56 protein-coding genes are annotated in these 55009 nt (G+C 66.1%); 34 read left to right on the forward strand and 22 right to left on the reverse strand.

Annotation, left to right across the window (positions count from 1 at the left end; genetic code table 11):
• Nucleotides 1–402: 402 nt before the first annotated feature.
• Together trmA and ABDB87_RS19320 are read left to right on the forward strand one after the other, a co-directional pair.
• Nucleotides 403–1497, forward strand: a complete 1095-nt coding sequence (gene trmA, locus ABDB87_RS19315; protein WP_345930169.1) for a tRNA (uridine(54)-C5)-methyltransferase TrmA — start codon at nt 403–405, stop codon at nt 1495–1497.
• A gap of 70 nt (nt 1498–1567) precedes the next feature.
• Nucleotides 1568–2560, forward strand: a complete 993-nt coding sequence (locus ABDB87_RS19320; protein WP_345930171.1) for a hypothetical protein — start codon at nt 1568–1570, stop codon at nt 2558–2560.
• A gap of 25 nt (nt 2561–2585) precedes the next feature.
• On the opposite strand, the gene ABDB87_RS19325 is transcribed toward ABDB87_RS19320, so the two are convergent.
• On the reverse strand, nt 2586–3065 hold the full coding sequence (locus ABDB87_RS19325; protein ID WP_345930173.1) for a DUF2846 domain-containing protein: 480 nt from the start codon (nt 3063–3065) through the stop codon (nt 2586–2588).
• A 158-nt stretch (nt 3066–3223) separates the two neighbouring features.
• Nucleotides 3224–5038, reverse strand: coding sequence for a choice-of-anchor I family protein (locus tag ABDB87_RS19330; protein ID WP_345930175.1), 1815 nt, complete (start codon nt 5036–5038; stop codon nt 3224–3226).
• Nucleotides 5039–5263: 225 nt separating this feature from the next.
• Between ABDB87_RS19330 and ABDB87_RS19335 the strand changes: the two genes are divergently transcribed.
• The gene (locus tag ABDB87_RS19335; protein ID WP_345930177.1) at nt 5264–7321 is read left to right on the forward strand and encodes an acid phosphatase; all 2058 of its coding nucleotides are present in this window, start codon (nt 5264–5266) and stop codon (nt 7319–7321) included.
• 61 nt (nt 7322–7382) lie between these two features.
• Here the strand turns inward: ABDB87_RS19335 and ABDB87_RS19340 are convergent, their stop codons facing one another.
• Complete coding sequence (locus tag ABDB87_RS19340) at nt 7383–8354, reverse strand: substrate-binding domain-containing protein (protein WP_345930178.1); 972 nt, start codon at nt 8352–8354, stop codon at nt 7383–7385.
• 251 nt (nt 8355–8605) lie between these two features.
• Between ABDB87_RS19340 and nifB the strand changes: the two genes are divergently transcribed.
• The 7 genes from nifB to ABDB87_RS19375 all read left to right on the forward strand — a co-directional run bounded on the left by nifB (nt 8606) and on the right by ABDB87_RS19375 (nt 13489).
• On the forward strand, nt 8606–10093 hold the full coding sequence (nifB, locus tag ABDB87_RS19345; protein WP_345930180.1) for a nitrogenase cofactor biosynthesis protein NifB: 1488 nt from the start codon (nt 8606–8608) through the stop codon (nt 10091–10093).
• 148 nt (nt 10094–10241) lie between these two features.
• Complete coding sequence (locus ABDB87_RS19350; protein WP_345930182.1) at nt 10242–10514, forward strand: 4Fe-4S dicluster domain-containing protein; 273 nt, start codon at nt 10242–10244, stop codon at nt 10512–10514.
• A gap of 1 nt (nt 10515) precedes the next feature.
• Nucleotides 10516–10905, forward strand: a complete 390-nt coding sequence (locus ABDB87_RS19355; RefSeq protein ID WP_345930184.1) for a thioredoxin domain-containing protein — start codon at nt 10516–10518, stop codon at nt 10903–10905.
• A gap of 16 nt (nt 10906–10921) precedes the next feature.
• On the forward strand, nt 10922–11905 hold the full coding sequence (locus tag ABDB87_RS19360) for an ADP-ribosylglycohydrolase family protein (RefSeq protein ID WP_345930186.1): 984 nt from the start codon (nt 10922–10924) through the stop codon (nt 11903–11905).
• A 76-nt stretch (nt 11906–11981) separates the two neighbouring features.
• The gene (locus ABDB87_RS19365; protein ID WP_345930188.1) at nt 11982–12341 is read left to right on the forward strand and encodes a translation initiation factor Sui1; all 360 of its coding nucleotides are present in this window, start codon (nt 11982–11984) and stop codon (nt 12339–12341) included.
• A gap of 270 nt (nt 12342–12611) precedes the next feature.
• The gene (locus ABDB87_RS19370; RefSeq protein ID WP_345930190.1) at nt 12612–13109 is read left to right on the forward strand and encodes a type VI secretion system amidase effector protein Tae4; all 498 of its coding nucleotides are present in this window, start codon (nt 12612–12614) and stop codon (nt 13107–13109) included.
• Nucleotides 13110–13219: 110 nt separating this feature from the next.
• Entirely contained in the window at nt 13220–13489 is a 270-nt protein-coding gene (locus ABDB87_RS19375) for a T6SS amidase immunity protein Tai4 family protein (RefSeq protein WP_345930192.1), read from the forward strand.
• A 350-nt stretch (nt 13490–13839) separates the two neighbouring features.
• Here the strand turns inward: ABDB87_RS19375 and ABDB87_RS19380 are convergent, their stop codons facing one another.
• Nucleotides 13840–14457 carry an HAD family hydrolase gene (locus ABDB87_RS19380; RefSeq protein ID WP_345930194.1) on the reverse strand — a complete coding sequence of 206 codons (618 nt, stop codon included), beginning with the start codon at nt 14455–14457 and terminating at the stop codon, nt 13840–13842.
• Between the two features lie 146 nt (nt 14458–14603).
• A complete protein-coding gene (locus tag ABDB87_RS19385) occupies nt 14604–17354 on the reverse strand; it encodes a carbohydrate binding domain-containing protein (protein ID WP_345930196.1) in 2751 nt (916 codons plus the stop codon).
• 360 nt (nt 17355–17714) lie between these two features.
• Between ABDB87_RS19385 and ABDB87_RS19390 the strand changes: the two genes are divergently transcribed.
• The 3 genes from ABDB87_RS19390 to ABDB87_RS19400 all read left to right on the forward strand — a co-directional run bounded on the left by ABDB87_RS19390 (nt 17715) and on the right by ABDB87_RS19400 (nt 19640).
• Entirely contained in the window at nt 17715–18344 is a 630-nt protein-coding gene (locus ABDB87_RS19390) for a YXWGXW repeat-containing protein (RefSeq protein WP_345930198.1), read from the forward strand.
• 157 nt (nt 18345–18501) lie between these two features.
• Nucleotides 18502–18852 (forward strand): hypothetical protein, encoded by a 351-nt coding sequence (locus ABDB87_RS19395; RefSeq protein WP_345930200.1) that lies wholly within the window; start codon nt 18502–18504, stop codon nt 18850–18852.
• Between the two features lie 374 nt (nt 18853–19226).
• Nucleotides 19227–19640: a hypothetical protein gene (locus tag ABDB87_RS19400; RefSeq protein ID WP_345930202.1), complete on the forward strand. Its 414-nt coding sequence runs from the start codon at nt 19227–19229 to the stop codon at nt 19638–19640.
• Between the two features lie 18 nt (nt 19641–19658).
• Here the strand turns inward: ABDB87_RS19400 and ABDB87_RS19405 are convergent, their stop codons facing one another.
• Complete coding sequence (locus tag ABDB87_RS19405) at nt 19659–20537, reverse strand: NAD(+)--dinitrogen-reductase ADP-D-ribosyltransferase (protein WP_345930205.1); 879 nt, start codon at nt 20535–20537, stop codon at nt 19659–19661.
• A 168-nt stretch (nt 20538–20705) separates the two neighbouring features.
• Between ABDB87_RS19405 and nifH the strand changes: the two genes are divergently transcribed.
• The 13 genes from nifH to ABDB87_RS19470 all read left to right on the forward strand — a co-directional run bounded on the left by nifH (nt 20706) and on the right by ABDB87_RS19470 (nt 30952).
• Nucleotides 20706–21587 (forward strand): nitrogenase iron protein, encoded by an 882-nt coding sequence (gene nifH / locus ABDB87_RS19410; protein ID WP_345930206.1) that lies wholly within the window; start codon nt 20706–20708, stop codon nt 21585–21587.
• A gap of 114 nt (nt 21588–21701) precedes the next feature.
• Nucleotides 21702–23177 (forward strand): nitrogenase molybdenum-iron protein alpha chain, encoded by a 1476-nt coding sequence (gene nifD, locus ABDB87_RS19415; RefSeq protein WP_345930208.1) that lies wholly within the window; start codon nt 21702–21704, stop codon nt 23175–23177.
• A gap of 123 nt (nt 23178–23300) precedes the next feature.
• The gene (gene nifK, locus ABDB87_RS19420) at nt 23301–24896 is read left to right on the forward strand and encodes a nitrogenase molybdenum-iron protein subunit beta (RefSeq protein ID WP_345930211.1); all 1596 of its coding nucleotides are present in this window, start codon (nt 23301–23303) and stop codon (nt 24894–24896) included.
• Between the two features lie 91 nt (nt 24897–24987).
• Nucleotides 24988–25212 (forward strand): putative nitrogen fixation protein NifT, encoded by a 225-nt coding sequence (gene nifT, locus ABDB87_RS19425; RefSeq protein ID WP_345930213.1) that lies wholly within the window; start codon nt 24988–24990, stop codon nt 25210–25212.
• A gap of 88 nt (nt 25213–25300) precedes the next feature.
• On the forward strand, nt 25301–25498 hold the full coding sequence (locus tag ABDB87_RS19430) for a ferredoxin (protein ID WP_345930215.1): 198 nt from the start codon (nt 25301–25303) through the stop codon (nt 25496–25498).
• A 128-nt stretch (nt 25499–25626) separates the two neighbouring features.
• Nucleotides 25627–26340, forward strand: coding sequence for a dinitrogenase iron-molybdenum cofactor biosynthesis protein (locus ABDB87_RS19435; RefSeq protein WP_345930217.1), 714 nt, complete (start codon nt 25627–25629; stop codon nt 26338–26340).
• Nucleotides 26337–26615: a DUF6129 family protein gene (locus ABDB87_RS19440; protein ID WP_345930219.1), complete on the forward strand. Its 279-nt coding sequence runs from the start codon at nt 26337–26339 to the stop codon at nt 26613–26615. Before ABDB87_RS19435 ends, ABDB87_RS19440 begins: the two co-directional genes overlap by 4 nt.
• A gap of 11 nt (nt 26616–26626) precedes the next feature.
• Nucleotides 26627–26833, forward strand: coding sequence for a hypothetical protein (locus ABDB87_RS19445; RefSeq protein ID WP_345930222.1), 207 nt, complete (start codon nt 26627–26629; stop codon nt 26831–26833).
• A 29-nt stretch (nt 26834–26862) separates the two neighbouring features.
• Nucleotides 26863–27429 (forward strand): hypothetical protein, encoded by a 567-nt coding sequence (locus ABDB87_RS19450; RefSeq protein ID WP_345930224.1) that lies wholly within the window; start codon nt 26863–26865, stop codon nt 27427–27429.
• 2 nt (nt 27430–27431) lie between these two features.
• A complete protein-coding gene (locus tag ABDB87_RS19455) occupies nt 27432–28118 on the forward strand; it encodes an NAD(P)H-dependent oxidoreductase (RefSeq protein WP_345930226.1) in 687 nt (228 codons plus the stop codon).
• 66 nt (nt 28119–28184) lie between these two features.
• Nucleotides 28185–28823: an acrylate utilization transcriptional regulator AcuR gene (gene acuR / locus ABDB87_RS19460; RefSeq protein WP_345930228.1), complete on the forward strand. Its 639-nt coding sequence runs from the start codon at nt 28185–28187 to the stop codon at nt 28821–28823.
• Between the two features lie 54 nt (nt 28824–28877).
• Nucleotides 28878–29855, forward strand: a complete 978-nt coding sequence (gene acuI / locus ABDB87_RS19465; protein WP_345930231.1) for an acrylyl-CoA reductase (NADPH) — start codon at nt 28878–28880, stop codon at nt 29853–29855.
• 233 nt (nt 29856–30088) lie between these two features.
• Nucleotides 30089–30952, forward strand: coding sequence for a tetratricopeptide repeat protein (locus tag ABDB87_RS19470; RefSeq protein WP_345930233.1), 864 nt, complete (start codon nt 30089–30091; stop codon nt 30950–30952).
• A gap of 1 nt (nt 30953) precedes the next feature.
• On the opposite strand, the gene ABDB87_RS19475 is transcribed toward ABDB87_RS19470, so the two are convergent.
• Complete coding sequence (locus ABDB87_RS19475; protein ID WP_345930235.1) at nt 30954–31862, reverse strand: LysR family transcriptional regulator; 909 nt, start codon at nt 31860–31862, stop codon at nt 30954–30956.
• 197 nt (nt 31863–32059) lie between these two features.
• Between ABDB87_RS19475 and aspA the strand changes: the two genes are divergently transcribed.
• Together aspA and ABDB87_RS19485 are read left to right on the forward strand one after the other, a co-directional pair.
• A complete protein-coding gene (gene aspA / locus ABDB87_RS19480) occupies nt 32060–33478 on the forward strand; it encodes an aspartate ammonia-lyase (protein ID WP_345930237.1) in 1419 nt (472 codons plus the stop codon).
• 77 nt (nt 33479–33555) lie between these two features.
• Nucleotides 33556–35889 carry an NADP-dependent malic enzyme gene (locus ABDB87_RS19485; protein WP_345930239.1) on the forward strand — a complete coding sequence of 778 codons (2334 nt, stop codon included), beginning with the start codon at nt 33556–33558 and terminating at the stop codon, nt 35887–35889.
• Nucleotides 35890–35962: 73 nt separating this feature from the next.
• On the opposite strand, the gene ABDB87_RS19490 is transcribed toward ABDB87_RS19485, so the two are convergent.
• The 3 genes from ABDB87_RS19490 to ABDB87_RS19500 all read right to left on the reverse strand — a co-directional run bounded on the left by ABDB87_RS19490 (nt 35963) and on the right by ABDB87_RS19500 (nt 38760).
• The gene (locus ABDB87_RS19490) at nt 35963–36385 is read right to left on the reverse strand and encodes a hypothetical protein (RefSeq protein WP_345930241.1); all 423 of its coding nucleotides are present in this window, start codon (nt 36383–36385) and stop codon (nt 35963–35965) included.
• A 36-nt stretch (nt 36386–36421) separates the two neighbouring features.
• Nucleotides 36422–37684 carry an Hsp70 family protein gene (locus tag ABDB87_RS19495; protein ID WP_345930243.1) on the reverse strand — a complete coding sequence of 421 codons (1263 nt, stop codon included), beginning with the start codon at nt 37682–37684 and terminating at the stop codon, nt 36422–36424.
• 104 nt (nt 37685–37788) lie between these two features.
• Nucleotides 37789–38760: a helix-turn-helix domain-containing protein gene (locus tag ABDB87_RS19500; RefSeq protein WP_345930245.1), complete on the reverse strand. Its 972-nt coding sequence runs from the start codon at nt 38758–38760 to the stop codon at nt 37789–37791.
• 319 nt (nt 38761–39079) lie between these two features.
• Between ABDB87_RS19500 and eat the strand changes: the two genes are divergently transcribed.
• The 4 genes from eat to ABDB87_RS19520 are packed head-to-tail and all read left to right on the forward strand — an operon-like array spanning nt 39080 to nt 43564.
• The gene (gene eat / locus ABDB87_RS19505; RefSeq protein WP_345930246.1) at nt 39080–40471 is read left to right on the forward strand and encodes an ethanolamine permease; all 1392 of its coding nucleotides are present in this window, start codon (nt 39080–39082) and stop codon (nt 40469–40471) included.
• Between the two features lie 13 nt (nt 40472–40484).
• Nucleotides 40485–41873: an ethanolamine ammonia-lyase subunit EutB gene (locus ABDB87_RS19510; protein ID WP_345930247.1), complete on the forward strand. Its 1389-nt coding sequence runs from the start codon at nt 40485–40487 to the stop codon at nt 41871–41873.
• Entirely contained in the window at nt 41866–42657 is a 792-nt protein-coding gene (eutC, locus tag ABDB87_RS19515) for an ethanolamine ammonia-lyase subunit EutC (RefSeq protein WP_345930248.1), read from the forward strand. Before ABDB87_RS19510 ends, eutC begins: the two co-directional genes overlap by 8 nt.
• A gap of 52 nt (nt 42658–42709) precedes the next feature.
• Nucleotides 42710–43564: a TorF family putative porin gene (locus ABDB87_RS19520; RefSeq protein WP_345930249.1), complete on the forward strand. Its 855-nt coding sequence runs from the start codon at nt 42710–42712 to the stop codon at nt 43562–43564.
• A 17-nt stretch (nt 43565–43581) separates the two neighbouring features.
• Here the strand turns inward: ABDB87_RS19520 and ABDB87_RS19525 are convergent, their stop codons facing one another.
• The gene (locus tag ABDB87_RS19525; protein ID WP_345930250.1) at nt 43582–43887 is read right to left on the reverse strand and encodes a hypothetical protein; all 306 of its coding nucleotides are present in this window, start codon (nt 43885–43887) and stop codon (nt 43582–43584) included.
• A gap of 11 nt (nt 43888–43898) precedes the next feature.
• Complete coding sequence (locus tag ABDB87_RS19530; RefSeq protein WP_345930251.1) at nt 43899–45635, reverse strand: M30 family zinc metallopeptidase; 1737 nt, start codon at nt 45633–45635, stop codon at nt 43899–43901.
• A gap of 473 nt (nt 45636–46108) precedes the next feature.
• On the opposite strand from ABDB87_RS19530, the gene ABDB87_RS19535 reads away from it, so the two are divergent.
• Nucleotides 46109–46471, forward strand: a complete 363-nt coding sequence (locus ABDB87_RS19535; protein WP_345930252.1) for a hypothetical protein — start codon at nt 46109–46111, stop codon at nt 46469–46471.
• A 3-nt stretch (nt 46472–46474) separates the two neighbouring features.
• Here ABDB87_RS19535 and ABDB87_RS19540 read toward each other — a convergent pair whose 3' ends face one another.
• From ABDB87_RS19540 to ABDB87_RS19585, 10 genes are all read right to left on the reverse strand, one after another.
• Nucleotides 46475–47566, reverse strand: coding sequence for a potassium channel family protein (locus ABDB87_RS19540; protein ID WP_345930253.1), 1092 nt, complete (start codon nt 47564–47566; stop codon nt 46475–46477).
• A gap of 94 nt (nt 47567–47660) precedes the next feature.
• Nucleotides 47661–48596, reverse strand: coding sequence for a metal ABC transporter solute-binding protein, Zn/Mn family (locus ABDB87_RS19545; RefSeq protein WP_345930254.1), 936 nt, complete (start codon nt 48594–48596; stop codon nt 47661–47663).
• Nucleotides 48596–49486 (reverse strand): metal ABC transporter permease, encoded by an 891-nt coding sequence (locus ABDB87_RS19550; RefSeq protein WP_345930255.1) that lies wholly within the window; start codon nt 49484–49486, stop codon nt 48596–48598. The genes ABDB87_RS19545 and ABDB87_RS19550 overlap by 1 nt, the downstream gene beginning before the upstream one ends.
• Nucleotides 49483–50223 (reverse strand): metal ABC transporter ATP-binding protein, encoded by a 741-nt coding sequence (locus tag ABDB87_RS19555; protein WP_345930256.1) that lies wholly within the window; start codon nt 50221–50223, stop codon nt 49483–49485. Before ABDB87_RS19555 ends, ABDB87_RS19550 begins: the two co-directional genes overlap by 4 nt.
• Nucleotides 50220–50357, reverse strand: coding sequence for a hypothetical protein (locus tag ABDB87_RS19560; RefSeq protein ID WP_345930257.1), 138 nt, complete (start codon nt 50355–50357; stop codon nt 50220–50222). The genes ABDB87_RS19555 and ABDB87_RS19560 overlap by 4 nt, the downstream gene beginning before the upstream one ends.
• A 111-nt stretch (nt 50358–50468) precedes the next feature.
• Nucleotides 50469–50840, reverse strand: coding sequence for a NifB/NifX family molybdenum-iron cluster-binding protein (locus ABDB87_RS19565; protein WP_345930258.1), 372 nt, complete (start codon nt 50838–50840; stop codon nt 50469–50471).
• 70 nt (nt 50841–50910) lie between these two features.
• On the reverse strand, nt 50911–51996 hold the full coding sequence (gene modC, locus ABDB87_RS19570; RefSeq protein ID WP_345930259.1) for a molybdenum ABC transporter ATP-binding protein: 1086 nt from the start codon (nt 51994–51996) through the stop codon (nt 50911–50913).
• Nucleotides 51993–52673, reverse strand: a complete 681-nt coding sequence (gene modB / locus ABDB87_RS19575) for a molybdate ABC transporter permease subunit (RefSeq protein WP_345930260.1) — start codon at nt 52671–52673, stop codon at nt 51993–51995. The genes modC and modB overlap by 4 nt, the downstream gene beginning before the upstream one ends.
• A gap of 79 nt (nt 52674–52752) precedes the next feature.
• On the reverse strand, nt 52753–53496 hold the full coding sequence (gene modA, locus ABDB87_RS19580) for a molybdate ABC transporter substrate-binding protein (RefSeq protein ID WP_345930261.1): 744 nt from the start codon (nt 53494–53496) through the stop codon (nt 52753–52755).
• Between the two features lie 39 nt (nt 53497–53535).
• Nucleotides 53536–54348 carry a TOBE domain-containing protein gene (locus ABDB87_RS19585; protein WP_345930262.1) on the reverse strand — a complete coding sequence of 271 codons (813 nt, stop codon included), beginning with the start codon at nt 54346–54348 and terminating at the stop codon, nt 53536–53538.
• 172 nt (nt 54349–54520) lie between these two features.
• Between ABDB87_RS19585 and ABDB87_RS19590 the strand changes: the two genes are divergently transcribed.
• Nucleotides 54521–54949 carry a TOBE domain-containing protein gene (locus ABDB87_RS19590; RefSeq protein ID WP_345930263.1) on the forward strand — a complete coding sequence of 143 codons (429 nt, stop codon included), beginning with the start codon at nt 54521–54523 and terminating at the stop codon, nt 54947–54949.
• Nucleotides 54950–55009: the final 60 nt, after the last annotated feature.

Genomic DNA, 55009 nt, shown 5'->3' on the forward strand with positions numbered 1-55009 from the left:
TGGGTGCTGGGTGCTGGGTGCTGGGTGCTGGGTGCTGGGTGCTGGGTGCTGGGTGCTGGGTGCTGGGTGCTGGGTGCGCAGGATGATGCGTGGTTTTTTGGAGGGAGCCAGAAAGCAAAGCCTATCGCCCGAGAGGCCGGTCGATCGCGCGCTGATCGAAACGAAGCGGATCCTTGCGGCCGCGGGTGACGTCGGTCTGGTACAGCAGGCTGACGGGTTGGCTCATGATGGCCCTCGCTTAACCCGAACGATTCAATCGCGTGCGATACATAATCCATCCGCCTCGGCATGAAGTCAACACGCGCAGGCGGCCCCACCGCGGATCAGGGTCAATCCGTGCGCAGCGGCGTGGCAGCAGGAGTATCCTTGCGCCCTTGTTTTTTGCCGTCCTGCCGACCTGCCATGTTCCAGCCCGTGAATGATCCCCAGGCTTACGAAGCCCAGCTCGCCGTCAAGCTGGCCGGCTTCCGCAAGGATTTCGCCGCGTTCGGCCTGCCCGAGCCTGCGGTGTTCCGCTCGGCACCGGTGCATTACAGGCAGCGGGCCGAATTCCGCATCTGGCATGAGGCCGACGGGATCCATTACGCGATGTTCGATCCGGCCGAGCCCAAGCGCCCGGTGCTGATGGAGACCTTCCCGGTCGCGGCCGAATCGATCTGCGACCTGATGCCTCGCCTCAAGGCCGCCATCACGGCACGGCCGGAGCTCAAGCGGCGGATATTCCAAGTGAATTTTCTCGCCACGCTCTCCGGCGAAATGCTGGTCACCCTGCTCTATCACCGCGCGCTCGACGCCGCCTGGGAGACCGCCGCACGCGAGCTGGCCGCCGAGCTGGGCGTCCTGGTGATCGGTCGTAGCCTCAAGCAGAAGATCGTGCTCGAGCGCGACTGGCTGCTCGAGCGCCTGACCGTCAATGGCCGGCCGCTGAGCTACCAGCAGATCGAGGGCGCGTTCTCGCAGCCCAACGCCGGCATGAACCAGCACATGCTGGGCTGGGCCTGCCGCCAGGCCGAGGAGCTGGGCGGCGACCTGATGGAACTCTATTGCGGCAACGGCAACTTCACCGTGGCGCTGGCGCCGCATTTCGGCCGCGTGCTGGCCACCGAGATGAGCAAGTCCTCGGTGCGAGCCGCGCATCACAACCTGCAGACCAACGACATCGACAACGTGACCATGGTGCGCATGGCGGCCGAGGAAATCAGCGATGCCATGGCCAGGGTGCGGCCCTTCACCCGGCTGAAGGACGTTGATCTCGACAGCTACCGCTTCTCCACCCTCTTCGTCGATCCGCCGCGTGCGGGTCTGGACGACAACACCCTGCAGTTCGCCCGCGGCTTCGACAGCATCCTCTACATCAGCTGCAATCCGCAGACCCTGCGCGACAACGTCGCCGCCCTCATCGATACGCACGAGATCGCCGCCTCGGCGGTGTTCGACCAGTTTCCCTGGACGCACCATCTCGAATGCGGCCTGCTGCTGAACCGCCGCGCGGCCTGAAAGCGCCACCGGCGCAGCCGGGCAGGATGAAGGCATAATCCCTGCATACCGACGATTCAGGGAGCAGCAGATGCAGGGATTGCGCGAGGCACTGGGGCTGGCATGCCTGCTGTGCGTGCTCGCCGCCTGCAGCCCCTTCAGCTCCGAGCCCTATACCACCAGCACCGAACCGGCCGCACTGATGGCGCTGGTGCGCCCCGGCTGGCAGGCCGCCGGGCCCGAGTCCATGATCCTGCGCACCCTGCGCGGGGCGGACGCCTCGGCACCGGCCGAAACCGAGCGGCGCAGCCTCCAGCCGGTGCTGATCGCCCCGCTCTCCACCACCCGGCTGCTGCTGATCGTGGCCGGCACCCCGGCCGATGCCGGTGGCAGCCGCGAGACGGGCAGCAGCACGCCCGCCAGCCTCGACGCCTACTGGTTCGGCAAGCGCGGCAATCGCTGGTACCGCATCGGCGAGCATGAGGACTTCACCCGCACCGGCGCCAACGGTCTGCCCGGCGAGCTCCGCACGACCGCGCTGGACGCGCGCCGCAAGGCGCTGGTGATCGAGAACGGCAGTTGCCGGCTCGGCCGCTGCGCACGCTGGCTCAACCTGTTCGCGATCGGCATTGCCGACATGCAGCCCCTGCTGCCCAACGGCGAGCCGGTGCAACTTGGCGCCGAAACCGACTCGCCCGGCGAGCGCTGCCGCGCCATGCTCAGGATGCGTCCGGGCAGTCACGGCCGCATGGCGCTGGACGAGTTCTCGCCGCGGGCAGGCTGCCATGCCATCACCGGCCGCTGGTATCTGGAGTCGCGCAACGACGCACCGGACCGGCTGACGATCAATCTCTCCGGCACGCGGGTCACCGCGCGGCGGGTCGTGGTCGAGCCCGATGAAGAGGAAGTGGATCGCCGCATCGAGGAAGCCATCGCACGAGGCGGCGAATGCTGTGCCCCTCCGCCGCCCGTGCGCGAGGAATATCTGGCCACCGTAAACACGGTGAATTCACAGATCGTCTATCGCTATGCCGACGGACACTACGAAGCCCTCAGCGGCAGCTTCCCGCTGCCGGCGCTCTGAGCGGCGGGTGGGCCCCGGCCCAGGGTCAGAAGTTCAGGCCGTACTTGCGGGGCAGCACCAGACTGCATTCGGTGCGGATCGAGTTCTCGCCTTCGAGCTGGTGGATGGGCAGCAGCTCGGGTTTGCCGATCGCCATGCTGAGCCCGATGTTGAGCTGCAGGAAGCTCGTGCTGCCGCCTTCGAGCATCAGCTCGATCGCGCCCTCTTCCACGTTCGAGGCGCGCAGCCGGTGCACACCGGGCGGCAGCTCGAGCGCCATGTAGGTGTAGCCTGCCAGCGTGCCGACCTCTTCATCGTCGACCTTGAGCATCACCGGGAAATCCTTGCCATGCCGGGTATTGCGATAGACGTACACGCGCGCCACGCCGGGCTTGCGCACGAAGCGCTTGGTCATCTCGTCGGCCGACATCGTGCCGCGCACCGGTGGCGGCAGCTGCGGCGCCATGCTGCATGCAGCCAGCATCACGATCATTCCGAGCAGCAGCCCGAGGCCCGTCTTGCGCATGAGTGTCCTTTCCAGAAAGCGCCACGTCAGGACGACGCGGCTTTACATCTTCTTGCAAGTGCCGCGACAGGGCAAGCCTTGCGGGCCGGGCGGCGCGCCATGAAAAAGGGCGCCCGGCCCGCACCGGACGCCCTGCTCTGCCTTGAACCGCCGCCGGCTCAGTAGGCCAGATTGATCTGATACACCGCCGTCGTGCCGCTGGTTTCGTTGCCCACGATCAGCAGCGGCCTGCCATTGGGTGAATCCGCCGCGCGGATGATGGCGAGGCCTTCGGGACCGTTGTCACCCGAAGTCCCGCTGCGGGTGTTGAGATAGCTCACGAAGACCGGTGCCGCGGGCTTGCTGATGTCATACACCATCACACCGCCGATGCGCTCCAGCCCGATGAAGGCATAGGTCTTCGTGCCGAAGGCGGCAAGTACCACGCCTTCAGGCTCCGGGCCTTTGGCCGGGCTGCGCGAATCCAGCGTGTTGTTGTCGTTGCTGGCGTTGAAGTTCGCTTCGCTCAGCGCAGCCGTCTTCTGCTCGAACTGGTCACCGGAATCGAAGACCTGGCTGGCGTCGGTTTTCCAGATCGAGAAAGACCGCCCGCCGAAGGCATACAGCGCGCTGCACACGCCGCTCGCATCCTTGCCGAGGTCGGCGCTGCCGCCGTTGTAGTTCGCGGTGACTTTCAGCCGGCCGAGATTGCTGTCCTTCACATCGTTGGCGGAGTCGGAGGACAAGGCCGACGACAGGCCGCCGCTGCACCAGCTCCGCACCCGGACTTCTTCGGCAAAGCCGGTGTAGTCACGCGCATCCCCTTCATTGGCCGTCACCAGATAGGTCACGCCATCGACCACATAGCTCGCGATGGCGTCCGGCATGTACATGCCTTTCACCGGCACCGTGCGGATCTTCACTGCGGGCGTGCCGCTGTTGGTGTTCGTGCCGCCGTCCTCATCGCTCACGTCCATGCCGTAGCCGGCGAGGCTGTGATCCTTGAGACCCAGCGAACGGATCGCGGTGATGGTCTTCGTGGCGAGATCAAGCTCGGCAATCGCATTGTTTTCCTGCAGCGTGATCCAGGCCTTGCTGCTGTCGGCCGCCACGGTGATGTACTCCGGTTCCAGATCCTGGGCCACCGTCGCGTTCGGTCCGAAGATGCGCACGCCGGCCGCACGCAGCGTATCGATCTGGCTGTTGAAGCCGGTGAAGCCGGCGTCGGTCACGCTCAGGCTGACACTGCTCACCGAGGCCCCCAGTGTGCCCAGGCTGATCACGCTGACCGAGCCCTCGGGGTCGACCGAGTCGCTCTGGCCATAGCTGTTCGGCTCACCCTCGTTGGCCACCAGCAGCGTCTTGCCGTCCGGCGTGAAGGTGAGCATGTCGGGCAGCGCGCCGACGGTGGCGGTGCCGAGCGTGACGAGGTCGCTCGCACGCAGCAGCGCCACGATGCCCGGCGAGGTTTTCGGCGAAGCCTCGATGGCGAGCGCCACCACGCCGTTCTTCACTGCCACGCTGTTGGCGCCGCCCAGACCGCTGCCGAAGCGGCTGGTTGCGATCGAGCTCACCAGGGTCGGGTTGGCCGGGTCCGCAAGGTTCAGCACATCGACCGTGCCGAGCGCGCCATTGATGACGAAAAGTCGCTTGCTCAGCGGATCGAAGGCCGTGATCTCAGCCGAACTCGCCCCGCCGCTGTGGGTGTAGCCGCCGATCTTCGCGAGGCTCAGACTCACCGGCGTCGCTTCGCTGCTGGCGGCGCTGGATGCACTGGAAGCCGCCATACTGCTGGCGGCAGAAGCGGCACTGGCCGAGCTGCCCGTGCTGCTCATGGCACTTGAAGCCACGCTGGAAGCGCTGGCAGATGAAGCCAGGCTGGAGGCGGCGGACGACATTCCGGCAGGCGACGGATCGCTGCCGTCGCTGCCACCACATGCCGACAGAATACCCGCCACCACGAGGCACAGCCCCCATCCGCCGTGCCTGCTCACTGCCCGCCCTGCAACCATCGCCTCTCCCCTCATCGCATCCGCAAATCCGCGAAGCATGGTCGGATGCGATTGCGGCAGTACTGCAGTCGCATGACAGGAACATGACAGGCGCTGTCACGAAAACTTAACGCACCCGCAACCCCCTTTTTATTCGGGCTGTAACACGAACAAGGGAGGATCCACGCATTTCAGACAGCCCGTAGGGGCACTCAACAGGAGCAGGTAATGAACGCAGCTTTTGTCTTCCGTCGCCGCGCAGCCGTCCTCGCGGTTCTGGCCGCACTGGGCCTGGTGGCCTGCGGTGGTGGCAGCGACGCGAGTGATAACGGCAACACCGGCAGCAGCGCATCGAGCTCGAGCAATGCTTCGAGCTCGGCCGCCTCGTCGTCTGCCGCCAGCAGCGCATCCAGCAGCGCCGGAACCATCGTGGTGCCAGCCGAACCGGCCGGCCTCGGCAGCGTCGAAGCGGCCGATGCGCCGACCGGCGTGCTCGCCTATGTGGATACCGGAGCGACCAACCAGCGCAATGACGCATGCATGGTCACCCTCGACACCAACGCCGGCGTGCGCGTGCTCAAGGGCTTCCTCGATCTGTGGACGCCGAGCAGCCTGAAGGTGGATGCCGGCGTGACGCTCGCCGCCAACGGCAGCTGCCCCGCCGTGACCGCCTCCACCTGGACCGGCATCCCCGGTGACAGCACAGATGGCACCGTCGTCAACGCCGCGCTGCATGCCGCCAACATCGACTATGTGAAGAACGCAACCAAGAACCGAAGCAGCGCCCAGGCACTGGCGGCCTACATGGATGACCGCCGCAGCAAGGGTTTTTCGGTGTCCGACGGCATGGGCCCGCTGACCAGCATCTGGCGCACCGGCACCGGCCAGACCAGCACCATCGCCGCGGTCGATCCGGCGACGGCGGTCACGGCCGTGTCGGACGGCGGCAACAACCTCGGCTCGACCAGCGCGGCACTCGGTCAGGCCGTGAGCTTCATCGACAGCGGCAACATCACTGACGGTTCGGGTGAGCCCGCGAAGCGCTTCTACAAGTACGCCCGTCCGTGGCGCTGGAGCAGCGACGTGGTGGTGGTGCCCGCGCTCGAATCCGCGAAGAGCAGCACACCTGCTACCGACGGCGGCTTCCCCTCGGGCCACACCGCCGAAGCCTGGCGTGATGTGCTGCCGATGGCCTATCTGTTCCCGCAGCGCTATCAGGAGCTGATCTCGCGGGCGATGGAAATGGGCGAGAACCGCATCCTCGCCGGCATGCACTCGCCGCTGGACGTGATGGGCGGGCGCGTGCAGGCCACGGCCGTGGTGGCCTACAGCCTGAACAAGACGACGATGGACAAGGCCGCCACCTACAAGCTGGTGCAGGACTACCTGATGGCCCAGACCGGCACGAGTGACTTCAACGCGCTGCTCGCCAAGGCCCGCACCGCGACGACCACCGACACCAGCAGCGTCAATTACGACCGCTTCTCCGACTACGCCACCAACAAGGCGAACTACACCAGGCGCCTGACCTACAACCTGCCGGTGATTGCCGCCAACGCAGGCAAGGCGGCCACGGTGCCGAAGGGCGCGGAAATCCTGCTCGAAACCCGTCTGCCCTACCTGACGGCCGCGCAGCGCCGCGTGGTGCTGAAGACCACCGAAATCGACTCCGGCTACGCGCTGGCGAACGACGAGGAAGGCTGGGGCCGCCTGAACCTGTTTGCAGCAGCGGATGGTTACGGCGCGTTCAACGGCGACGTGGCGGTGACGATGGATGCCGCTGCTGGCGGCTTCAGCGCCCGCGACACCTGGCGCAATGACATCGCCGGCAAGGGCAAGCTCAGCAAGCTCGGCAGCGGCATGCTGCGCCTGGCAGGCAGCAACAGCTACAGCGGCGGCACGGTGCTCACCGCCGGCACGCTGGCGGCAGATTCGGTCAGCGCCTTCGGCAGTGGTGATCTGTTCATGAAGGGTGGCGTGCTCGAGTGCGCGGCGCCGGGTCAGATCTCGGTCGGCGGGGCTTACACCCAGACCGCCGGCACGCTGAAACTGGTGATGAGCTCGGCCAGCAATGGCTCGCTGAAGGTCAGCGGCAACGCGGTGATTGCCGGCGGCGATCTGGCGGTGAGCTTCTCCGGCTACACGCCGGCGGTGGGCAGCACGCTGACCGTGCTGACGGCAGGTGCCCTCAGCGGCAAGTTTGCGAACGTGAGTGTGGCGGGTTTCAGCAAGCTCACCACCACCTACACCGCCACCGGTGTGCAGATCCGTCTCGACGCGATCTGATCTCCGAGCACTGTGAGGGTCTTGCCCGTCCGGCTTCCGGACGGGCTTTTTTTCGGGGCTCTCAGCGCGGCGAGGCGAGATAGGGCGCGAGGGATTCGCGCATGGTCGCCGACTGCAGCTGGGTGGCATCGACGAAGAACACGCCGGTATCGGTGCGCCCGGCAGCTTCTGGCGCCCCGCGAGCCGATACCGCGCTCCAGGCCCGCATCACGCCTTCATAGCCCATGCGCTCGGGGCGCTGCACCAGCAAGGCATCCACATCGCCGGCGCCTACCGAATCGAGCAGGGCCCGGTTGATGTCAAACCCGACCAGGCGGACTTTTCCGGCAAGACCGGTCTTCCGCATTGCGGCCAGTGCCGAGGAGGTCGTCGACTCGTTCGGCGCGAAGAGCCCGGCGAGCGTCGGCGCATGCCGCAGCGTTTCCTCGGCACGCGTGCGCGCTTCACCGACCCGCGTGCCCAGCTCGGTTTCGAAGATGATCCGCAAACCGCGCCGGGTGGCCGCCTCGACAAAACCCGCCTCACGCGCATCGGTGGACACCACGCCCTTCTGCAGACGCAGCAGTCCGACCGCTGCGCCGGCGGGCAGCAGCGAGGCCATCCGATCACCGGCCATTACGCCGGCATGGAAGTTGTCGGTCGCCACCACCGCAACCACCTCTGCCCCCTCGTAAGTACGGTCGATATGCACGGTGGGTATGCCGCGCTTGCGCAGCCGGCTGACGTCCTCGTTGAGCCCGGGCGAAGCCGGCGCCAGCACCAGCGCGGCACAGCCCTTCTTCTCGATCACGTCGATCACCGCACGCTGGGCCTCCGGCGTGTTGTCTTCCGCCGGGCCGCGGAAATAGATCTCGACACCGAGCGTCTTGCCCGCGCGGCGCGCGCCGCTCTCGACCTCGCGCCAGAAAGCGTGGCCGCTGCCCGCGGGAATCACGCCGACGCAGGGCTGCGCGGCGCGAGCATCCGGCAACCCGCCCGAAATCAGGCACAGGGCAAGCAGGGTACGGGCAAGCGTTCTCGGGTCCTTCCTCATCGGCGCCTCCGGGGCTGACTGTGTCATGAGCATGGCAATCCGCAACGCTAGCGCAAGACAGCCCACCCGTGGGGGCTGGGCGGCAAGGGAAACTCCTCATCAAGCCTCTGTGCCCTTCCCCACACAAATCGCTGTCATCAAGCCGACACTGGCCTGCCCGCCCGTAGCCCGCGCCTTGCCAGAGCGGCCTGCTGCGCGTCGGGCACGGCCTTTGCTGAATCACTCCAGAACGAATCCTCCGGGAGCCCGGCATGGCCCAGATCGACCTTGGTACTCCGCTGACCGCCTCCGGCTGCAGCAGCAGCCGCTGCGGCTCATCCGCCGCGCAGATGAACCTGCTCGCCGCGGACATCCAGAAGAAAGTGCAGGATCACCCCTGCTATTCCGAGCAGGCCCACCATCACTACGCCCGCATGCATGTGGCGGTGGCGCCGGCCTGCAACATCCAGTGCAACTACTGCAACCGCAAGTACGACTGCTCCAACGAATCCCGCCCGGGTGTGGTGTCCGAAGTGCTCACCCCGGCACAGGCGGTGAAAAAGACGCTGGCGGTGGCGGCGGCGATTCCGCAGATGAGCGTGCTGGGCATTGCCGGGCCGGGTGATGCACTGGCCAACCCGGCGCGCACCTTCAGCGTGTTCCGCGAGTTGCAGCAGCGCGCACCGGACCTCAAGCTCTGCCTCTCCACCAACGGCCTGATGCTTCCGGAATATGTCGAACAGATCGCTGCAGCCAATGTGGATCATGTAACGATCACCATCAACTGCCTGGATCCGGATATCGGCGCCAGGATCTATCCGTGGATCTTCTGGGACCACCGCCGCATCCGTGGCCGCGAAGCCGCGGAAATCCTCATCGCGCAGCAGCAGAAGGGGCTGGAAATGCTGGTCGCCCGCGGCATCCTGGTGAAGGTGAACTCGGTGATGATTCCCGGCATCAACGACGAACACCTGAAGGAAGTCTCACGCGTGGTGCGGGCGAAAGGCGCTTTCCTGCACAACGTGATGCCGCTGATCTCAGACCCGGCCCACGGCACCTTCTTCGGGCTTGCGGGCCAGCGCGGCCCGAGCAGCGAAGAACTGCAGGCCCTGCAGGACGCCTGCGCGGGTGACATGAACATGATGCGCCACTGCCGCCAGTGCCGGGCCGATGCCGTCGGCATGCTGGGCGAGGACCGCGGCGACGAATTCTCGATGGAGAAGGTGGAAGCCATGGAAATCGACGAAGCCGCTGCCATGGCCCGTCGCGTGGCACTGCGCGCACAGATCAACGCCGATCTCGAAGCACGCCGTCATGCCGCCCACACGCCGGTGAGCAGCCAGGTGATCGCCTTCCACAAGCCCGCCGCAGGCCGGCCGGTAAAGATCGCGGTGGCCAGCACCGGACAGAACCTCATCAACCAGCACTTCGGCCATGCACGCGAGTTCCTGGTCTATGAAGCGAGCAGCAGCGGCGTGCGCTTCATCGGCACGCGGCGCGGCGCACAGTACTGCAGCGGCGAGAGCGAATGCGGCGACACTGACAGCACGCTGGATCGCAACATCGCCGCACTATCGGACTGCGAGGTGCTGCTCTGCTCGCGCATCGGTCATGAGCCCTGGAGCAAGCTCGAAGCCGCCGGCATCCAGCCCGATGTGTCGCACGCCCTGGAGCCCATCGAAGCCGCGGCCGCCGCGGTGTGGCAGGACCTGCTCAAGGCCGGCAAGCTCGACCGGCCGGCGGCCCCGATGCGGGCGTGAGGCGGCCGCCTTCGGCGGTGTGCTGGGTGCTGGGGGGCTGGCGCGACAGGCAAGCCCTTTTGTGCCGAGACTCGCGAGCTGCGCGTTGCCAGGCACGGCGCAAACCGGGCGCCACACCCGGTCCTGTTTGCCCGGAATGGAGGTTTGAATGGCCCTGGAGATCATCGAGAGCTGCGTCAGTTGCCAGGCCTGCCTGCCCTGGTGCCCGAATGACGCCATCATCGACACGCACCCCCACTTCCTGATCGATGCTTCGCGCTGCACCGAGTGCATCGAAGCCTTTGCCACGCCGCAATGCGTGGCGATCTGCCCGGTTGAAGGCGCGATCATCGACGAGCTGGGCGCACCGCTCAATCCACCCGGCTCGCTGACCGGCATCCTGCCCGTGGCTTTCCTGGCGGCCTCGCGCCCGGAGGCCTGAGATGGCCACCCTGCATTTCTGGCACAAGCCCGGCTGCAGTACCAACGCCCGCCAGATCGAAGCGCTGCGCGCCGCCGGCCATGTCGTCCATCCGCACAATCTGCTGACCGAGCCCTGGACGGCGCAACGCCTGCTGGATTTCTTCATCGACCTGCCGATAGAACAGTGGTTCAACCCGGCCGCCCCCGTGATCCGCTCGGGCGAACTGTCGCCGGCCCTCCTTGACTCCGGCAGCGCCCTGCGCACACTGATCGCCGAACCGCTGCTGATCCGCCGCCCGCTGATCGAGGGTGAAGGGCTGCGCGTCGCCGGATTCGATGCCGCCCGCCTCGGGCTGGCCGATGATCCGGGAAGCGGCTGCTCAGGCAGCCCCGATATCTGCCAGCCCTGACTTCAAGGAGCGCAGCATGCTCGTGACCGCCCGCCCTTTCCTGCAGTGGTTCTCGACCAGCCTGGTCGGCGCGACCAGTCATCCGGCCCGCATCGCGCTGCGCCGGCATGCCCGCGGTGCCATGCTCGGTCTGGCGCTGGGCGATGCACTGGGCGCCACGGTGGAATTCATGACGCCCTCCGAAATCCTGCGCGTGCATGGCCGGCATGACCGCATCCGGGGCGGCGGCTGGCTGCGTCTGCCGAGTGGCCAGGTGACCGATGACACCACCATGGCCTTCGCCCTGGCCGATGCCTGGCTGCTGCGGCCGCATGCGCCCTCGGCCGAGGACTACGCTGCGGCCTTCGACACCTGGATGCGCGGCAAGCCGGTGGATATCGGGCACACGGTGCGGCGCGGCATCCTGCGCTTCCGCCAGACCGGGGAAGCCTGCATGCCGCCCTCGGAAGACGCCGGCAACGGTGCGACCATGCGCTGCGCGCCGACCGCGCTGATCCTGCTCGGCGCCCCGGCCGATACGCTGGCGCGCGCCACCCTCGCGCAGGCCCGCGTCACCCACAACAACCCGCTGACCGACGCCGCCACGCTCACCGTGGTGAACATGATCCAGGCCGGTCTGCGCGCAGCCGATACGCCCGGCCAGGGCATCCGCGCCGTGATGGCGCAGGCCCACCTGCTGGCGCGCGAATTCCCGCTCTTCCGTTTTCGCGGCCGCCGCGCGCTCAATCCCTCGGGCTATGTCGTCGACACCCTGCGCGCCGTGCTGCAGGCGATCGACCTCAATGACAGTTTCGAGTCCGCCCTGCTGCAGGTCGTCAATTGCGGCGGCGACGCCGATACCACCGGCGCCATCACCGGCATGATCATGGGCGCGCTGGTGGGCGAACAGGGTCTGCCGGAGCGCTGGCTCAAGGCGCTGGACGGATCGATCCACCGCCGCTGCATCGATCTGGCCGACGGCCTGATCGAACGCTCGCCCGCCTGGCAACTGCAGCACTGAGCCCGCGCCCACGCTGGGCGTGCAGGGTCCGCCTGCGCAGCGTAGAGTCGCGCCTTCAGGTTTTCCGGAAGCCGACATGAACATGAAATCCCGCAGCAGCGGCCTCGTCTACTCCACCGAACTGGGCCGCACCTGCCCCGACTGCCGCCAGCCGATCAATGCCTGCACCTGCAAGCAAGCCGCCATGCCCACGGGAGACGGCATCGTGCGCGTGTCGCGCGAGACCAAGGGCCGCGGCGGCAAATGCGTGACGGTGGTCAAAGGCGTGCTGCTCGACGCCACCGCCCTCGCAGCGCTGGGCAAGAAACTCAAGACCGCCTGCGGCACCGGCGGCACCACCCGCGACGGCCTCATCGAAATCCAGGGCGACCACTGCGAGCTCGTCATCACCCGGCTCAAGGCAGAGGGCTTTAACGTGAAGCGCGCGGGGGGCTGAGGAAACGCGCGGAGCCGCCGAGGCGTGCCCCTCAGCTTCCGGGTGACACCATGCCTCCGATTAACGGCATCAGTTACTGCACGAACGAATGCTTCAACGCCCTGTCGCAAAAAACAGTGCGGTAGCATCTGTGCGGCCCGGTGCATCCCGTTTGTCATGATCAGATGGCGCCGTAAGAATCGACCCGCCGCGCCCCGATGCCCGCAACGCCATGTACCTGATCGCAACAGTCTTGCCGCATCACGGCCCGCAGAAACGAAAAGGAAACACATGAAACGTCCTTCATTCAACATGGCGTGGGCTGCGTTCCTCGCGGTCAGGAAGTCTGTCGAGGAAGTCGGAAAAATGATTGGCGGTAAAGTTCAGGAAAACATCGAACTTCCACCCGGAAAAGGAAAATTCGAGAATGCCTGCCCGATCCGGATGAGCTACGTCCTGAACACCACCGGCTTCCCGATCCCGAAGAGTTCGATGTACAGCACCGTCAGCGGCGCCGACCGCAGGCAATACATGTACAAGGTACCGGACATGATGGCCTACCTCGCCCGCTCCTTCGGCACACCGGAAAAAACCGTCAAGTCGCCTAAACCTTCGGACTTTGCGAACATGAAGGGCATCATCGTCGTCAAAGGTCACGGCTGGAACAACGCTGTCGGCCATGTAACGCTCTGGGACGGCAGCAAGTGCTCCGACTCCTGCCATCTCCTGGCAGACCCCGACAACGGCCCCTTCGTTCCCGATACGGCCTCACTCTGGGTGCTGCCATGAAGAGCCCCGCTTTCAGAAGCTTGTGCGTACTGACTCTGGCCCTGGCCTTCCAGTCAGCGCTGGCTCAGCCGGCATTCACCGGAAAGAGCGCGAGTGACCAGAAAATGCTCATGAAAAACTGGGCGCTCAGTGCCTGCATTGCCCGCATGGCGAAAGACCCGGAAACCCGAAACGACGCCAGCTTGACCGCATCAGCGTTTCTGGAAAACAGCCAGCAGGATCTTGAGGACTTCGAACAGCTCGGCAAGCTGGTCGACGACTATCTGGCACTTCAATACGGCGGCTCGGTGAAATCGGATTACAACACCATGAAGTGCATCGACCTGTTTCACAGCAGGAAGCTCGACCAGCTTGCCTCAAGGCTGGTGAAACGGCGTTGAGTTTCCGACAGCCCGTCGCATGCAAGGTGGGTACTCGAAGCAAGCCAGACCCGCAGGGCGCAATCGAAGCGCAGCGCATTACGCCGGATAGGCCCTCATACCTGCGGCGCAATGCCGCCGCGTAGCGAGTGGCGCCCTGCTTCGCTTCGACCAGGTTGCGGCGGGCGCCGCGGGGAGCATGCCTGGCTTCAAGGCTCCGTCACCCAGCCGACGTAGGTCGGAAAGCCGCAGGCGCCTTCCGACGATTTGCGGCACCAACAACATGCTCACACCCCAGAAGTCGGAAGGCGCTTCGCTTTTCCGACCTACTCCGGGTTACGGCCCTGAAAACCGCAGCCAGCCCGCTCCGCTCAGACCAATTCTGTCAGCACGTCGTAACGAAGCAGAACCTGGCGGGCCTCGGCTGGGCTTGTTACCTGGTGCGCCCGCATCCCGAGCGCCGCTGCGGCCTCGACATTGCGCAGGCTGTCATCCAGGAACAGCACTTCCTGAGCCGGAAAGCCCATCCCTTCGAGCGCGGCAAGAAATGCTCCGGGTGCAGGCTTCATCTCGCCGATCAGATGCGAGAGCCAGGTCTGATCAAATCGCTCCGGCAGGCCCATAGCCTGAATCCGCGCCCAATGCGCTGCACTTGTATTGCTCAGTGCCGCCACGCAGAACCTGTCCGGAATTTCATCGAGCAATGCCAGCGCACCGGGCAACAGTCCGACAGGCCAACGGCAGAATTCCTGCAGAAAAATCTCCGGGCTTACAGGCAATGCCATCTCCGCCACCAGTTCGGTCGCAAAGGTGCGCGCATCAATCTTGCCGGTCTCATGCGCGAATACCACTGGCGAAGCACTCCACAGCGCATGCAACGCTTCGCTGTGCGCGTCCCGGCCAAGCAGTCTCGCCATGCAGGGCACGCCATCAAGCTCAACGAGCACGCCGCCGATGTCGAACAGAACGACTGAAAGCTTTTGCATCATCAACGACATTCCCTCCGAAAGAGCAAGTAGCCCGGATGCAGCGCAGCGGAATCCGGGGGGCGCGTCACCGTCCCCGGATTCCGGCCTGCGGCCTTCATCCGGGCTACATTCGGCAAGCAGTCGCGCAAGCGGAACCTTCGGGCACCCTACTTTATTTCGATTTCATACCACAGCGTCCGCCACGCCTCGCCGATTTCCAACGTGGCGTGCTCGCTGCCCGTGACCTTGATCTCTGTGCGCCGATTGCCGCGCTCGTCCAGCGCCCAGGCATGCACGCGGCTGGCTGCGACGGGCAGCGTGATGCGTGCCGCGAGGCCTTCGACAAGCGTTGGCGCGCTGCCGAAATTGCGGCCGACGCTGGTGTGCTTGTCGTCCAGCCAGCGCTGGCCGGTGTTTTCCACCTGACCGAGCGCGGTGACGAGAATGCGACCCGGCCCGGTGAAGCTGCCGTCGATGACGTTGGCTTGCAGCACGCCCCAGTCGTTGCGCGCACGGGTCAGTTCCAGCTGCACACCGGAGAGGTCCTGCGCGTGGCCGAGGCGGGCGCCGATCAGGGCGCGGCTGCGTGGCGTGTTGATGACAACGGTCTTGCCATTGACGCCCTCCACGCCCCACACGAGTTCGCCGGTTTCGCTCGTCACCGGCAGGCGCGGCCCTGCGCCGGGCGGCGTGGCGATGCTCACCGGGCGAAGCAGGGTTTCATTGCGCGCCGCGCCCCAGCTCTCGGCGCCCGGCACGCGCGCGCCGGCCCGCCAGGCATCCAGCCAGGTCTGCTGTGCAGGCAAAGCCTGGTTCTGACTCCGGCAGTTGTCTTCACCCGAAGCCGCTCCACCCTTCGACAAGCTCAGGGCGAACGGCTTCTGAGCAGTGTTCCCTTCCCGCTGGTTCGCTAAAAACTCCGTTCGTGCTGAGCCTGTCGAAGCCTGTGCTGAGCGCGGCTGAAGGGCATGATCGGGATTTTCGGCGGACACGCTGCAGCGTTCAGCTTGATTGGATGTTTGCCCGGCCTGCACGTCGCCGCGCCGGAAGAGTGCTGCGGCGCTGATGAAGCTGGCCATCTTGACCGGATTGGCGTGGCTGTCGAAGAAGCGGTCGATGTAGCCACTGTCCCATTTGCGATCGTGCGCGCCGAAGCTGTAGAGGAAGAGGCCGTCCCAATCCTGCAGCGCGCCATAGGCCGCCAGCAAGGGCAGCGCTTCGCCCTGATAGTGGCTGGGGGCGGAGTGGTTGTATTCGGTGACGATGAAGGGCTTGCCGGGGTAGCGACGCAGGGCGAGATCCGCCAGCGTGCCGCCGCCCTCCACGCCGGCCATGGGCGTGTTGGCGATCTTCCAGTTGTCGATGTCCCAGGGCTTGCCAGGGAAGTTCGGGTGCTGCCAGTAGGCGTGGCCATCGACCACGTCCAGCATGGCCTGAATCGGGGCGGGGCTGTAGCTGACCTGGGTGCCGACAATCAGCGACTTCGCGCCGAGATCGGCCTTGAGATAACGCTGGAAGTCGCCCCAGTAGGCGACTTCGGTATCCCACAGGAATTGCAGCCAGTCGCGCTGGCCTTCGGATGTGCGGCGCATGAAGTCGGCGCTGGTGGAGATCGCCACCGTGCCGGCCTCGAGATTCTCGTCGGCACGCAGGCCGAGCAGACCGCCAGGGCGCAGGCTCACATCGCGCAGTTCGAGCCGGCCGGTGTCCAGCCCGATGCGGCCCAGGGTGAGGCGGGCGATGTCGTCGCCGCTGTTCGGGGCGAAGACGAGTTCATGCGTTTGCCATTGCGGGCCAACGGCGACTTCCTGATCCCAGAAATGCGCCCAGGGCGCGTGTGCCTGCATGGCCTGCAGACCGAGCTTCACTGGCTTGTCGGACCTCACCGCGAAGCGCAGCGTGTAGGCCTGCCCGGCATTGAAAACAAGGCGGTTCTGGTGCAGCTGGATGTGCCAGTTCTCCTTGCCGGGAGCCTGCATGCTCAGCGTAAGCGTGCCATCCGCCTGCGCGAGCTGCGCCTGCGCGCCACCGACGAGCTGCAGATTCCAGCCCGCCTCACCACCTTTCACGTTTAGCGCCGGGCTGAGCATCTCCGCGCCCAAGGGCTGCTCATGCACACCCCAGGCGGCGCGCAGGGCGGCGGTGTCGCGGTACTTCGCGCGCAGCCATTGCTGCCACTGGTGGGTGAGCTCGCCGCGGTAGGGCTCGGTAATGCCGTTGAGCCCGCCAGTGCGCCACTCGCGCATCAGGCCGTTCTCGTTGTTGATCTCGATGAAGGCGATGGCCGGCTCATCCACATAACGATTGCCGGTGTAGGGGTTGCGGTGCTGCAGCAGCTCGCGCGCGTAGTCCTTCTGCATCGCGATCATCGGCGGGTAGAAGTTGTCGACGCCCTTCCAGTATTTCGGCGTGTCCTCGCCCCAGTCCTTGAAGCCCGGATATTTGCGGCCGACGTGCAGGTTCAGGTCGGCGTAAATACCTTCGCGCTTCAGGGCCGCGATGAAGTAGTCGAGTCGCTCCAGCACCTCGGCGTCGAAGGTTTTGCCGTCTTTTTGCAGCAGGCCGTTGGGCGCGGCCGAGGAATCCATGTGGTGCAGGCGGACGATGTTCAGCCCGAAGCGGGCCATGCGCGCGGCGAGCTTGTCGGCGGTGGCGTGGTCCGGCGCCACCGAGCCGAAAACGATGTTGCCGCCGAGAAAGCGGACGCGCTCACCGCCCGCGCACAGATGGCTGCCGCATGCGGCGACAAAGCCCTTGGCGCCGGCGGGCTTGTCGTTCCAGGCGGAAAGATTGGTGATGTTCGCGCTGGCGTCGTCCCAGGGCATCACGAAGGGGAAGAGTGCGGGATCGCTGGCGAAGGCCGGCGCGGAGGCGAGCCAGACTGAAAGCGCGATCAGCATCGGGGCAAATCGGTCCATGCCGGAACTCCCTGCGGGCCCTGGCGGGCAATGCCGCATCTTGCCGCAAACGCTCCGTAGCGCCCAGCGCCACGCCCGTGCCGTGACAGCCGCCTCCGGCCGGCTGCCGGCCCCAACAGTCTCCCGCTTCGGTTAGGGTCTTACAAAGGCTTACAACTCGGAGCAGGAAACGTTACACGGCCAGGCCTTATTGTCCGTCCTGAGGACAACAACTCTGGCAGGGAGGGATCCCGAAGCATCCGCAGTGCCGGCCACGCCGGTTCTGCAGGCAGCAATCCGCTGCCGCCCCGGGCAGCCCGCCTGCCGGGGACGACAACGCACAGGGCACGGCGCAAGCGCGCAGCCCGGAAGGAGCACACGATGAATGTTTTGCGCAACACCCTGATCGTCACGCTGTTTGCCGCTGGCGGCCTGCTGAGCCTGCCGGCGTCTGCCCAGGTGAGCATCGGCGTAGACATCCGCCTGCCCGGGGTGTCGATCGACATCAACGGCGCACCGCCGCCCCCGCGCGTGGAAGCCTGGCCGGGCCCTCGCCGCGGCTATGTGTGGCATCCAGGCTACTGGCGCTGGACGGGTCGGGACTATGTCTGGGTTGGCGGCGTCTGGGTGCGTGAGCGCCCGGGCTACGTCTGGGTGCCGGAACGCTGGGAGCCCCGCGGTGGCGACTGGTACTTCACCGCCGGCCGCTGGGAAGCCAACCGCAACTGGCGCGACGACCAGGCCCGCGAACGCGAGCGCTGGGAAGAATGGCGCCGTGCCGACATGCGCCGCGAAGCCGAATGGCGCCGCGATCAGGAACGCCGCGAGGCACGCATGGATCGCCACGAGGATCGCCGGGATGACCGGCAGGATCGCCGTGACGACCGCCGCGATAACCGACAGGATCGTCGCGATGACCGTCGTGACGATCGACAGGACCGCCGGGACGACCGCGGCCCGGGTCGCGGCAACGGCGGCCATCCGCCTGGACACGACCGACACGACCGCTGAGCACGGCAGGATCCGGTCATGAAGGGGGGCGGCGCAAGCCGCCCTTTTTCATGTCCGCGCCGGCGGACGCCATAACATTTGCTTACAGCTCCATGTCGGCGTGCCGGTCAGCCGCCGCGTTGTGTGCACAGGAGGACATGATGTCTGGAGAACAAGCATGAAAACGCCACAACGCCTGATCTGCCTTGCCCTGCTCGCCACCGCCGGCCTGCTCGCCTCCGCGGCCAGTCAAGCCGAAACGGTTTTCGAGCGCTTCGCGCCGCGCGTGCTGCCCATCCCTGTTCCGGTACCGGTGCCGATCGGTGGCTCGGTCAGGATCAGCAGCGGGCCGGATTACGGTTACGACCGCGGCTATGACCGTGGCCCGGATCGTCGTTACGAGCATTACGAGCGTTACGACTACCGGCCCTATCCGCTGCCCCCGCCGCCCCCTCCGTACTGGCACCATCACCATCGCCATTACGACGATGGCCCCCGCTACTACGGCCCGCCCCCGCATCGCTGGTAAGCGGCGCGTGCACAACGCGGCCGGGGTCTCGTAACGCTCCGGCCGGCGTCCCGGCGCCACGGGAAGCGGGCCTGTCAAGCCGGCACGCGACAAACGCGCGCCACCCGCCTCCGGACACCCTCCTTCCAGCAGCGGCCGGCCCGCCTCAAACGGCGCTGCACAGGGGCTCATCTGCATTCAGGCAGCTCCCGCAGCGCAGCAGGAAGCGCTCGCCACTGACACCATCTGTCGGCGCGACTGGCAGAGCAGGTCCGACGGACGGAGCAATCCTGCGGGATTACCCTATGATCAGGACATGAGCCGCCCGCGCTGCAACGCAGCAATCTGTCGCAAGCGGGTCTTCACGCATGCACCAAGCGCCCGGAGGTGTGGTCTTGCCCAGGTTTCTTGCGCCGATTCTTTTTCTCGTGAGCGGGCTCGTTCTCGTGCTCGACAGCTGCCTGCCGGCCCGGATGGAGCATGTGGCGGTTGATGGCCATGCGGTAGCCACCAGCCACGACAACGGCCCCTCTGCCCTGGTCGAGCGGCATTACCGGCTGACCTTCAATTCCGCGGTGATCGACCACTGCAATGTCGGCTACGGCCTCTACCGCCGCATGCGTGACGGCGAGGTGGTCGATGTTTCCGCCAGCTGGCTGCTGGGCCGCTGCCTCGCCATCGAGCAATACCGCCGCACGCTCTACACGCCGCGGATATCCCAGACGCTGGTGTCGACGATCGGCGTCCTGCTGCTGATTTCGGCGCTGGGCGTGATGCGCTTCTACCGGCGCATTCCGGCGCCGGGCTGAGCCCTGCCGACCGGGTGCTCAGCCCCGCTTCACGCCATACACGCCGCCGATCACCAGCGCCTCGCCCTCGCCCTGCAGCTTGTCGGGCATCACCTCGGCGCAGCAGATGATCTTGGCCAGCGGCACCTCGGTGGCCATCACATGATCTCCGAACTCCCCCGCCCGGTCCGGGTCGGCAGAGAATGAATTCACGTTGTTGAGCAGCATCAGGTGCTCACCATTGCGCTCGCCCAGGATCTCATGCGCCTCCCAGCGATTCACGCCGCGGAAGAGGCGGAAGTGCGTTCGCTCGGGGTGGCGCCTCGAGAGCTCGATCTGGGTGAATGTGTAGACGAGATCGAGCTGCGCTTCGAGCGCATTGGTGTTGTAGAGCCCGGCGGCGCGCTGCTCCAGATAGAGGCGATAGGGTTCGCTTGAAAAATCGCGGATCGGCGCGCGGTGGTGACGCGGCAGCAGACCGAAGCGGGATTCGGCCCAGCCCTTGAGCACCGCGCCTTCGATGCTGTCCGAGTTGAAATGCCAGCCGCGGATGAGCTTGAGGTAATTGAGCTTGCCGCGGTTCTTCGGCATGTCGGGCCGAAAGCCCGCGTCTTCGAGGGCTTCGAGCCTGAAGCACAGTGTCATGTAATCATGAAAGAGCTTGACCCGCTCTTCATGCGCCTCGCAACGCCCGAGCAGGCGGAAGAAATCCCGGTGCAGCTCATGTACGCCATCGAGCACCAGTGCTGAGGGATTGTGCTGATAGGTCAGGCTGCCCAGGATCACCGCCGGCAGATTGCAGCGGTTGATCGAGAGCCGCGCCCAGGTCGGCAGCGTGGGATTGTCGGGATGCTTGTCGCCATCCCGACACAGCGCCGGGTCTTTGTCGGATGCCACACTGCCTGCCACATCGTTCATCTGATCCCCCATTCCTTGCTGTGCAAGGCTTTGCGCCCGCCCCCGGAGCGCTGGCACGGCCATTGCGATTTGCTCTTCGAGCCGCCGGGTCATTGTTGCACTGAAAGTGCTCCCGATGCACCGGCCCCGGAAACCTCATTCAGTGACTTTCCCTCAAGGAGAAACACCATGGCAAAGCTCCGTCAATGTGCCATTTACGGTAAGGGTGGGATCGGCAAGTCGACCACCACCCAGAACCTCGTCGCTGCGCTTGCCGAAGCCGGCAAGCGCGTGATGATCGTCGGCTGCGATCCGAAAGCCGACTCCACCCGCCTGATCCTGCACAGCAAGGCGCAGAACACCGTCATGCAGCTTGCTGCTGACGCAGGCTCTGTCGAAGACCTCGAACTCGACGACGTGCTCGCCGTCGGTTTCGGTGGCGTCAAGTGCGTGGAATCCGGTGGCCCGGAACCCGGCGTCGGTTGTGCAGGCCGCGGCGTGATCACCGCGATCAACTTCCTCGAAGAGGAAGGCGCCTATGACGACGAGCTGGACTTCGTGTTCTACGACGTGCTGGGTGACGTGGTCTGCGGCGGTTTCGCCATGCCGATCCGCGAAAACAAGGCACAGGAAATCTACATCGTCTGCTCGGGCGAAATGATGGCCATGTATGCCGCCAACAACATCGCCAAGGGCATCGTGAAATATGCCAACTCGGGTGGTGTGCGTCTGGCCGGCCTGATCTGCAACAGCCGCAAGACCGACCGCGAAGACGAACTCATCGAAGCCCTGGCCGCCCGCCTCGGCACCCAGATGATCCACTTCGTGCCGCGTGACAACGTCGTGCAACACGCTGAAATCCGCCGCATGACCGTGATCGAGTACGACCCGAAGGCCCACCAGGCCGACGAGTACCGCGCACTGGCCCAGAAGATCATCGACAACAAGAAGTTCGCCATTCCGACGCCGCTCGAAATGGAAGAGCTGGAAGCGCTGCTGATGGAGTTCGGGATCATGGAAGTGGAAGACGAAACCATCGTCGGCAAGGCCAAGACGAGCGAAGCCGCCTGATTCACGTCGCTTCACGCATCAAGCGTCATCCTGCCTGCAAGCGGGATGACGTCCGCAACACCCGTTAAACGCTGAGCGCCGTGGCGATCTGGAGCCCTGCGCAAGGAGAGTGAAATGTCGGAAGAACTGACCCGAGAAAGAGCCCAGGCCCTCATCGAAGAGGTGCTTGAGGTCTATCCCGAAAAGGCGAAGAAGGACCGCGCCAAGCACCTGATGGTCAATGACAAGGCCGTCACCCAGTCCAAGAAGTGCATCACATCCAACCGCAAGTCGCTGCCGGGCGTGATGACCCAGCGCGGCTGCGCCTACGCCGGTTCCAAGGGCGTGGTGTGGGGCCCGATCAAGGACATCATCGACATCTCCCACGGCCCGGTCGGCTGTGGTGCCTATTCGCGTGGTGGCCGTCGCAACTATTTTGCCGGTACCTCGGGCGTGGATTCGTTCTGCGACATCAACTTCACTTCCGACTTCCAGGAAAAGGACATCGTCTTCGGCGGCGACAAGAAGCTCGCCAAGCTGATCGACGAACTGGAAACACTTTTCCCGCTCTCCAAGGGCATCTCGGTGCAATCGGAATGCCCGGTCGGCCTGATCGGTGACGACATCGAAGCCGTCTCCAAGAAGAAGGCTGCCGAAATCGGCAAGACCATCGTGCCGGTGCGCTGCGAAGGCTTCCGCGGCGTGTCGCAGTCACTCGGTCACCACATCGCCAACGACGCGGTGCGCGACTACATCCTGTCGAACCGCGACGAGCAGGCTTTCGAACAGACACCGTATGACGTTGCCATTCTCGGCGACTACAACATCGGTGGGGATGCCTGGGCGTCCCGCATCCTGCTCGAAGAGATGGGGCTGCGCGTCGTGGCCCAGTGGTCCGGCGACGGCACGCTCGCCGAGATGGAAAACACCCCGAAGGTGAAGCTGAACCTGCTGCACTGCTACCGCTCGATGAACTACATCGCGCGCCACATGGAAGAGAAGTACAACATCCCCTGGATGGAATACAACTTCTTCGGCCCGAGCAAGATCGCCGAGAGCCTGCGCGAAATCGCCTCGCACTTCGACGAGAAGATCCAGGAAGGCGCCGAGCGCGTGATCGCCAAGTACAAGCCGGAAATGGACGCGATCATCGCCAAGTTCAAGCCGCGCCTGCAAGGCAAGAAGGTCATGCTCTATGTGGGCGGCCTGCGTCCGCGCCACACCGTCGGAGCCTATGAGGACCTGGGCATGGAAGTGGTCGGCGCCGGTTACGAGTTCGCCCACAACGACGACTACGACCGCACGATGAAGGAGATGAAGGACGCCACCCTCATCTATGACGACGTCACCGGTTACGAGTTCGAAGAGTTCGTGCGCCAGTTGAAGCCGGATCTGATCGGCTCAGGCATCAAGGAAAAGTACGCCTTCCACAAGATGGGCGTGCCCTTCCGCCAGCTCCACTCCTGGGATTACTCGGGCCCCTACCACGGCTTCGACGGCTTCGCCATCTTCGCCCGCGACATGGACATGACGGTCAACAACCCGTGCTGGAACATGCTCAAGGCGCCCTGGCTGAAGACCGAAGGCGAGTCGGAACAGAAGGCCGCCTGAGACCCCGTATCGCCCGGGTCGGCACACGACCCGGAGCAGCTGGCCCGGTGAGACACCGGGCCGGGAATGAACTCACCTTACGTCCCGCGTCCACAGCTGGGTGGCCGGGCAAGGAGATGCAAGATGCAGACCGTCGATAACGTCAAACCGTGCTTCCCGCTCTTCCAGGAGCCCGAGTACAAGGATCTGATTGCCCGCAAGCGCAGCCAGTTCGAAGAAATCCCCTCGAAGGACAAGATCGCTGAAACCTTCGCCTGGACCACCACGCTGGAATATCAGGAACTCAACTTCAAGCGCGAAGCCCTCTCCATCAACCCGGCCAAGGTCTGCCAGCCCCTGGGGGGCTCGCTCTGCGGCCTGGGCTTCGAGAAGACCATGGTCTACATCCATGGCTCGCAAGGCTGCGTGGCCTACTTCCGCACCTACTTCAACCGCCACTTCAAGGAACCGATCGCCTTCATCGCCGACTCGATGACGGAAGACGCGGCCGTGTTCGGTGGCCAGAAGAACGTGCATGAAGGCCTGCAGAACGCCACCAAGCTGTATGACGCCAAGATGATCGCGGTGTGCACCACCTGCATCGCGGAAGTCATCGGTGACGACCTCGGCGCCTTCATCGGCAATGCCCGCAAGGAAGGCTATGTCGACAAGGACTTCCCGATCCCCTACGCCAACACGCCGTCCTTCACCGGTTCGCACATCACCGGCTGGGACAACATGTTCGAAGGCATCATGAAGTACTTCACCGGCTCCTTCGACGAGGAGACCGGTACGGCGATCACCAAGGTTCCTGCCACGCCGGGCAGCAACGGCAAGCTCAACCTGGTGCCGGGCTTCGAGACCTACCTCGGCAATTACCGCGTCATGAAGCGCTACATGAAGGAGATGGATGTCGACTTCACGATGCTGTCCGACCCGGAAGAAGTGCTCGACACCCCGGCCACCGGCGAATACGAGATGTATGCCGGCGGCACGACCATCGACGAAGTGAAGGACGCACCCAACGCGATCGACACGATCTTCCTGCAGACGACCGGTCTGGAGAAGAGCCGCAAGTTCGTCAAGAACGTGTGGAATCACAACGCGCCGACGATCAGCATCCCGATGGGCGTGGAGTGGACCGATGACTTCCTGATGAAGATCTCGGAGCTCACCGGCAAGCCGATTCCCGCCTCGCTGGTGAAGGAGCGCGGCCGCCTGGTCGACATGATGACCGACTCGCACGCCTGGCTGCATGGCAAGAAGATGGCCGTTTTCGGTGATCCGGATTTCCTGCTGGGCCTGGTGAAGTTCATGATGGAACTGGGCATCGAGCCCACCCACATCGTCTGCACCAACAGCAACAAGCGCTGGGAAAAGGCGATGAAGAAGATCCTCGAATCCTCGCCCTACGGTGTGCACGGCAAGATCTACCCGGGTGCCGACCTCTGGCACATGCGCAGCCTGTGCTTTACCGACAAGCCTGACTTCCTGATCGGCAGCACCTACGGCAAGACCATCCAGCGCGACACGCTGCACAAGGGCATCGAGTTCGAAGTGCCGCTGATCCGCCTGGGCTTCCCGATCTTCGACCGTCACCACCTGCACCGCATGACCACGCTGGGCTACGAGGGCGGGATGTACATCCTGACCACGCTGACCAACGCCGTGCTGGAGCGCCTGGACGAACGCACGAAGTACATGGCCGATTCGGACTACAACTTCGACATCGTTCGCTGACCGGCGGGGAGTCGGGAGTGGCGAGTGGGGAGTCGAACCCCGCGCTTTTCACCCGACTCCCGACTACCCACTCACGACTCCCGAACAAAAAATGGCCAACATCATGATCCGCAAGAGCGCTGAAGGCGGGCTGGTTTTCTACCTGCCCAAGCGCGACATCGAGGACAGGATCTCCTCGATTGAATTCGACACCCCGGAAAAATGGGGCGGCGAGCTGAAGCTGGCCAACGGTGGCGCCTACTACATCGACCCCATGCCCGCCCCCGAGCGCCTGCCGATCTCGCTGCGCGCCAAGCGGCTGGATGGGGTGGAGTGAAACCGGGAGTGGCGAGTGGAGAATGGGGAGTCGGTGACGCGCCGACTCTCGACTCCCCACGCCCGACTCCCCATCAAGGAGAAACATCATGTCCATGAAAATTCTCGTCGCCGAATGCTCAAGCTGCGGCGACTGCATTCCCGAATGCCCCACCGGCTCGATTTTCGAGAAGGGCGGCATCGTCAAGATCAAGGCTGACAGCTGCAACGAGTGCGAGGACCAGGACGACGGCCCCAAGTGCCAGTCCACCTGCCCCTCGGGCGAGAACTGCATCGTTTACATGTAAGCGGGGCTTCGGGAGTCGGGAGTGGGGAGTCGAGAGTCGGAAATCATCGGGACGGCACGCCGTCTGCTGGTTTACCGACTCCCCCACTCCCCACTCCCCACTCCCCGCTCCCGAAGGGAGCAACAAGCATGAACACCTCCATCACCCGCGAAGCCGCGTTGCGCATTGGTCTGGCGGCACTCGAACTGAAGGTCTCGCCGCGCGAACTCACGCTCGCGCTGGCGGAGAAGTTCGAGCTGCCGATCACCGAAACCAAGCTCGCCACCTGCTCGGTCGAAATCCTGCGTGAAGCCATGGATGGTGATGGCGGCATCTGCCAGGCGGACCCCGCGAACCTCAAGCAGGCGGTGCGCCTGCTGTGGGGCCAGGGCGTGTCGGGCAGCGAGCTGCCGGCCCGTGAGGCCTATGCCGAGGGCGACCTGCCCGGCTCCATCCGGGTGGCATGCGCCTCGAATTCCGGCGAGCTGCTCGATGGCCACTTCGGCTCCTGCGAGCGCTTCCTGATCTATCAGGTGTCCAGCAGCGAAGCCCGCCTGATCGACCTGCGCCCCACGCTCGAAGCGGACCAGGCCGAAGACAAGAATGTGGCCCGCACCGCGCTGATCGCCGATTGCGATGTGCTCTGCGTGCAATCGATCGGTGGTCCGGCTGCGGCCAAGGTAATCCGCGCCAATGTGCATCCGGTGAAGGTGGCGGTCTCCGCACCCGCGCGTGACAGCGTCCGGCGCCTGCAGGCCTCGCTGACCAATCCGCCGCCCTGGCTGGCCCGGGTGATGGGCATCACGCCGCCCTCGCTCGAGCACATCAGTGCCGCACTCGAACTTGAGGAGGAAGACGCATGAGCGTGAGCACCGAACTGCTCGACTCGGTCTGCAAGACACTCAGTGGCGGCCTGCTGCGGCGGGCGGACGCCGACCGCCAGCTGCGCCTGGCGCACCCCGGCGTACCCTTCTCGATGTGCTCCGACAACGACATCCCTTCGCGCCTCAAGCCGCTCGCCACCGGCGAAGGCTTCGCGCTCTACGGGCTGAACACCTCCGAGCACTGTGCCGCGCTGACCGGCCAGATCGAATCCGCTGATGGCATTGTCATCGGCATCCTTGACAACGATCTCTGAGGAGGCCCGCCATGTGCCAGGGGAAACCGACCGGAACACCGCAGAACCTTCACGAGCGCCTCTGCCACACCACGCACGGCATTCCCTGCCGCGCAGCCAGCGCACTCAGCGCGCTCTTCAGTCTGATCCTCGGTCGCCAGCCCGCTGCCCGCGCGTGCTGCAGCGACCAGGCCGGCGCAGAGGCCTCGTGCGGCTGCGGCGGCCAGCACAAACACTGACATTCACCACACCATTCCGGAGCCCTGCCATGCTCATCAAGCAATACGAAGAACGCGGACTTTTCTTCAACGCCAACCTCACCGAACGCTGCAGCAAGGAAGCCCTCGACGTCTATCGCGGCGAGCTGATCCTGGTCGACGGCGAAGTCGGCGACAGCTCCGGCCGCCGCAAGCCGCCCTCGAAGGTGCTGCTGCAATCGGTCGCCATCGCCGGTGAATCGAAGCTGGTTTTCCTCGCCGGCATGGTCGAGAACGTGGCCGACCTGAGCCTGGTGCTCGAACGCTTCGGGCCGGACATGGCGGCCGATTCGCAGTGCGTGATCTTCGTGTATGACATTGCCAAGCCGCTGACCGTCACGGCCGGCGAACTGACGCTGCAACTGGTGCCGCTCGACGATGGCCTGGTGTGGACCGAACTGATGGACCTCGCTGCGCTCGAAAAGGGCGATGTGAAGAACCTCAGCAGCGCGGACAAGGCGCACGTCGTCTATCGCGAACTGCTCAGCTTCCGCCCGCGCGGCGCTGCGAGCGTCGATCTCGCCAGCGCGCTCACGATGGGCAGCGGCAAGCAGCGCGCCCTGCGCGGCGCCGTCTGAGCATGGGTGTGCTGCTGGACGGGCCGGCCCTGCGCCGGCTCGTCCGGTATCCCGCGCCGGCCACCCAGCTGGCCTTCCTCTCCGCATTCTTCCCGCCCATGCAGACCCTGATCGTTCTCGCCCATCCCCGGCCGAGCAGCTTCAACCACGCCATCGCGAACACCGTGCGCGACACCCTGCTGACCCTGGGTCACAGCGTGCGCCTGCTTGATCTTTACGCCGAGCACTTTGATCCGCTGCTCACGCCCGAGGAACTCCAGCGCGGCCATGTGCCGCCAGCACAGGTGCGGGAGCATGCCGATCTGCTGCTCGCGGCAGACTTCATCGTGGTCGTGCATCCGAACTGGTGGGCGCAGGCACCGGCTATCCTCAAGGGCTGGCTGGATCGCGTACTGCGCGCCGGCGAAGCCTATCGCTTCGGCACCAACGAAAAAGGCGAAGGCGTGGTCATCGGCCAGCTCAAGGCCCGCGCGGCCCTGGTCTTCACCACTTCCAACACGCCGCGCGAAGCCGAGCTCGCCCTGTATGGCGACCCGCTCGACAACTTCTGGAAACGTTGCGTATGGGGCTTCTGCGGCATCGAGCACACCGTGCGCCGCAACTTCGAGTCGGTCATCGCCAGCACGCCCGAGCTGCGCGCCACCTGGCTGCTGGAAGCCGCCAGCCTGACCCGCGAAACCCTGATCTGATACAGCGCAAACCGCGCGCCCGAACCTGCACGCAATTTCAGAGACGATCGGTTTATTATTCAGGGCATGAACAGCCCTGTCGCCCCGCCGCGCTCGCGTGGCCGCCCGCCCAAAGCGCGTGAAGACCTGCTCGCCACCCGCGAGCAACTGCTGCGCACCGGCCTCGAAGTGCTGACCGAGAAGGGTTTCTCGATTGCCGGGCTGGACGAGATCCTGCGCCGGGCCGGCGTGCCCAAGGGCTCCTTCTATCACTACTTCGGCAGCAAGGAAGCCTTTGGCGAAGCTCTCATCACGCAATACGCCGACTACTTCGCACGCAAGCTCGAGCGCCATCTGGCGAACGCCGCGCTCGCGCCGCTGGAGCGCCTGCGAGCGCTGATTGCCGATCTTCAGGCCGGCATGGCGCGCCATGATTTCCGCCGCGGCTGCCTGGTCGGCAATCTCGGTCAGGAAGCCGGCAGCCTGCCGCAGCATTTCCACGCCCGCCTCGAAGCGGTGTTTGCCGACTGGCAGGCACGCGTCGCCCGCTGCCTGCTGGCCGCACGCGAGGCCGGCGAAATCCCGCCCGCCAGCGACTGCGAGGCACTCGCCGCCTTCTTCTGGATCGGCTGGGAAGGCGCGGTCATGCGCGCCCGGCTCGGTCGCCACGCGACCCCGCTCGAACTCTTCAGCCGGCAGTTTTTCGCCGGACTGCGCGCCGGCTGAGCCATTTCCAAATCAGGGCGTCGCATGACGTCCGCATTTCTTCAGGAGTACGCCATGTTCAAGGCAGTAGTGATCAGGAAAGACGATGCCGGCTATCGCGCCGCCATCGAGACGCTGGACGAATCAGCCTTGCCCGAAGGCGATGTGACGATCCGCGTGAGCCACAGCACGCTCAATTACAAGGACGGGCTGGCCATCACCGGCAAGGGGCCGGTGGTGCGCCGCTTTCCGATGGTGCCGGGCATCGACCTCGCCGGCGTCGTGACCGAAAGCTCGCACCCGGCCTGGAAAGCGGGCGACGCGGTGCTGCTCAACGGCTGGGGCGTGGGGGAGACGCACTGGGGCGGGCTGGCCGAGGTTGCGCGCCTCAAGGGCGACTGGCTGATTCCGCAGCCCGCCGCCTTCAGCCCGGCGCAGGCGATGTCGATCGGCACCGCCGGCTACACCGCGATGCTCTGCGTGATGGCGCTCGAACGCCATGGCGTGACGCCCGCCCAGGGCGAGATCCTGGTGACCGGTGCGGCAGGCGGCGTGGGCAGCGTGGCGGTAGCCGTGCTGGCGAAGCTCGGCTACACGGTGGTGGCCGTCAGCGGCCGGCCGGAGACCGAAGCCTATCTGCGCGAACTCGGCGCCAGCGAAGTGCTGCCGCGCGAGAGCTTCAGCGCGCCGGGCAAGCCGCTGGCGAAGGAGCGCTGGGCCGGCGCGGTGGATGTGGTGGGCGGCCACACGCTGGCAAACGTCTGCGCCAGCACGAAGTATCGCGGCGTAGTCGCGGCCTGCGGGCTCGCCGGCGGCATGGACTTCCCGGCGACGGTGGCCCCCTTCATCCTGCGCGGCGTGACCCTTGCCGGGATTGACAGCGTCATGTGCCCGACGCCGGATCGCATCGAAGCCTGGCGCCGCCTGGGCGAAGATCTCGACCCGGCCCGCCTCGATCTGATCACCCGCAGCATTCCGCTGGAAGACGCCATCGAGGTCGCCGGCCAGCTCATTGCCGGCCAGGTACGGGGGCGCGTCGTGATCGCGCTCTGAGGCGCCCTGCGAGCGGGCCGCGCACGCCCGCCCGCTCGCGCCAGCAAGGCTTCTGTTGCGATCTGAAGCATCTGCTTACACTCTGGCCCGCCACGCTGACCTGCTTTTACCTGCGCACCGTGCCACGCCATCGATGGGGGCTCTAAGCTCTGTCCATCCCGGCCGGAACTGATCCGGGGAGACATCCGGGCCCCTGCGTCCGGCGCGGGCGGCCTGCCAGAAGGAGCTGCACCATGACATTCCGCCTGCCCGCGGCACTGATGACGCTTGCGCTGTGCGCGCTGGCCAGCCTGCCCGCCTCTGCGGAGCCGACGATCGACCAGGTCTGGCAGACCGCCAATGCCGGTCGCGTTGCCGACGCCGAAAAGATGATGCAGGGCGTGCTCGCCGCCCACCCCGCCAGCGCCAAGGCGCACTATGTCGAAGCCGAACTGCTGGCGCGCGAGCGTCACTTCCCCGCAGCGCGCGAGGAGCTCGCCCGCGCGAAACAGCTCTCGCCTGGCCTGGCCTTCGCCGAGCCGCGCGCGGTGAGCAATCTCGAAGGGCTGCTCGGCGAGCGGCAGGCCGCCCCGCTCCAGTCGAATGGCATACCGGTATTGCAGGGCAGCCGCCCGGTGCCGGCCTTTCCCTGGAGTACGGTGCTGGTCCTGGGCTGCGTGCTGGCCTTCATCCTGTGGGCGGTACGCTTCATGAAGCGACAGACGGCCGACACGGTCGTGATACCCGCGCCCGCCCCTGCCCCGGCTTACGGCACGCCGGGCTACGCGAGCGGCGCCCCATCCTATTCCTATGGCATGACCCCGCCGGCATCCGGCGGACTCGGCAGCGGACTGGGCGGCGGCCTCCTCGGCGGGCTGGCCACCGGTGCCGCAGTCGGCGCCGGGATGGTCGCCGGCGAGGCGCTGATGCATCGCGTGCTGGGAGACAGTCACAGCAGCACGCAGGGTTTCGAAACACCGCTCAGCGCCGCGCCGGATCCCCTGCTCGAAGCGCTCGGCCCGAGCGCCTGGCCCAACGACATGGGCGGCACCGATTTCGGCATCGGTGATACCGGCAGCTGGGACGACAGCGCAGGCAGCGGCAGCAGCTGGGACTGATTCAGCCTGCGGCGCGCGCCGCGCAGAGCGCCCAGATCATCTCGGCCATGCGGTTGCTGTTTTCGCTGGAGCGATAGAGGCGCACCTCCAGCTCGCAGCTCCAGTCTGCCGAGCCGGCTTCCACCAGATGGCCCTCGGCCTTCTCGTGCCCGGCGCAGCTCTCCGGCAGCCAGCCCAGACCATGCCCCTCGACGATCATGGCTTTCAGCGCCTCGGCCATGTGGGTATCGAAAGAGCGCTCCAGATGGCAGCGCTCCGGTGCGCGCAGCAGGATCATCTCGACCACGTGGGCGAGATAGGAGCCCGGCGAATAGGCAAGGAAGGGCACGATGTTGTCCGGCCGGCCGGAGAGCACATGGCGCGGGCTGCCATCCTTGCGCGGCACCGAGAAGGGCAGCAGACGGTCGGTGGTGAGCAGGATGTGCGGAAAACGGGCCGGGTCCAGGAGCACTGGCAACTGCGGGTGGTGGTAGATGATCAGCAGGTCACTCGCGCCCTCGATGAGCGCGGTCACGCCCTCTGGCACGTTCACCGCGCCGACGCGCGCCACCACATTGCCGAGTTTTTCCTTCACGCCGCTGAGCCAGCGCGGAAAGTAGGTCAGCGACAGGGTGTGGGCCACCGAGAAACGCACCGCCTCGACCTTGCCGGGCACCTGACCGCGCAGCACGGTGCGCATCTCGTAGGTGCGCTTGAGCATGTCGGCCGCGAAGCCGCGAAAGATGCGCCCGGCCGGCGTGAGCTGCACGCCATGTTCGCGCCGGTCGATGAGCTGCACGCCGAGCCAGTCTTCCAGCGATTGCACATGCCGGCTCAGGGTCGGCTGGGAGATGTTGCGGTTCTCGGCCGCCTTCGAGAAAGCACGCGCATCCGCAAGCGTCAGGAAGTCCTCGATCCACCGTATCTGCATGGCAATCCTTTTCGTCAATGCTTCCGCGACCTTCGCCGACTGCGTCCGATGGCCGGCAGGAGGCCGATACAGCACATGGCGGATTTGCGTGGAATATTCGGATTGTGCGCGTTTTCATGCAAGTTTTGCATGAAGCTTCTCCCTGTTCGCGCTTGTTGCCTAGCATGACATCACCCCGACTCGCAGCGAGAACAACAATGAGCCCGACCCGAACCCGCACCGAGCACGACCTGCTCGGCGAACGCGATGTACCCGCCGATGCCTACTACGGCGTGCATACGCTCCGCGCCATCGAGAATTTCCCGATCACCGGCACGCCGATCTCGACCTATCCGGGCCTGATCGCTGCGCTGGCCGCGATCAAGCAGGCCGCCGCGCTCACCAACCGCGAGCTGGGCCTCCTGGATGCGCCGCGTGCGAACGCCATCATCGCGGCCTGCGAAGAGGTCCGCGCGGGCGCCTTGCACGAGCAGTTCGTGGTCGACGTGATCCAGGGCGGTGCCGGCACCTCGACCAACATGAATGCCAACGAGGTGATCGCCAACCGTGCGCTGGAAATCATCGGATTCAACCGCGGCGAATACGCCCGGCTGCATCCGAACGAACATGTGAACATGAGCCAGAGCACCAATGACGTGTATCCCACCGCGCTGAAACTCGCAGGCTACTGGGGCGTCATGAGCCTGATCGAGGCGATGCAGATCCTGCGCGAGGCCTTCGGCGACAAGGCGCGCGAGTTCGCCGGCGTGCTGAAGATGGGCCGCACCCAGTTGCAGGACGCGGTGCCGATGACGCTGGGCCAGGAGTTCTCGACCTACGAGGAAATGCTGGGTGAAGACATCGCCCGCCTGCGCGAGGCCGCACTCCTGATCTGCGAGATCAACCTCGGCGCCACCGCCATCGGCACCGGCATCAATGCGCATCCGGATTACGCCGGGCTGGTTCGCCAGCATCTGGCCACGATCACCGGCATCCCGGTGCTGACCGCGCCGAACCTGGTCGAAGCCACACAGGACTGCGGCGCCTTCGTGCAGCTCTCGGGCGTGCTCAAGCGGGTGGCGGTGAAGCTCTCCAAGGTCTGCAACGACCTGCGCCTGCTCTCCTCCGGCCCGCGCGCCGGGCTCGGCGAGATCAACCTGCCGCCGATGCAGGCGGGCTCCTCGATCATGCCGGGCAAGGTCAATCCGGTGATTCCGGAAGTGGTGAACCAGATCGCCTTCGAAGTGATCGGCAACGACCTCACGATCAGCTTTGCGGCCGAAGCCGGCCAGCTCCAGCTCAATGCCTTCGAGCCCATCATCGCGCACAGCCTCTTCAAGAGCGTGACCCATCTGCGCGCGGGCTGCCTCACGCTGACCGAGCGCTGCGTGCGCGGCATCACCGCCAATCACGAGGCGCTGCGCCGCAGCGTGGAAAATTCGATCGGGCTGGTCACCGCACTGAATCCCTACATCGGCTACGAGAATGCCACCAGCATTGCCCGCGAGGCACTGCTGACCGGTGGCAGCGTGTATGAGCTGGTACTGCAGCGCGGGCTGCTGACCCGGCAGCAGCTCAACGAGATCCTGCAGCCCGAAGTGCTCACACAGCCTCGCCGCCCCGTCTCGCTCGCCTGACCGCCCTCCGCCGGGCCCGCCCTCCCCGTGAGGCGGGCCCGAATGTTTTCAATCCTCCCCCTCCCCGACGAAAGATCATGAGCGACAACTTCAAGCAGGACGCCCTCGACTATCACCGCTTCCCGCAGCCCGGCAAGATTTCGGTCACGCCGACCAAGCCTATGCTGACCCAGCGCGACCTGGCCCTGGCCTATTCACCCGGCGTGGCCGAAGCCTGCAACGCGATCGCGGCCGATCCGCGCGAAGCCGACACGCTGACCTCGCGCAGCAATCTGGTGGCGGTGATCACCAATGGCACCGCGGTGCTGGGCCTGGGTGACATCGGCCCGCTGGCCGGCAAGCCGGTGATGGAAGGCAAGGGCTGCCTCTTCAAGAAGTTCGCCGGCATCGATGTGTTCGACATCGAGCTTGCCGAGAACGACCCCGACGCGCTGATCGACACCATCGCCCGCATGGAGCCCACCTTCGGCGGCATCAACCTGGAAGACATCAAGGCGCCCGAGTGTTTCTACATCGAGCGGAAGCTGCGCGAGCGGATGAGCATCCCGGTTTTCCATGACGACCAGCACGGCACCGCCATCGTAGCCGCTGCCGCGATCCTCAACGGCCTCAGGCTCGTCGGCAAGGACATCGCAGACGTGAAGCTCGTCGCCTCCGGCGCGGGAGCTGCAGCACTGGCCTGCCTGGATCTGGCGGTAAGCCTCGGCCTGCGGCGCGAAAACGTCTGGGTCAGCGACTCGGCGGGCGTGGTCTACCGCGGCCGCGAAAAGAGCATGGACGAGAACAAGGCGCGCTATGCGCAAGAGACCGATGCGCGCAGCCTGGCCGACATCATGCCCGGTGCGGACATCTTCCTCGGCCTCTCGGCGGCGGGCGTGCTGAGCGCGGACATGGTGCGCGGCATGGCACGCGATCCGCTGATCTTCGCGATGGCCAATCCGACGCCGGAGATCCTGCCCGAGCTGGCGCTCGAGGCCCGGCCGGACGCCATCGTCGGCACCGGCCGCTCGGACTACCCGAACCAGATCAACAACGTGCTGTGCTTTCCCTTCATCTTCCGTGGCGCGCTCGATGTGGGGGCCAGCACGATCAATGAAGAAATGAAGATCGCAGCCGTGCGCGCGCTGGCTGCGCTGGCGCATGCCGAGATCCCCGAGACCGTGGCCAAGGCCTATGGCGCACGCGGCCTGCGCTTCGGCCGCCACTACCTGATCCCCAAGCCCTTCGATCCGCGCCTGATCGTCGCGGTGGCGCCGGCGGTAGCCGAAGCCGCCATGAAGAGCGGCGTCGCCCGCCGCCCGCTGACTGACATGGAAAGCTACCGCGCAAGCCTGTCGCGCTTCGTCTATCACTCCAGCGCGGTGATGCATCCGGTCTTCCATGCCGCACAGAAGCGCCCGCAGCGCGTGGTATATGCCGAAGGCGAAGACGAGCGCGTGCTGCGCGCGCTGCAGATCGTGGTCGATGAAGGCATCGCCCGACCCATCCTGATCGGTCGCGAAGCGGTCATCAGCGAACGCATCCAGGCCTGTGGCCTGCGGCTGGTGGCCGGCACCGACTTCCAGCTCTTCGATCCGGAGACCGATCCACGGCTGGCCACGCTGACCGAAGCCTATCGTGCGATGGCGTGGCGCCGCGGCGTGACCCACAGCGCCGCCGCTCACTCGCTGCGCAGCAAGCCGACCGTGCTCGCCGCGATGCTGGTGCATACCGGTGAGGCGGATGCGATGCTGTGCGGCACGGCCGGCCGCTACCGCCATCACCTCGAAGTGGTGGATCGCATCATCGGCCGCGCACCCGGCGTGAAGACGCTCGCCGCGATGAATCTGCTGATGCTGCCGCAGCGCACCCTCTTCATCTGCGACACCTACGTCAATCATGATCCCCGGGCCGCACAGCTGGCCGAGATGACCCAGCTCGCCGCGCGCGAGATGCGCCGCTTCGGCCTCACCCCGCATGCCGCCCTGCTCTCGCATTCGAACTTCGGCAGCGATGACTCCCCCAGCGCCGAGAAGATGCGCGAAGCCCTCGCCCTGCTGCGCGCGCAGCAGCCGGACTTCGAGGTGGAAGGCGAAATGCACGGCGACACCGCGCTCTCGCGCGAGATCATGGAAAACAACCATCCGGATGCCACACTGACCCGCGAAGCGAACCTGCTGGTCATGCCCAATCTGGATGCCGCCAACATCACCTTCAACGTGCTCAAGATGTCGGCCGGCAACGGCCTCACCGTCGGGCCGATGCTGCTCGGAACGGCCCGCCCCGCGCATGTGCTCACACCGGTGGCCACCGTGCGCCGCATCGTGAACATGACGGCGCTGGCCTCGGTGCAGGCGGCCACCCGGCTGGATGCTGCCGGCATGAGCCCTGCCGTGTCGCCGCTCGTTCATCCGGAAAGCGCGCTGGCCTGATCGCCAGCGCAACGCGGCAGGTGCGCACCGGTCGCCGGGTCCGGTGCGCAGACAAGGCACCCGGCCCGGCGGCTCAGCCGGCCAGCCCGTCCGCCAGCTCGAGCTGCCGGGCCGTCCAGACCTGCGCAGCGTCCAGCGTCTCGAAAATTTCCAGAGGCATGACGCCCGCATACAGGCTGCGCCAGAGGCGATCCATCACATGGTATCCGGCCACATCCGGTGCGATCACATAGCTGGTGCAGCGCCGCTGCCATTTTTCGGCATGCTCGATCACCCCGCGCCTGATGCCTTCCAGCGCATCCGGCGGACACAGCGCCGCACCGTGAATCACCAGAATGAGCCCCCAGCCGCCGTCGGCCGACACCTCGCGTACCGGCCGGCTCATGCACAGTCGGTAGTGATCGATCAGCTCGGCGTTCCAGGGCCCTCCGATGTCCGCGATGAGCATCTGCCCCTCGCGCCGGATGTCCACCGAGCCATGAATGCGGAACTCCATGTTTTCCTCCCGGATGAGCGCGGAGCGCGCCCGGGCTCAACCGTAGCGGCGTGCGGCCTCGACGGCAAGACCGGCACCGATGCTGCCGAAGAGATCGCCCTCGCAGGCGCGGGCCTGTGGCAACACCGCGCTGATCGCCTGCCTCAGCTGCGGCACGCCACTGCCACCACCGGTAAAGAAAATCGTATCGACCTCTGCGCCTGAAACCTGCGCGGTCTGTAGCAGGGCGGCCACCGTCCGGCTCACTTCGCTGACCAGGCTTTCGGTCGCTGCGGCGAAATCCTGACGGCTGATGCCACTGGCAAGTCCTTCCTGCAGCTCGCCCAGATCGAGCGTGGTGTGCTCGGCCGCAGATAGCGCGATCTTCGCCTGCTCCACCTGCAGCGCGAGCCAGTGGCCGGCACGCCGGTCGATGAGGCGCGAGAGGCGATCGAGGCGCTCATGTTCCGCACTCATGCGGAAGAGCTGCTGCAGGTCATTCCATGCCGTCCGGGTATAGGCGAAGGGAATCGTGTGCCAGGTCGCCAGCTGGTAGAAGATCTGCGAAGGCAGCTCGCCGCCGTTGCGGGTGCGGCTGCCCAGGCCCAGCAGCGGCATGGCGCTGGCGAGATTGAGTGCGCGGTCGAAATCGGTTCCGCCGATATGCACACCGCCATTGGCGAGCAAGTCCTCGCGCCGATCATCCCGCTTCGCACGCTCGGGCGAGAGCCGCACCAGCGAGAAGTCTGCCGTGCCGCCGCCGATGTCGGCAATCATCACCAGCTCCTCGCGGCCGAGCGTGCGCTCGTAATGAAAGGCGGCGCCAATCGGTTCGTACTGGAAGCTCAGCTCACGGAAGCCGACCGAGCGCGCGATTTCAGCCAGGGTGTCTTCGGCGAGCTTGTCGGCCTCCGGCTTGCCGTCGACGAAAAACACCGGCCGGCCGAACACCGCGCAGTCGAAACTGCGCCCGGCAGCCCGCTCGGCACGCCGCTTGAGCTCGCCGATGAAGGTGGCCAGCAGATGGCGGAAGGAGAGGCTCTGCCCTCCCACCTCGGTGTGGGCATCGATGAGGCTGCTGCCCAGCAGGCTCTTGAGCGAGCGCACCAGGCGCCCCTCGTAGCCATCGAGGTATTGCGCCATCGCGTCGCGGCCGAAATGGGTGCTGCCTTCATCCACATTGAAGAACACGGCCGAAGGCAGGGTGACCCGACCCTCTTCGAGGATCAGCAGCGGATCCACCGCGGCACCGAGATGGCCGACGGTGGAGTTGGACGTCCCGAAGTCGACACCGCAGGCACGGGCAGGAGAAACGGACATGGACAAGACAACGGGCGGTGAATCGGATGTGCATTCTAGCGGCGGCAAGCCTTGCCCGCCCTGCGCATTGGCAGAACTGCAACGCTGCCCGGCCGCGCCGGAAATCAGTGACCGCCGAGGCGGGATTCGGACGGCAACTCGCCGAAGAGCTGGCGGTAATCGCGGGCGAACTGGCTCAGATGGGTGAAGCCCCAGTCGTAGGCGACCTGCGAGACCGACTGCGCCGGGCCGCCGCGCCGCAGTTCGCGCCTCACCGCATTGAGCCGGATGCTGCGCATGAAGGCCAGCGGCGCCATGCCGGTCACCTCTTCCACGCAATTCTGCAGCGCGCGGCGTGACAGATGCAGGCGCTCGCACAGTTCCGGAATGCCGGGCGGGCTGGCCGGGTCCTGCAGCAGGAGCTCGCGCAGGCGCTGCACGGTCTGCTGCCGACCGAGCTGCGCCCGGCGCGGCGGCTCGCCACCATGCGCCTGCTGCAGCAGGCCGGTCAGCAAGGTGAATATGCGCGCCTGCAGCGCCAGCGGATCTTCCTCACCCGGGCAGCGGGCGTCATCCAGGATGTTGGCCAGCGCGGCGCACAGCCCGGCCTTCTGCATCAGCGGCAGGCTGATCACGTCGCCCAGACGCAGCAGGCGGTCCAGATCCTGCCGCGCATGCTGCTCGACATGCGCGGCGAAGGCGGCACGATCCACGACGATGCCATAGAGGTCGAAATCGGCTTCGGTCATCAGTTCGAACTCGGCACCGCCATCGCGCACGCAGACCGCCTCGGCGCCGAGCTTGCGGCTGCCCAGCGCCATCTGGCCATCTTCGGCGGCCGGCACACCGAACCAGACCGATTCGCGCCAGGCAGCGCAGGTCTGGCGCAGCCGGCGATTGGCCCGCTCGACGAAGATCTGGCTGCCGGGCAGCCACAGCTCGGTCACCGAACCTTCGAAGGCGCCGGACGAGAGCTGGTCATAGCGCTGATCCCATTGCGAGAGGTTGTGCGCATGCTCGTCCGCATCGCGGGCCTGGGTGTGGCGCAGCAGAACGGGGCGGACGGCATCCGCGGAAAACAGGGCAGGCGTGCGCATGAGGGCAGGCTCCGCAAAAAGGACGGGAGCTCACACAAAAGCAATTGCCGTACCGCGTTCGGCAAGCCCCGCCCGGCAAGGCTTTCGGGCGAGACGACGGGTGCGGCCGGGGTTTCCGAAGGTCCGGTCCTGCACTGACACGGTGCCCGGAAGGGCGGGCTTGGTTCATTGCGCGGCGGAAAAGTTCCGGCCCGCAGCGCGGAAAAACGCGGCCCGAGCGCAAATGTGCCGAATCTTGATATCGACGTGCCAAAAGCGGATAGAGCGCCAGACCGCCGCGGCGCAGCATTCACCCAGGCTAACCGAGGAGTGAATCAACATGAGTACAAACAGTGGCGCAGCCGGCAGTCTGTCGGCAAGCCTGGGCACCTGGCAGCTGTGGGGTATCGCAGTCGGGCTGGTGATCTCGGGTGAATATTTCGGCTGGAGCTTCGGCTGGGCAAGCGCCGGCACGCTGGGCTTCCTGATCACCACGCTGGCGGTGGCCCTGATGTATGGCACCTTCATCTTCAGCTTCACCGAGCTGACCACCAGCATTCCGCATGCAGGCGGTCCCTTCGCCTACAGCTATCACGCCTTCGGCCCCACCGGCGGCTATCTGGCCGGCATGGCCACGCTGATCGAATTCGTGTTCGCGCCGCCCGCCATCGCGCTGGCCATCGGCGCCTATCTGAATGTGCAGTTCCCCTCGCTGGATCCGAAGATCGCCGCGGTGGGTGCGTATGTCGTGTTCATGGCACTGAACATCGTCGGGGTCACCATTGCGGCCACTTTCGAGCTCTGCGTTACGCTGCTCGCGATCTTCGAGCTGCTGGTGTTCATGGGCGTGGTGGCACCGGGCTTCTCCTTCGCGAATTTCGCCAAGGGCGGCTGGGCCGGCGCAGACAGCTTCTCTCTGGCCTCGATCTCCGGCATCTTCGCCGCGATTCCCTTCGCGATCTGGTTCTTCCTCGCCATCGAAGGCGTGGCCATGGCCGCCGAAGAAGCGAAGGATCCGAAGCGCTCGATTCCGCGAGCCTATGTCGGCGGCATCCTGACCCTGGTCGTGCTGGCCATGGGCGTGATGGTGATGGCCGGTGGCGCCGGTGACTGGACCAAGCTTGCCAACATCAATGACCCGCTGCCCCAGGCGATGAAGATGATCGTCGGCGAATCCTCGGGCTGGCTGCACATGCTGGTCTGGCTGGGGCTCTTCGGCCTGGTTGCCTCCTTCCACGGCATCATCCTCGGCTACTCGCGCCAGATCTTTGCCCAGGCTCGTGCCGGCTACCTGCCGGGCTGGCTGGGTGCGGTGCATCCGAAGTTCAAGACGCCGCACCGCGCCATCATCGCCGGTGGCGTGGTGGGCATCGCCGCGATCTTCAGCGACGAGCTGCTCTCTTTCGGCGGCCAGACGCTCACCGCCAACATCGTGACCATGTCGGTGTTCGGTGCGCTGCTGATGTATATCCTGAGCATGGCCTCGCTGTTCCGCCTGCGTCAGACGCAGCCGGGCCTTGCCCGCAGCTATCGCGCCCCGGGCTATCCGGTGGTGCCGGCCATCGCGCTGACCGGCGCCGTGATCTGCCTGATCACCGTGACCTGGTTCAACCCGCTGCTGGCGGGCCTCTTCCTGGCAATCCTGGCAGTCGGCTATGCCTACTTCCGTGCCACCCACGCCCAGCGTTCGGCCGCCTCGCCGATGGGTTCACTGGCCGCGCAGCCGGAATAAGGACGGGGCACGCATGTACTCGGCCACCACCGGCATCCGCCGCCATGTCTTCGCCGATCTGAAGACCCTGCTCGCCAAGGCCAGCCCCGCCCGCTCGGGTGACATGCTGGCCGGGGTGGCGGCCGCGTCGGAAGAGGAACGCATGGCGGCGAAGATCGCACTGGCCGATGTGCCCCTGCGCCGCTTTCTCGAAGAGATGGTGGTGCCCTACGAGATCGATGAAGTCACCCGGCTGATCATCGACCATCATGACGCCACCGCCTTCCTGCCGATTGCGAGCCTCACCGTGGGCGAGCTGCGCGACTGGCTGCTCTCGGATGCGGCGAGCCCGGACGTGCTCGCCGCGCTGGCCCCCGGCCTCACGCCGGAAATGGTGGCCGCCGTCAGCAAGCTGATGCGCAATCAGGATCTGATCCAGGTGGCGGCCCGCTGCGAAGTCGTCACCCGCTTCCGCAACACCCTGGGCCTGCGTGGTCGCCTCGCGGTGCGCCTGCAGCCCAACCACCCGACCGATGATGCTCATGGCATCGCCGCATCGATGCTCGACGGTCTGCTCTATGGCGCCGGCGACGCCGTGATCGGCATCAACCCGGCCACCGACAGCCTGCCCGCGATCAGCCGGCTGCTGGAACTCATCGACGGTTTCCGTCAGCAGTACGAAGTGCCGACCCAGAGCTGCGTGCTGACCCATGTGACCAACACGATCCGCGCCATCGAACGCGGTGCGCCGGTCGATCTGGTCTTCCAGTCCATCGGCGGCACCGAAGCAGTCAATACGAGCTTTGGCGTCACCGCCGCGATTCTCGAGGAATCCATGCACGCCGCCCGCAGCCTTTCGCGTGGCACGGTGGGCCAGAACGTCATGTATTTCGAAACCGGCCAGGGCAGCGCGCTCTCGGCCAACGGCCATCACGGCGCCGACCAGCAGACGCTGGAAGCGCGTGCCTACGGCCTCGCCCGCCGCTTCGAGCCGCTGCTGGTCAACACGGTGGTCGGCTTCATCGGCCCGGAATATCTCTACGACGGCAAGCAGATCATCCGCGCCGGGCTGGAAGACCACTTCTGCGGCAAGCTGCTGGGCCTGCCGATGGGCTGCGACATCTGCTACACCAACCATGCCGAAGCCGATCAGGACGACATGGACACCCTGCTCACGCTGCTGGGCGTGGCCGGCATCAACTTCATCATCGGCGTGCCCGGCGCGGATGACATCATGCTGAATTACCAGAGCACGTCCTTCCATGACGCGCTCTACCTGCGCCGCGTGCTGAACCGCCGCCGCGCACCGGAATTCGAAGACTGGCTCATGCGCATGGGCATCGCCGACTATCGCGGCGAACTGATCGCGCAGAGCAGCCAGCAGCCGCTGCTGGGTTTTGCCGGCGAGGCCCTGCATGGCTGAGAACAAACTGATCACGCCCGACCCCTGGACGCGCCTACAGGCGCTCACCCGCGCGCGCATCGCGCTGGGCCGCAGCGGCGTGAGCCTGCCGACGCGCGAAGTGCTGGGCTTTGGCCTGGCGCATGCCCAGGCGCGCGACGCGGTGCATCAGCCGCTGGATGTGGCTGCGCTCGACGCCGCCTTCCGCGACGCCGGTTTTGCGACGCGCACGGTCACGAGCCGAGCCCCGGATCGGGTCAGCTATCTGCGCCGTCCGGACTGGGGCCGCCGCCTCGCCGAAAGCTCGGTGTCATTACTCAAGGCCTCGGCCCCGGCTCCCGCGAAAATCGCTTTCCTGGTCGCCGACGGACTCTCCTCGCTGGCCACGCAACGCCACAGCCTGCCGCTCCTGCAAGCGCTCAAGCCCTGGTTCCCGGATCTCTGCGCCTGCCCGGTGGTGATCGCCACCCAGGGCCGCGTGGCGCTGGGAGACGAAGTCGGTGCACTGCTGGGCAGCGAGATGGTCGTGGTGCTGATCGGCGAGCGGCCCGGATTGTCTTCACCCGACAGCCTCGGCATCTACCTCACCGGCGCGCCGCAGGTGGGCCTCACCGATGCCGCGCGCAACTGCATCTCGAATGTGCGACCCGAAGGCCTCGACTATCCGGAAGCCGCACGCAAGCTTGCCTTTCTGCTCGCCGGCGCCCATCGCCTCGGGCGCACCGGCGTCGAACTCAAGGACGACAGCGACGAGCGCCTGCCCGATGAACGCCCCGAAGCCTTCGCACTCGCCGCTCCGGCATGACATCCACCGACTTCCCTTTTTTGCAGCCACACCACCCGACCTGGAGAAAGCCATGATGTTCCCGACCCGACGCACCCTGCCTGCCGTGATCAGCGCCGCCCTGCTGGCTTCCCTCTTTGCCGCCGCACCTGCTCGCGCCGAAGACACGCCGACCTGGACCTTCCCGACTTCGGTAAGCCTCGTCAGCGACTACATCTTCCGCGGCCAGTCGCAATCCTGGGGCAAGCCGGCCCTGCAGTTCTCCACCGAAGCCGATCACGCCAGCGGCGCCTACGCCGGCTTTGCCGCCTCCACCGTCTCCAAGCACTGGCTGCCCGGCGCCACGATGGAAACCGACTTCTCCGGCGGCTACCGCAACAAGATCGCCGACACCGTCGGCTATGACGTTGGCGTAGTCTATTACGCCTACCCCGGCGGCAACTGGAAGAAATCCGCCTTCGAGGGCTACAACGATCCGAACAGCCTGAACACCGCCGAAGCCTATCTGGCGCTGAGCTACCAGTGGCTCACCTTCAAGACCGGCCGCACCCTGACCGAATACTTCGGCTGGAGCACCAACAACTCGCCGGTCGGCGGCGGCTTCGCAGGCGACTCCACCGCAGGCGTCACCGGCAGCACGCGCGGCTCCACCTTCTACGAACTCAACGCCGCCTATGACGTGGCCGAGGGCTGGAATGTGAGCGGCCAGATCGGTCGCCAGAAGATCAAGAATGCCACCGGGCTGGACATCACCTACTACAAGCTGGGCGTCACCAAGGCGCTGCCGGCGGGCTTCTCGGTCGGCGTGTTCTACTCCGGCAGCAGCGAACCGGACGCCTACAAGAACTTCATCAGCCTGAAGAACGCCAGCACCGACTCCGACATCGCCCGCAAGACGGTGTTCGTGAGCGTCGCGAAAGCCTTCTGACCGGGGCCACCGCCCGCTCAGTCGAGCGGGCGGATATGGCGGACCTGCAGGATGGGCTGACCGCCGAGGGGATCTTTGGCACCCGCCGGGCCGGCTTCGACTTCGACCCGGCGGTTCTGCAAAGCCAGGGCCTGCGCCTTGTCCACGCCTTCGAGGGGCCAGCGCCGGCCCTGTTCGTCGTCCAGCACCGGCGACACGAAAGGCGCGTTGCCGACCAGGTGCAGCACGCCGTGATGCAGGCGGTTTGCAGGGGCGGCCGCACACGCCGCCAGGGCCAGCGAGGCGACCAGGGCGGCGGGCAGTTTCTTCAGCGCGCTGAGCATCGCGACCGGCCTCAATTCACCACCACGGTCAGCGTGGTGTTGGCCGGAATGATGACTGTCCGGGTAAAGCTCGAGCCGCTCGCACTGAAGGTCTGCGCGGCATGCGCATAGGCATTCAGGCTGGAGGGCAGCGTGGAGGAAATCTTGCGCATGCTGGCGTAGGTCGGCCCGCTGAGTGCCGGCAGGTTCCAGCTGTTGCTGCCCACCGTGATCGCCCTGGCCGGATAGCCATAGCCGGTCGGCAATACACTGGCATCCAGCAGCGCGATCGCCGCGCCCCAGCGCTTCACGCTGGTGGCGAAGCTCGCCGTGCTGTCGCTGGCCTTGATCGCGGTATCGAGCGCGGTCACGGCGCTGGAGGAGGTGCCCTGCAGCAGGCTCTGGTAGAAGCTCAGGCCATACTGGCGCAGGAGGTAGGCGCCATAGGCGCCGCCGATGCTGTAGCTGAAGCAGCTGCTGCTGGTCGACTCGACATAGGCCGTCAGGCTGCAGTTGTTGATGCCGCTCGCCAGCCAGCCCGGCAGGCGCGAATCGCGGATATCGTTGTAGGTCGTCACGATCTGCGGATTGACGATGTCTTCCATCATCATCGCGCTGACTTCCTCGAGCCAGGTTTCGAAGCGCACGCCCTTGAGCACCGTGCGCTGATAGAAGTTGATCATGTGGGTGAATTCATGTGCCAGCACGCTGGCCATGAGGTCCTGTGCTGAAGCGCTGCTGCTGGCGAGCGTCTCGGAGTCGATGAAGAAGACCAACGCCTCATTGCTGTTGGCAAAGATGCCTGAACCCTTGTTGTAGTTATTAAGCTCGTAGAAATAGCCGACCAGGCCACCCGCGGTGTTGTCGCTGACGAAGTTGGTCACGACGATATTCACATCCTGCGTGCTGGCGATCAGCGCGCTGCTGCCGGTTGAACCCCAGGGCGCGCCGGCCACCGTGGTCGCGATATCGAAGATGCCGTTGCCGGAACGGGCGAACTTCGTCGCCAGCGCATCGACCTGGCTCTGGGTAACCTTGTAGCTCGCGCCGCTGGTGGTCCATTCGCTGTCCGGCACCCAGATGTTGAGCAACTGACCCGTGCTGAGGCTGACCTGCTTGCGCAGGGTCGTCGTCAGCGTGGTCGCGTTCACGGCTTCGTACCAGCTCCGGCTGTCGCCGGTCACATAGGCGGCGCTCACCGTCGCAACACTGCTGGCCATCACGCCGGCCAGGCGCGCGCTGCGTGAGGCCTCCAGGGTCGCGTCCGTGGTCGCCTGGGTGGCGGACTGGATCTCGCGCAAGCGCGCCGCCGCGCTGCTGTCGCCCTCGACCACATTGGCCGTGCTCGCGATGCCGCTTTGCGCTGCGGTGGAGGTGTTGGTCCAGATCAGGGTAACGGTCTTGCCGCTGACACCGCTCAGACTGAAGTTGAGGCTCGCGGCGCTGGTGCCGCCGGTCGCGGACCAGACCCCGATGCCGCTGCCGGCGTACTGGGTGGCACTGGTGGCGCCACAGTTGGCATCGGTGACGCGGTTGCAGGCCACCGCCAGGGTCGCAGACACGGTGGCCACCGAGCTGCTCGAGCCAGCGGAACTGCTGCCCGCGCTGCTCGTACTGCTGGCACTGCTCGCCGCACTGGCCGCCGATGACGAACTGGCGACCGCGACGCTCTCCGCAGCGCCACCTCCCCCGCCGCCACCGCCCCCGCAGCCTGCGAGCACCAGCGTAGCCCCCAGCGAGACTGCACCGCCGAATCGTTTGAAAGTCATCGCGAGCCCGTCATTCATTTCTTTTGCGCCTTGACTGAAACGTGACAAAACCGGAGCCGGAATCCTGACCCATCCATTGCTCCGGAAGACATTGCGGCTGGCCGCAAGCCCGCTGTTTCTACCCGATGGAGCGGCGTCCGGCACACGGGCCTCCGCCCTGAGGCGTGCCGGCCCCGGCAGAGGGCAGATCGGCCATCCGCGCCGCCCTGCACCGCCGTGGACGCCAGCATACGACGCAGCGCCGGCGCTGACACCGGTCGGCTGTCGGATCCGGCCCGTGCCGCGCTGCCGCTGTGCACCGGCCGCCACACGCCCCGATGTTGCAATTCCTGACTTTCCGCCCGCGAGCCCGCAGCGGTGCGGGATGTGGACCTGCCGGCGCCGCGGCGTGACACGGTCTGCAACCCTTGCACGGGTGCCCGCCGGCACCGGGATCCGCATGCTTGCGGACGAATCGAAACCGGAGCGCCGCAATGAATGCAGAAGACATGACCGCAGACGAGGTACAGGACGCAGCGGAAGCACATTCGTCATTCGATACGGCCATCCGCCATCTCGCCTTCGGCAGCGCCAGCCTGATCGTGGCCCTTTGTGCGGCGCTGCTGCTGCATCAGCTCGCCACGAATCTGGGCGCGCTGCGCGCCGAGGCGCCACAACCAGCACTGCACCACGCCTCGGACCGGGTCAGCCGTCTCCTCGGCCTGCATCCTGGGGCCAGTCGCGACGAGGACGCAGACGCCCGCCCGGCCGGCGGCCATCGGCGTGACGTGCGCTACTGCCTCAATCTGCCTCATCCGGACACCCGCCATCGCTGCACCGGCAGCCCGGCGAACTGACCCTCAGCCGAGCATGCGCTCGAACTCCTGCTGGCCGGCCGGGTTGGTCAGGGCCACCAGCACATGGCCCGCCTGCAGTTCGAAGTCACCCTGCGGATTGAAGTGCCAGTCGCTGCCGACGCGCACGGCCATGATGATGTAATTCGGGCTGAACCTGCGCAGGCTGTCGAGCCGGCAGGCGACAAAACCCGCCGGCACCACCGCCTCTTCCATGCGGATGCGGTTGTCCGAGCGCAGCATCTCCTCCATGAAATGCTGCACCCGCGGCCGGATCATCATCGCCACGATGCGCAGCCCGCCGGTGAAGTCCGGCAGGATCACCTGGTCCGCGCCAGCCTTGGCGAGCTTCGCTTCGTTGCGGGCTTCCAGACAGCGCGCCACGACGCGGATCGAGGGATTGAGCTGCTTGGCGGTGAGCGCAATCATCATGTTCTTCGCATCGTCATTGCTCACCGCGAAAATGCCGCGCGCCCGCTCGATACCGGCATCGATCAGCACCGGATCATCGGTCGCATCACCATGCAGCCAGACAAGCTCCGGCTCGCGCTCGGCCACGTCATGCAGACGCTGGTGATCGGCGTCGAGCGCCACGAAAGGGCGGCCGCTCAGCGCGAGTTCGGTACCGACGTTCTGGCCGACACGGCCATAGCCGCACACGATGAAATGGTCGCGCAGGCCATCGATCTTCTTTCTCATGCGGTGCCTCCGCAGGTTGATGTCGAAGTCATTCTCGAAGAAGAAAAAGGTCAGGCTGGTGAAGAGAAAGGTCACCGTGCCGAAACCGATCAGTGAAAGCAGGCCGGCAAAGATCCGGCCGCCCGCGCCCTGGAGCGGCACGATCTCGCCATAGCCGACGGTGGAGATCGTGATCAGCGTCATGTAGAGCGCATCGGACAGATCCGCCCGCCCCTCGCCGATCAGCACGAAACCCACCGTGCCGAGCAGCACCAGCAGCACGAGGGCGAGCGTGGCGTACCAGGCGCGCTGCAGGATGCGGTTGAGCGGACTGCTGCGCCGGGTCTGTGCCGGCGCCGGCTTGCGTGTGGCGAGCCGGCCAACCCTGCGGATGGCAAATGGCCAGAAACGGAATCTCATGACCCTGCTGCGAGAATGGGGAGCGCGGATTATACGGGCGACTCCCCGGCGCCCGGATGCAGGGGTTTCCCTGCTCCGGCGGCCGGTCCGCCGCTCAGCGCGCCAGCATCGCGCCGGCCAGTACCGTCGCGTTGTGCCGGAACATTTTCAGATAGCTGTCGGCCACGGGGTCGGCAGAGAGCGCGTCGGAATAGAGCCGCCCGCCGACCACGCCGCCCCCTTCGCGGGCAATGCGCTCAACCATGCGCGGGTTGCTGATGTTCTCGACGAACACGGCCCTCACCTGATGCGCCTTCATCTGGCGGATCAGCCGGGCGACGTCCGCGGCGGAAGCCTCGCTCTCGGTTGAACGCCCCTGCGGCGAGAGCAGCTCCAGACCATAGGCTGCGCCGAAGTAGCCGAAAGCATCATGCGAAGTAATGACCCGTCGCTGCGCAAGCGGCACGCGGGCCAGCGTCTCGCGCACGAAGGCATCCATCTCGCGCAGCTGCGCGGCATAGGCCGCGGCCCGGGCATTGATCGCCCCGGCCTGCGCCGGGCGAGCCTCCACCAGTGCGGCGCGCAGGTTCTCGACATACACCATGCCATTGGCAAGATCCTGCCAGGCGTGCGGATCCACACTGCCGTGAGCCGCCTGCCCTGCAGGGCCATGCGCATGATCATGCGCCTCGGCCATCCTGCGGGGCGTCACCCCGCGCGAAGCCACGACCACCTTGCCCCGATAGCCTGCGGAGCGGATCAGGCGCGTCATCCAGCCTTCGAAGTCGAGCCCGTTGACGACGACCAGATCCGCCCCGGCCACGCGGCGCGCATCGGCCGGGCGCGGCTCGAAGACATGAGCGTCGCCATCGGGGCCGACCAGCATCGAGACGCTGACTGCATCGCCACCCACCGCCCTGACCATGTCCGCCAGGATGGAAAAGCTCGCCACCACCTTCAGGGGCGCATCGGCGGCACGCGCCGGCAGCAGGCAGAAGCAGGCAAGCAGTGCAGCGCCAAGACGCAAGAGGAAACGGACCGGCATGTTCATCAGGACTCCTTGTGAAGGTGCCGGCGCATGCGGCTGCCGAGGATGCCCTCATGGCGCCCCAGCACCAGCGAAAAAAGGTAGAACCCGCCCGCGACCAGCACGATGGCCGGGCCGGAAGGCAGATCCGCGTAATACGAGCCAAGCAGTCCGGCATAGCCGGAGACGAAGGCCATCAGCGCTGCCACGCTGGCCATGCCGCCGACCGAACGCGCCCAGAAGCGCGCGCTCACCGCGGGCAGCATCATCAGGCCGACGCCCATCAGCGTGCCCAGCGCCTGAAAGCCGCTGACGAGCGTCGCCACCAGCAGGCCCAGAAACAGCAGGTGGTAGAGACCGCCACGGCCGCCGAGGGCGCGCAGGAATTCCGGATCGCAGCACTCCACCACCAGCGGCCGGTAGATCAGCGCCAGCACGGCGAGCACCACGCTGGCCACACAGGCGACGAGCAGCAGCGCCGCATCGTCGACCGCCAGGATCGCGCCGAAGAGCACATGCATCAGATCCACGCTGCTGCCATGCAGCGAGATGATCATCACCCCGGCGGCCAGCGCGATCAGATAGAAAGCCGCAAAGCTCGCGTCCTCGCGCTGCGGCGTGAGCCGCACCACTGCCCCCGCGCCGAGCGCCACCAGCATTGCCGCCACGAAGCTGCCCGCACTCATGGCGCCCAGCGAGAAGCCCGCAAACATGAAGCCGACCGCCGCACCGGGCAGCAGCGCATGCGCCATCGCGTCGCCGACCAGACTCATCCTGCGCAGCACCAGCAGCACGCCCATCGGCCCGCTGCAGAGCGCGAGCGCGAGACAGGCGACGAGTGCCCGGCGCATGAAGCCGAACTCGATGAAGGGGCCGACCGCCAGATCGAACATCCCGGTCATGCTCACGCTCATGCCGCCCTCCCGCACATCGGCGCCGCCTCATCCCAGGCCATGGAAAGCATCCTGGCGCGGCCGAGGTTGTCGGCGCCAAGCACCGTCCGCGTCTCGCCCCAGGCGATCGGCTCGCGCGCCAGCAGCAGCGCCTGCGGAAAATGCGCACGCACCTGGGCCAGGTCGTGCAGCACCGCAATCACCGTGCGGCCCTCGCCGTGCCAGCGCTGCACCAGCATCAGCATGTCGCGGACGGTGCGCTCGTCCACCGCATTGAAAGGCTCGTCGAGCAGAATCAGGCGGGCGTCCTGCAACAGCAGGCGGGCAAACAGCAGACGCTGGAACTGACCGGCAGAGAGTTCGCCGATCAGCCGCGCGCCGAAGCCCTCCAGCCCGACACGCGCCAGCGCCTCGGCCGCGGCCTCGCGCAGGGCGCGCGTCACGCCGCGGAAAGCGCCACTCTGCCGCCAGGCGCCAAGCTGCACCAGCTCGTCCACCCGCAACGGAAACTGCCGGTCAATCGCCGAGCGCTGCGGCAGGTAGGCCACGGTCTCGCGCAGTTCCGGAGCCAGCGTGATGCGCCCGCCGCTCAGGGGTACGGCGCCGGTAATCGCGTTGAGCAGGCTGCTCTTGCCCGCGCCATTGGGCCCCACCACGGCACTCAGCGAGCCGCTCGCAAAGGCGCCGCTGAGATGATGCAGCGCCGGATGACGGCGGTAGGCCACCGTCACGTTTTCCAGGGTAATCGCGTTGCTCATGCCGACAGGGCCCAGACCACGCCGGACCACAACAGGGCAATCAGCAGCATGGCGGCAGACAGACGCAGGGCCGCGCTCAGGGCCAGCAGCCCCGGCGGATCAGGGCGGTGAAAACGAGACGGAACAGGAGGCATGGCAGCAGGCTTTCGGCAGACAAACCGGCTGCAGGAGATTCGCGACAACCGGAGCACCAATAATGCAACACAGTTGCATTTACTGCAAGCCGGGCGGCAGTACGCGGCGGCTCAGTGCCGGCGGAAAAGATCGTGCAGCTTGCACACCAGCCGCAGCGGGTTGAACGGCGGGGCGGCCAGCGCACGCCCCGCCAGCAGGGCCTCGAATACCTGCTCGACGCCTTTCTCGCCGGTGACCCGCACTTTTACGCCCCGGGCTTCGAGCCGCTTCACGAAGCCCTCGCCGGCGCTGCCGGTCACGACGACATCGACCGACTCCAGCGGGTGGCTGCCGGCCTCACCCGCCCAGTGATGAAAGAGCTGCTCACGGGCGAGCAGCAGATCATGCCGGCGACCGTCCGCCTCGCGGACACACCAGCGCCGGGCCTTGCCGGCATGACCACAGACACGCAGACCATCGGGAGAGGATACGGCGATACGCATGGCAGACTTCCTTCAATGACCGGAACAGGACGCCGTCATGCAGCAAGTTGTACGCCAGTGGCACAGCGGATTACTCCAGCAAGGCGACGGCCTTGACCTGCGCCCAGACCGCCAGCCCCGGCGCCAGCCCGAGCTGGGCGGCCGAGCGATGGGTGACACGCGAGATCAGAGCCACCCCACCCGCCTCCAGCCCCACCAGGCATTGCGCGGGATCGTCTGCGGGCGCGATGCCGGTCACCGTGCAGGGGAAGCGGTTCTGAATGCTGCTGGCATGGTCAGGCGTCGTGGCCACCGACACGTCACGCGCCAGGATGCGAACCCGAACCGGCGTACCCGCGGCCAGGCTGCGCTGCGAGACCTGCAGCTCGCCCCCGGCAAAGCCCAATCGCGTCAGATGCCAGGCACTGTCGTGATCGAGCACATGGGCCGCAATCACCACGCTCGCCTCCTGATCGCGGGCGAGCGGCAGATCGAGCCGCGCCAGCGTGTCGGTCAGCGCGCCGGCGGCCATCACGCGGCCGCCCGCCATCAGCACCAGATGATCGGCCAGACGTGCAGCCTCCTCGATCTGGTGCGTCACATAGAGCATCGGGATTTCCAGCTCGTCATGCAGGCGCTCGAGATAGGGCAGGATCTCCTGCTTGCGCGCGCTATCGAGCGCGGACAAGGGCTCGTCCATCAGCAGCAGGCGCGGCCGTGTCAGCAGCGCGCGGGCAATCGCAACCCGCTGCCGCTCGCCGCCGGAGAGGCGATCCGGCATCCGTCCCAGCAGCGAGCCGATACCGAAGCGATCGGCCATCGCGCGGATGTCATCGTCATTGACGACCCCGCCGGCCCGCTTCATGCCGAACGCGAGATTGCGGCGCACATCCAGATGCGGGAACAGGCTCGCCTCCTGGAACACATAGCCGATGGCGCGTTGCCAGGTCGGCGTGAAGTGGCCGGCCTCGTCCTGCCAGCAGTCGCCATTGAGGGTGATGCGGGCCCGGCCTGCTCGCTCCAGCCCGGCCACACATCGCAGCAGCGTGGTCTTGCCCGAGCCGGAGTGGCCGAAGAGCACGCTCACGCCGTAACCCGGCAGGGCCAGATCCACATCCAGTGAAAAGCCGGCATAGGCATGCTGCACGCGCAATGCCAGCGTGGTCGCGGCGTTCATGCCGGCCTCCTCCGCGAATCGGGGTTCAGGGCATAGAGCAGGAAGAGCACGACAAAGGCGAACACCACCATGCCGCCCGCCAGCCAGTGCGCCTGCGAATACTCCAGCGCCTCGACACGATCGAAGATCTGCACCGAGACCACCCGCGTCTGGCCGGGGATATTGCCGCCGATCATCAGCACCACGCCGAACTCGCCCACGGTGTGCGCAAAGCCCAGCACCGCTGCGGTGAGAAAGCCGGGGCGCGCCAGCGGCACGACGACGGACCAGAAGGTGTCGAGCGGGCGTGAGCGCAAGGTCGCCGCCACTTCCAGCGGACGCGGGCCGATGGCCTCGATGGCGTTCTGGATCGGCTGCACCACGAAGGGCAGCGAATAGAAGGTGGAAGCCACCACCAGCCCGGGAAAGGTGAAGGGCAAGAGGCCCAGTCCCAGCGCCTGGGTGGCCTGACCGACCACGCCGTTTGGCCCCATCACCAGCAGCAGGTAGAAGCCCAACACGGTCGGCGGCAGCACCAGCGGCATCGACACCAGCGCGCTCACCACGCTGCGCAGCCGCGAGCGCGTATGCGCCAGCCACCATGCCAGGGGCGTGCCGAGCAGCAACAGCAGCACGGTCACCGTGGCGGCAAGCTTCAGGGTCAGCCAGACGGCTGCAAGGTCCTGTGAATCGGGCATCTTTGTCGGGTCGGAAAAACGGTCAGTGAAAAGCGGGCGCCGGCGCCTCCGGCCTGCAGCCTGCCTTCAGCACGGAAGCTCAATACTCGTAGCCGTAGGACTTGATCACCGCACGGGCCTTGTCCGCCCTCAGGTACTTGAGAAAGGCGTCCGCTGCGGGCTTGCCTTCTCCCCTGGCCAGCAGGATCGCATCCTGGCGGATCGATGCATAGTCGGCGGCCGGCACGATCCAGGCCGAGCCCCCGGTCAGCTTGCCGTTCTCCCACACCTGCGAGAGCGCGACGAAGCCCAGCTCCGCGTTGCCGCTGGAGACGAACTGCCAGGCCTGGGTGATGTTCTCGCCCTGCACGATCTTCGCCTGCAGGCTCTCGGCCAGGCCAAGTTTCTTCAGCACCTCCACGCCGGCCGCACCATAGGGCGCGGTCTTCGGGTTGGCCAGTGCCAGCCTGGCGAAGTCGCCCTTCTTCAGCACTTCGCCCTTGTCGTCCACATAGCCTGGCTTCGCACTCCACAGCACCAGCTTGCCAATGGCATAGGTGAAACGGCTGCCCTTCACCCCGGCGCCTTCCGCCTCGATCTTCGCCGGCGTTTCATCATCAGCCGCGAGGAAGACCTCGAAGGGCGCGCCGTTCCTGATCTGGGCGTAGAAAGCGCCGGTCGAGCCGGTCGAGATCACCACCTTGTGGCCGGTATCCGCTTCGAAATCCGCCGCGATCTTCTTGACCGGCGCCGCGAAGTTGGCCGCCACCGCCACCTTCACTTCATCGGCCAGCGCGGGTGCCACGAGGCCGATTGCGGCCAGCAGGGAAAGCAGGATTTTCATCGCATGAACCTTTCTTCTTTCAAGGGGAAAACGGGCAACTCAATCGAAGGAACACAGGGTGACGCTCGAGGCCTTGAACACCGCGCAGGCCCGCATGCCTTCGGTGAGCCCGAGCTCGCGCAGGGATTCGCGCGTGATCAGCGCGCTCACCGTGCGGCCGGCCGGCAGTGCCAGCACCACGTCAACCGCTACCGGCCCCTCATGGATGCGGCTCACCGTGCCCCAGAGCTGGTTGCGCGCCGAGATGCGCAGCTTCTCGTCGATCATCAGGATCACGGCGGAGGAGTTGACCCAGGCATGCAGCTCGCGCCCGATGCCCAGCTGCAGCTGCTCGGCGCCCTCGCGTGAAACCTGGGCCACGATCTCGTTCATGCCATCGAAGCGGATGCCGACCTCGAAGGTCACCTCACCCGCCCGCAGCGTGGTGACCGGGCCGACGAACTGGTTGCGCGCGCTGGGCGTCACACCCACGCTGCGCATCAGCCGGCGCAAGGCCTGCGGGTCGGCCGCATCGGCGTTCGAGAGACTGGCGGTCACGCGGTCCAGCGCCTGCTGGTATTCCGCCTCCATCGCCCGGTAGAGCGTGACCACACGCCGGCCGTAATCGGTCAGCTGCGTGCCACCGCCGTTCTTGCCTCCGACCGCACGCTCGACCAGCGGCTGCTCGGCAAGATTGTTCATCGCATCGACGGCATCCCAGGCAGCCTTGTAGGAGAGCGGCACCTCGCGCGCGGCCTGGGAAATCGAGCCGGTCAGCTCGATCGCCTCCAGCAGCCGGATGCGCGTGTCGCCCAGAAAACTGCCCGCTGCCAGATCAACGCCGAAGCGCCCGATCATCCTGCCCTTGCTCATGGAAAACGATCCCGGTCTGTTCATTTCGTTATATTTCCATATAAATAGCGAAAACGGGCAAACCGGCGCATCCTGACAGCCTCTTTTTCTGCGCGCTGTAGTGGAGCCGTCGCGCGCTGAGCCGATACAGTGACCGCACCTCTCCCCTCAGCTTCAATGAAAGGCAGCCACCATGAAGATCAGTGCCCGCAACGTGTTCGAAGGCCGCATCAGCGCCCTCTCCAGCGGCCCCGTCAGTGCCGAAGTGGAAGTCACCACCACCGGTGGAGACACGCTCGTCAGCACCATCACCCAGGGCAGCGTGAGCGCGCTCGGTCTGGTGGTCGGCAAGCCGGTAGTCGCTGTCGTGAAAGCCAGCAGCGTGATGGTCATGACCGATGGCAGCGGCGTGAAGCTCTCTGCCCGCAACTGCCTCACCGGCACCGTGAAGAAACTGGCGGTCGGCCCGATCAGCGCCGAAGTGGTGATCGCGCTGCCCGGCGGCGCCGAGATCTTCGCCAGCGTGACCCGCGACGCCACGACCGAACTGGGCCTGCATGAAGGCAGCCCCGCCACGGCGGTGATCAAGGCTTCGTCGGTCATCATCGGCAGCCGGGACTGATCGCGCCCCTGCACCGGACCGGCGAGTCCTCACCACTCGCCCAGCCGGCAATCTGACGGT

The organism is Uliginosibacterium paludis, from assembly GCF_039631355.1.
GTDB lineage: Bacteria > Pseudomonadota > Gammaproteobacteria > Burkholderiales > Rhodocyclaceae > Uliginosibacterium > Uliginosibacterium paludis.

Coding starts and splice junctions, on each gene's coding strand:
- trmA (WP_345930169.1), top strand. CDS start 403: ATGTTCCAGCCCGTGAATGATCCCCAGGCTTACGAAGCCCAGCTCGCC.
- ABDB87_RS19320 (WP_345930171.1), top strand. CDS start 1,568: ATGCAGGGATTGCGCGAGGCACTGGGGCTGGCATGCCTGCTGTGCGTG.
- ABDB87_RS19325 (WP_345930173.1), bottom strand. CDS start 3,065: ATGCGCAAGACGGGCCTCGGGCTGCTGCTCGGAATGATCGTGATGCTG.
- ABDB87_RS19335 (WP_345930177.1), top strand. CDS start 5,264: ATGAACGCAGCTTTTGTCTTCCGTCGCCGCGCAGCCGTCCTCGCGGTT.
- ABDB87_RS19340 (WP_345930178.1), bottom strand. CDS start 8,354: ATGAGGAAGGACCCGAGAACGCTTGCCCGTACCCTGCTTGCCCTGTGC.
- nifB (WP_345930180.1), top strand. CDS start 8,606: ATGGCCCAGATCGACCTTGGTACTCCGCTGACCGCCTCCGGCTGCAGC.
- ABDB87_RS19350 (WP_345930182.1), top strand. CDS start 10,242: ATGGCCCTGGAGATCATCGAGAGCTGCGTCAGTTGCCAGGCCTGCCTG.
- ABDB87_RS19355 (WP_345930184.1), top strand. CDS start 10,516: ATGGCCACCCTGCATTTCTGGCACAAGCCCGGCTGCAGTACCAACGCC.
- ABDB87_RS19360 (WP_345930186.1), top strand. CDS start 10,922: ATGCTCGTGACCGCCCGCCCTTTCCTGCAGTGGTTCTCGACCAGCCTG.
- ABDB87_RS19365 (WP_345930188.1), top strand. CDS start 11,982: ATGAACATGAAATCCCGCAGCAGCGGCCTCGTCTACTCCACCGAACTG.
- ABDB87_RS19370 (WP_345930190.1), top strand. CDS start 12,612: ATGAAACGTCCTTCATTCAACATGGCGTGGGCTGCGTTCCTCGCGGTC.
- ABDB87_RS19375 (WP_345930192.1), top strand. CDS start 13,220: ATGAAAAACTGGGCGCTCAGTGCCTGCATTGCCCGCATGGCGAAAGAC.
- ABDB87_RS19380 (WP_345930194.1), bottom strand. CDS start 14,457: ATGATGCAAAAGCTTTCAGTCGTTCTGTTCGACATCGGCGGCGTGCTC.
- ABDB87_RS19385 (WP_345930196.1), bottom strand. CDS start 17,354: ATGGACCGATTTGCCCCGATGCTGATCGCGCTTTCAGTCTGGCTCGCC.
- ABDB87_RS19390 (WP_345930198.1), top strand. CDS start 17,715: ATGAATGTTTTGCGCAACACCCTGATCGTCACGCTGTTTGCCGCTGGC.
- ABDB87_RS19395 (WP_345930200.1), top strand. CDS start 18,502: ATGAAAACGCCACAACGCCTGATCTGCCTTGCCCTGCTCGCCACCGCC.
- ABDB87_RS19405 (WP_345930205.1), bottom strand. CDS start 20,537: ATGAACGATGTGGCAGGCAGTGTGGCATCCGACAAAGACCCGGCGCTG.
- nifH (WP_345930206.1), top strand. CDS start 20,706: ATGGCAAAGCTCCGTCAATGTGCCATTTACGGTAAGGGTGGGATCGGC.
- nifD (WP_345930208.1), top strand. CDS start 21,702: ATGTCGGAAGAACTGACCCGAGAAAGAGCCCAGGCCCTCATCGAAGAG.
- nifK (WP_345930211.1), top strand. CDS start 23,301: ATGCAGACCGTCGATAACGTCAAACCGTGCTTCCCGCTCTTCCAGGAG.
- nifT (WP_345930213.1), top strand. CDS start 24,988: ATGGCCAACATCATGATCCGCAAGAGCGCTGAAGGCGGGCTGGTTTTC.
- ABDB87_RS19430 (WP_345930215.1), top strand. CDS start 25,301: ATGTCCATGAAAATTCTCGTCGCCGAATGCTCAAGCTGCGGCGACTGC.
- ABDB87_RS19435 (WP_345930217.1), top strand. CDS start 25,627: ATGAACACCTCCATCACCCGCGAAGCCGCGTTGCGCATTGGTCTGGCG.
- ABDB87_RS19440 (WP_345930219.1), top strand. CDS start 26,337: ATGAGCGTGAGCACCGAACTGCTCGACTCGGTCTGCAAGACACTCAGT.
- ABDB87_RS19445 (WP_345930222.1), top strand. CDS start 26,627: ATGTGCCAGGGGAAACCGACCGGAACACCGCAGAACCTTCACGAGCGC.
- ABDB87_RS19450 (WP_345930224.1), top strand. CDS start 26,863: ATGCTCATCAAGCAATACGAAGAACGCGGACTTTTCTTCAACGCCAAC.
- ABDB87_RS19455 (WP_345930226.1), top strand. CDS start 27,432: ATGGGTGTGCTGCTGGACGGGCCGGCCCTGCGCCGGCTCGTCCGGTAT.
- acuR (WP_345930228.1), top strand. CDS start 28,185: ATGAACAGCCCTGTCGCCCCGCCGCGCTCGCGTGGCCGCCCGCCCAAA.
- acuI (WP_345930231.1), top strand. CDS start 28,878: ATGTTCAAGGCAGTAGTGATCAGGAAAGACGATGCCGGCTATCGCGCC.
- ABDB87_RS19470 (WP_345930233.1), top strand. CDS start 30,089: ATGACATTCCGCCTGCCCGCGGCACTGATGACGCTTGCGCTGTGCGCG.
- ABDB87_RS19475 (WP_345930235.1), bottom strand. CDS start 31,862: ATGCAGATACGGTGGATCGAGGACTTCCTGACGCTTGCGGATGCGCGT.
- aspA (WP_345930237.1), top strand. CDS start 32,060: ATGAGCCCGACCCGAACCCGCACCGAGCACGACCTGCTCGGCGAACGC.
- ABDB87_RS19485 (WP_345930239.1), top strand. CDS start 33,556: ATGAGCGACAACTTCAAGCAGGACGCCCTCGACTATCACCGCTTCCCG.
- ABDB87_RS19490 (WP_345930241.1), bottom strand. CDS start 36,385: ATGGAGTTCCGCATTCATGGCTCGGTGGACATCCGGCGCGAGGGGCAG.
- ABDB87_RS19495 (WP_345930243.1), bottom strand. CDS start 37,684: ATGTCCGTTTCTCCTGCCCGTGCCTGCGGTGTCGACTTCGGGACGTCC.
- ABDB87_RS19500 (WP_345930245.1), bottom strand. CDS start 38,760: ATGCGCACGCCTGCCCTGTTTTCCGCGGATGCCGTCCGCCCCGTTCTG.
- eat (WP_345930246.1), top strand. CDS start 39,080: ATGAGTACAAACAGTGGCGCAGCCGGCAGTCTGTCGGCAAGCCTGGGC.
- ABDB87_RS19510 (WP_345930247.1), top strand. CDS start 40,485: ATGTACTCGGCCACCACCGGCATCCGCCGCCATGTCTTCGCCGATCTG.
- eutC (WP_345930248.1), top strand. CDS start 41,866: ATGGCTGAGAACAAACTGATCACGCCCGACCCCTGGACGCGCCTACAG.
- ABDB87_RS19520 (WP_345930249.1), top strand. CDS start 42,710: ATGATGTTCCCGACCCGACGCACCCTGCCTGCCGTGATCAGCGCCGCC.
- ABDB87_RS19525 (WP_345930250.1), bottom strand. CDS start 43,887: ATGCTCAGCGCGCTGAAGAAACTGCCCGCCGCCCTGGTCGCCTCGCTG.
- ABDB87_RS19530 (WP_345930251.1), bottom strand. CDS start 45,635: ATGACTTTCAAACGATTCGGCGGTGCAGTCTCGCTGGGGGCTACGCTG.
- ABDB87_RS19535 (WP_345930252.1), top strand. CDS start 46,109: ATGAATGCAGAAGACATGACCGCAGACGAGGTACAGGACGCAGCGGAA.
- ABDB87_RS19540 (WP_345930253.1), bottom strand. CDS start 47,566: ATGAGATTCCGTTTCTGGCCATTTGCCATCCGCAGGGTTGGCCGGCTC.
- ABDB87_RS19545 (WP_345930254.1), bottom strand. CDS start 48,596: ATGAACATGCCGGTCCGTTTCCTCTTGCGTCTTGGCGCTGCACTGCTT.
- ABDB87_RS19550 (WP_345930255.1), bottom strand. CDS start 49,486: ATGAGCGTGAGCATGACCGGGATGTTCGATCTGGCGGTCGGCCCCTTC.
- ABDB87_RS19555 (WP_345930256.1), bottom strand. CDS start 50,223: ATGAGCAACGCGATTACCCTGGAAAACGTGACGGTGGCCTACCGCCGT.
- ABDB87_RS19560 (WP_345930257.1), bottom strand. CDS start 50,357: ATGCCTCCTGTTCCGTCTCGTTTTCACCGCCCTGATCCGCCGGGGCTG.
- ABDB87_RS19565 (WP_345930258.1), bottom strand. CDS start 50,840: ATGCGTATCGCCGTATCCTCTCCCGATGGTCTGCGTGTCTGTGGTCAT.
- modC (WP_345930259.1), bottom strand. CDS start 51,996: ATGAACGCCGCGACCACGCTGGCATTGCGCGTGCAGCATGCCTATGCC.
- modB (WP_345930260.1), bottom strand. CDS start 52,673: ATGCCCGATTCACAGGACCTTGCAGCCGTCTGGCTGACCCTGAAGCTT.
- modA (WP_345930261.1), bottom strand. CDS start 53,496: ATGAAAATCCTGCTTTCCCTGCTGGCCGCAATCGGCCTCGTGGCACCC.
- ABDB87_RS19585 (WP_345930262.1), bottom strand. CDS start 54,348: ATGAGCAAGGGCAGGATGATCGGGCGCTTCGGCGTTGATCTGGCAGCG.
- ABDB87_RS19590 (WP_345930263.1), top strand. CDS start 54,521: ATGAAGATCAGTGCCCGCAACGTGTTCGAAGGCCGCATCAGCGCCCTC.